This window comes from Campylobacter sp. IFREMER_LSEM_CL2127 (genome assembly GCF_025771745.1).
Classification (GTDB): domain Bacteria; phylum Campylobacterota; class Campylobacteria; order Campylobacterales; family Campylobacteraceae; genus Campylobacter_D.
Map to the genome: position 1 here is coordinate 229519 of NZ_JAKMQV010000002.1, position 57671 is coordinate 287189.

Here is a 57671-nt window from a genome sequence, read left to right on the forward strand (position 1 = left end):
GTTCGTCCAGGAACTAAAGCAGCTTATGAAACAATGTTAAAACATCTTTAATATATATTCAAAAGCCTTTAAGGCTTTTGAATTAAAAATCTAAGCGTTGGACCATCTTGATTTATTTCTAGAATTTCAAAACCACGATTTTTAGCATCCTGCGGTATGGAATTAATGCTTTGTGGACAATCACATAAAATTTCTAAGACTTCACCTGATTTTAGTTCTTTTAAGGCATCAATAGTAGCTATAGCAGGGTATGGACAAGCCTCACCTTCTAAATTTAAACTATAATGAATAATCATATTTTTCCTTTTTTATTTTGTTTGAAAAAGAATGATTTTTTAAACTTTAATATAAATAAAAATAAAATTGCAAATAAAATTAAATTGATTACTAAACCATTAAAATAACCAAATTCATTTAAAAGATGAATCTTTACTCCATCTGTTAAGAAATTTGGAAAATGATCGTAACTTAAAGCTAATATCATAGTGCCAATAATATTTGCAATACCTACTATAATAAAATGACTTTGTCCTTCACAAGCTCGATACATCCAGCCACACTCGCATCCTCCGGCAAAAACTATCCCAAAGCCAAATAAAAAAGCACCTAAAGCAATATTTGGTGATATTTCTATTATTTTGCTAGTGTGCCCTTGTAAGATAAATGCAAAAGCTATTAAACAAGCTATAATCATACCTATTAAAGCACCCTTTATGGCATTATCCCTACCAAATAAAAATAAATCTCTAAAGCAAGAAGTAAAGCAAATTTGAGCTCTAGATATGATAAAACCAAAAACAAAGCCAAATATTAACGCTAAAGGAAGAATACTTTCTTTGTTTTTAATATTTAAAGGTTGCTTTTGTAGTATAAATACAACATAAGTTATAAAAATTATAAATACGCCAAGTCCTATATAAAAATATATCTTTGTGGTTTTATTTTGTGTTTTTAACGGTTGATTTTCTTTACATACACATTGTAATTTAGCTTTTGGTTTAAAAGGTGTTAGATTGCAAACTTTAACAGCTAAATAAATCCCTAAAATCATAAATAAGGTAAAAACCCAAGTATGCAAAGAAAAATAAGGTAAACCTGTAAAAAAATTTGCCAAATTGCAACCAAAGGCAAGTCTTGCACCAAAACCGGATAAAATTCCACCTATAATAGCTTGAAAAATTCGAATTTTGCTAGCAGGTAAGCGCCATTTGAATTTATTTGCTAAAAATGCAGCACTTAAACACCCTATAAACATACCTATAAGCATAATACCATCAATTCTTGTTAAGGGACTGCCACTTAAATTTTGCTTTTGATAATAAGAATAAGAGCTTAAGTCTATGCCAAAAAATTCTAAAAACTCTCCGCCCCAGCGCGTCATTTCGCCAGTGACTGCCCAAACGCTACCAAAAATTCCAAAATAAATAGCACTTAAAATTCCAAGCATAATCATGCCTTTGGAATTATCCCAAAAATTTATAAAAAAAGATTGTTTGAAAGAATGCATTGTTGTATCCAAAAATTGTGATTGTCAAAACTTGACACTAATAAAGTTAGCATTATAGCTAATAAATTTATACAAAATAAAATATTATTAAAAATAGTTTCAATTTTACGTATTTGGTTTTTGTTTTAATTAAAAATATTAAGATATAATATCTTTTTGGAAGGTTAGCTTATCTGGTGATGGCCACTGACTTCAAATCAGATGAAAGGGTAGTTGACTACTTTTTGGGGAGTTCGATTCTCTCACCTTCTCGCCAAATTTAAGTCAAAATGGAGTTTTCATGAGTAAAGCAGATATTGTCGTTGGTATCCAATGGGGTGATGAGGGTAAAGGTAAGATAGTTGATAAACTATGTGAAAATTATGATTATGTTTGCAGGAGTGCAGGCGGACATAATGCAGGTCACACTATATGGGTTGATGGTATAAGATACGCTTTACATTTAATGCCATCAGGTGTTTTGAATAAGCAATGTATTAATGTTATAGGAAATGGAGTTGTAGTTAATCCTGATGTATTAATTAGCGAAATGGCTCAATTTGAAAATTTAGAAGGAAGATTATTTATAAGTGATAGAGCTCATTTAAATTTAAATCACCATGCTTTGATTGATCAAGCAAGAGAAAGACTTAAAGGCGATAAAGCTATAGGAACAACAGGCAAAGGCATAGGGCCAAGCTATGAAGATAAAATAAGTCGCAATGGACATAGAGTAGGGGAATTGCTAGAGCCTGAAAAACTTTGTGAAAATTTAATGAAAGATTTTGAACTTAAAAAAACTTATTTTGATGTTTTAGGTATTGCAATGCCTAGTTATGATGAAATTTTAAAAGATTTAAAACGCTTTAAAGAAGTGCTAGCGCCATATATTACAGATACCACAAGAATGCTTTGGAAAGCTTTGGATGAGGATAAAAAAGTATTATTAGAAGGTGCACAAGGGTCAATGCTTGATATTGATCATGGAACTTATCCTTATGTAACTAGTTCGACGACTATTTCGGCTGGAGCTTTAAGTGGTTTGGGATTAAATCCAAAAGAAATTGGAAAAGTTATAGGTATAGTAAAAGCTTATACAACAAGAGTGGGAAATGGAGCTTTTCCAAGTGAAGATTTAGGTGAAAATGGTGAAAAAATAGGACTTATTGGTAAAGAAATCGGTGTAAGTACAGGTAGAAAAAGAAGATGTGGTTGGTTTGATGCGGTTGCGGTAAGATATACTGCAAGATTAAATGGCTTAGATACTTTATCATTGATGAAACTTGATGTGTTAGATGGTTTTGAAAGTGTTAAAATTTGTAAAGCTTATGAGTATAAGGGGCAAGAAATAGACTATGTGCCTTGTGATTTAGAAAATGCTAAACCTATTTATGAAGTAATGGAAGGTTGGGATAAAGTTGCAGGGATTAGGGATTATGATTTGTTACCTGAAAATGCTAAAAAATATATTAAGCGTTTGGAAGAATTAAGTGGTGTTAAAGTAGGTTATATCTCTACAAGCCCTGAAAGAGAAGATACTATCATTTTATGAAAAGCAAATATTCTTCTGTGATTAAGCTTAGAAAACAACAGCTTGATAAAGCAGAAGCAAATTTAACCAAAACAAGACAAAAGCTTTTGCAGTGTGAAGAAGAGCTTAAAGAAGCCTCAAAAACTTGCGAAAGTTTAACTTTAGCCGATAAGGGCTCGATAGCTTTGTTAAGATCGTCTTTAAAATTGCAAGAAATTGCAAGAGAAGGCAAGCAAAGGGTTAAACAAAAATTGGATTTAACCAAAAAAGAATTAGCGCATCATCAGCATTTATATAAAAAAGCTCATTTGGAATTTGAAAAAATCAAAGTTTTAGAAAATGAAGAATTAAAAAAGATTCAAAAAGCCTTACAAAAAGAAGAAGAAAAATTTATAGACGAACTTGCTATAACAAGGCATTTTAATAAGGATAAATAATGAAAAAAATAATATTTTTATTAATTTTTTTAAATTTTGTAAATGCGCAACAAAATTGTGAGCAATATTTTGAAGCAAGAAAAGAGCAAATGCAAGAACAAATTAGAGAATATGATGAGGCAAGACAAAGTTTAGAAGCATATAGGGCATCTTTTGAAGCTTTACAAAAAGAAAAAATGCAAGCTTTGGTACAAAAAGAAGCTGATATTAATGCAAGTTTAGAGCAAATCAAAAGCTTAAAAGAACAAAATGAACGTATATTGAAAGCAACTAGAGAAAATCTCCAAGCGATTAATGATAAAACTATGGGGCGTATTACAGAAATCTATGCAAAAATGAAAGATGTGGCTGTTGCAGGTATATTAAGTGAAATGGAACCTGATGAAGCTTCAAAAATTCTACTTTCGCTTGATCCTAGAAAAATTTCATCCATTATGGCAAAAATGGAACCTAAGAAAGCTTCAGATTTAACATTACTTTTAAAAAATTTAGATCAAAATGCAAGTTCGCAGTAAGTTTTAAGCAGTTTTTACCTTTTTTTTAGTATTATTTCAATAAAAATAAAAAGGTGAATAAATGCGTATCAAACCAGCTCACATACCTTATATAGCAAATAAAATAATACTTGATTTAATGCATTCTTCTTTTGTTAAAATTAAAGATGATAGCCAAAAACTTTTAAAAATAGCAAAAGAGATTATAGAAATAGATGTTTTAAACGAGCGTAAGCTTGATGAAAAAGCAAAAGAGCTTTTAGAAAGCCAGGAAGATGAAATCGAGTTTATGCAAATAGATAGAAAAAGTATGTTTTGGATGATTAAGAAAAAATTAGCAAATGAGTTTAAATTTATGCTTGATAGTGAAGATAGATACAATAACCTTTCTCATAAAATTTTAGAAAATTTAGTAGAAGAGGATTTGATAAATTATAATGTATCAGAAAATCGTGTGAAAAATCTCATTTTCTCAAGTATTATGTCTTATTTAAAAGAGTATGAAAATTTAGAAGATTTGGTTTATGAAAAAATTTCAAATTATAAAAGAAAGCTTATCCCAGGTTCTGAAGAATATGAATTGGTGTTTGAAAAGCTTTACCAAGAAGAGCTTAGAAAAAAGGGACTTTTATGAAAGCATATATTTATATAGAAAATGATGTTTTTTTAAGTGCAAAGGCTTTTGGAGAAAGTGGAACTTTTTTTGGTGAGCTTGTTTTTAATACTTCTTTAACGGGCTATCAAGAGATTATTTCTGATCCTTCATATGCGGGTCAATTTGTGGTTTTTTCAATGCCAGAAATTGGTATAGTTGGCGTTAATGATGAAGATAATGAAAGTAAAGAAGTTTTTGCTAGTGGTATGATCATAAGAGAATTAAATGAAGATTATTCTAATTTTAGAGCCAATGATTCTTTAAGTGCTTATTTGAAAAACCATGGCAAAATAGGACTTTGCGAAATTGATACTAGATTTTTGGTTAAAATGATTAGAGATCAAGGAAATTTAAGAGCTGTAGTATCTACTGAAGTTAAAGACAAAGAAGAGCTTAAGAAAATGCTTCTTTCTAGTGCTAAAATCGATGAGGTAAATTATGTAGCACAAGTTAGCACTAAAAGCTCTTATAAGCATAATAAAGGTGCTTGGGATCATGGCAACAAAACTTATGAGAATGTAAAAGCAAATGGTAAAAAAGTAGCTGTGATTGATTATGGTGTAAAAGAAAATATTTTAAATGAACTTGTGAGTGTAGGACTTGAAGTAGAGGTTTTTCCTTATAATACCAAGGCAAAAGATTTGATTGATTTATACCAAAAAGGTGCAATTCATGGGGTATTTTTATCCAATGGACCAGGTGAGCCAAAAATTTTAAAAGATGAAATTGCAGAGATTAAAAAATTAGCAGAAGCAAAAATTCCTATGCTAGGTATTTGTTTAGGGCACCAGCTTTTAAGTAATGCATTTGGTTATGAAACTTATAAGATGAAATTTGGTCAACATGGAGCAAATCATCCAGTAATTAATCTTACAAATAATACAGTAGAAATTACAGCGCAAAATCACAACTATAATGTTCCTGAAGAAATAGCAGAGGTTGCAACAATTACTCATAGAAATTTATTTGGTGATAATGTAGAGGGTGTAAGATATAAAAATTATCCCATCATTTCAGTACAACACCATCCAGAAAGCTCCTCAGGGCCGCATGAGAGCAAATACATCTTTAAAGAATTTTTAGAGCTTTTGTGAATTTAGATTTTATTGCTTTAGCGAGTATAGCTTTTCTTTCTAGTTTTGGACATTGTTATGGAATGTGCGGAGGTTTTATTTTAGCTTATACTCAGCTTTCAAAGCAGATCAAACTCCCTTTTTCTCTTTTGATTTTCTCTTATCATTTATCTAGAATTTTTGCCTATGTTTGTTTGGGTGTATTTTTTGGATTTTTTGGAAATTTATTTTCTTTTAGCGAATTTGCAAAAGGTATAATGCTTTTTACTATCGGGATTTTTATGGTGGTTTTAGCTTTTGCTTTAATTTTTAAAGGAAAATTGTTAGCTTTTTTTGAAAGCTCTTTAATTTTTGACTGTGTCATTAAAAAAAACATTTCAAGATTAATTCAAAATAAGTCTTTAAAAAGTACTATTTTTTTAGGCTTTTTAAATGGTTTTGTACCTTGTGGCTTGGTGTATTTTTATATAGCTTTTGGAATGAGTGTACAAAATGTATACTTATCAGCGTTAATTATGCTTGTTTTTGGACTTTCAACACTGCCTGCTTTGGTATTTTTTGCTTATTTTTCTAAAACACTGAGTGAAAAATTCCAAAAAACAGCTAGTTTGATTTCTTATATTTTAATATTTTTTTATGGCTTGTATTTTTCTTATATAGGTTTTTCTTTAACTCGATAAAATTTATTATTTACTTGTAATTCTTAATAGATGATTAATCATTGTGATTTTAAGCTAAAAAAGATGATAATTATCATATAATATAGCGATTGCATATTGCAGAAAAAAACTTAAGGAGAGGAAATGCACCCAGGAAATGCATTAAACTATGACTATACGGTTGCTAAATATTTTATGTTTGCTACCTTATTGTTTGGTGTTATTGGTATGGCTATTGGAACGCTTATTGCCTTTCAAATGGCTTATCCGGATTTAAACTATTTAGCTGGTGAGTATGGCACTTTTTCAAGACTTAGACCATTGCACACTTCAGGTGTAATTTTTGGTTTTATGCTCTCAGGAATTTGGGCTACTTGGTATTATATTGGTCAGCGTGTACTAAAAGTTAGTATGGCAGAATCAAGCTTTTTAATGTTTGTTGGCAAACTACATTTTTGGCTTTATATGATCACTATGATTATAGCTGTTATTACCTTGTTTGCAGGTATTAGTACTTCAAAAGAATACGCAGAGCTTGAATGGCCACTTGATATATTGGTAGTTTTAGTTTGGGTTTTATGGGGTGTAAGTATTTTTGGACTTATTGGAATTCGTCGTGAAAAAACTTTATATGTTTCACTTTGGTATTATATAGCTACTTTCCTAGGTATAGCAATGCTTTATCTATTTAATAATATGGCTGTACCAACATACTTTGTAAGTGGAATGGGCGATTGGTGGCATAGTGTTTCTATGTATGCAGGAACTAATGATGCGTTAGTCCAATGGTGGTATGGACACAATGCTGTTGCATTTGTATTTACTGTTGGTATTATTGCTCAAATTTATTATTTCTTACCAAAAGAAAGTGGTCAGCCAATTTTCTCATATAAGTTATCTTTATTTGCGTTTTGGGGCTTAATGTTTGTTTATCTATGGGCAGGTGGACACCACTTGATTTATTCTACTGTGCCTGATTGGATGCAAACTATGGGTTCAGTTTTTTCAATTGTACTTATTTTACCTTCTTGGGGTTCAGCAATTAATATCTTACTTACTATGAAAGGTGAGTGGAGTCAATTAAGAGAAAGTCCGTTGATTAAATTTATGATTTTAGCTTCAACTTTCTATATGTTCTCAACTTTAGAAGGTCCTATTCTTTCTATTAAATCAGTTAATGCATTAGCACACTTTACAGATTGGATTCCAGGACATGTTCATGATGGTACTTTAGGTTGGGTTGGCTTTATGACTATGGCTGCACTTTATCACATGGTGCCTAGAATGTTTAAAAGAGAACTATATAGCAAATCATTAATGGAAGCTCAATTTTGGATTCAAACTACAGGTATAGTATTGTACTTTAGTTCTATGTGGATAGCAGGTATTACTCAAGGTATGATGTGGAGAGCTACTGATGAGTATGGTAACTTACTTTATACTTTCATTGATACTGTTGAAGCTATTGTTCCTTATTATTGGATTAGAGCTGTGGGTGGCTTGTTATACTTAGTAGGATTTTTCATGTTTGTTTATAATATTTATAAATCAATTTCAGTGGGTAGAGTGCTTGATAAAGAGCCAAAAAGTGCTTCACCTATGGCAGCATAAGGAGGAAAAATATGTTTAGTTGGTTAGAAAAAAATCCATTCTTTTTTGCTGTGGCAGTATTTATAGTGATTGCATATGCAGGTATTGTAGAAGTTTTACCTGATTTTGCTCAGAATGCAAGACCAATTGAAGGTAAAAAACCTTATACAGTTTTACAACTTGCAGGACGTCATGCTTATATTAAAGAAAGTTGTAATGCATGTCATTCACAACTTATTCGTCCTTTTAAATCAGAAACAGATCGTTATGGTATGTACTCAGTTAGTGGCGAATATGCTTATGATAGACCATTTTTATGGGGTTCAAAAAGAACAGGACCTGATTTATTGCGTATAGGTAATTTTAGAACAACAGATTGGCATGAAAATCACATGTGGGATCCAGTTTCAGTTGTCCCTGGTTCTATTATGCCAGCTTATAAACATATGTTTAGCAATAATGCAAATATAGAAACAGCTTATGCAGAAGCACTAACTGTAAAAAAAGTTTTCAATGTGCCTTATGATACTGAAAATGGTACAAAACTAGGTACTTGGGAAGAAGCTCAAGCAGAAGTTAAAGCAGAAGCTCAAGCTATAGTAGATCAAATGAAAAACCAAGATGTTAAAGATGCGTTTGCTAGAGGTGAAATTAGAGAGATTGTAGCTTTGATTGCGTATCTTAACAGCTTAAAATAGGAAAAACTATGGATTTAGAACTAATAAGAGAGCTACAAGCTTATGGTTTTTTTGCTCTTGTAGTATTTTTAGTGGTAGTTTTGTATTCTTATTGGTTTCATTTGTATAGATCTGAAAAAACAGGTAGAAGAAACTATGAAAAATACGCTGATTTGGCATTGCATGATGAAATCAGCGATCGTGTTTTAGAGCAAAATAAAAGGAGTGCTTAATGCAATGGTTGAATTTACAAGATAATGTTAATTTATTATCTTTTATTGGAGCAATTCTTATCATACTAATTACGCTTGTTGTGGTAGGAAAATTGTTTAAAAGTATGAAAGAAGAAAAGAGCCAAGGTGAACTAAGCGAGCATAGTTGGGATGGTATAGGTGAGTTTAAAAATCCTATACCACTTGGTTGGGCTGTAGTGTTTTTCTTAGCTATAGTATGGTGTATATGGTATTTTCTTTGGGGATATCCTTTAAATAGTTATTCTCAAATTGGTGAGTATAATAAAGAAGTACAAGCACATAATGAAAAATTTGCACAAAAATTTGCAAATTTAAGTGCACAAGATAAACAAGAAATGGGTAAGAATATTTTCTTGGTTCAATGTTCTTCTTGTCATGGTATTACAGGTGATGGTATTAATGGAAAAGCACAAAATCTTAACATTTGGGGTTCAGAAGAAGGGCTTATAGAGGTAATTACTAAAGGTTCTAAGGGTATGAATTATCCTATGGGTGAAATGTTAAGTGCAGCTGATAATGGCATAGATGAGGCTGATATCCCTGCAATTGCTGCCTATGTTGCTTCTGAAATTTCAGCAATTAAAAAAACTGAAAATCCTCAACTTGTAGCAAAAGGAAAAGAACTTTTTGCAACTTGTACGGTGTGTCATGGTGAAGATGGAAAAGGAACTATTGATGGGCAATTGGTTGCTCCGGATTTGACAAAATATGGCAGTGCTGAGTTTGTAGTAGATGTTTTAAATCGTGGTAAAGCAGGTAGTATAGGTGTAATGCCTCATTTTAATAATGGTTTATTAAATGAGCTTCAAAAAGAAGCAGTTAGCGAATATGCAATTTCTCTTTCAAGGGGTGAATAATGGAAAATTCAAATAGATGTGTATTTTCACTTTCGGGTGTTAGTGGAATGTTAATAGCAACTGTTTTATTGCTATCGATTCTAGCTGGACTTACTGTTTGGGGTCTTAAAACACAGCAAGATGTTATGCAAAAACCTTATAAAATAGAAAATGCAGAGCAAATTAAAATGTTTGACTCTAAAAGAGAAGAACATATCATCATAAAGGAATGATTATGGCAAAAGTTCTTGAATACTTAATCATAGCTGGCTTAGTTGTAGCAGCAGGAGTTACTGCTTGGTCAGTTTTAACTGTAAATCACCTTTTTATAGGATGAAAAATATATTTAAAGGCGGTTTTTTAACCGCCGTTTTTATTTGCTTTGCTAATTTCTTACATGCTGAAATACTATTAAATGACAATATCTTAAATACTGCAATAGAACAAAATATTACTTCAAGCTCTAAGCAAATTCATGAGTTAACCGGAGTAAATATCGCTTTGGCATTAAGTGATAAAAAAGATTTTGAAAGTTTAAAGAGCTATGAAGCTAATTTGAGCAAGCCGTATATTTTACTTGTATTTTCTAAAGCTTCACATAAGGTGGATATACTTGCAAGTGATGATGCTTTAGCTTTTTTTGATAAAGAAGGTGTTTTGAGTCCTTACCCTGAAAAAGGAACGATTTTGCCTATACTTGCAAATCCTAAACAAAAAGACATTTATAATGCTGCTATTTTAAATGGTTATGCAGATATTGCTGATCAAGTGGCAAATCATTTTAATATAAAACCTTTTTATGGAAATTCAAATCGTGATACTTTAAATATCATGAGAATTTTAATTTATGGCTTTTTATGTGTTGCGATTTTGATGTTAGTGCAAAGAAAAATTAAAAGGGGAAGATAAATGCAAAATCAGAAAACATTTTGGCCTTATGGCATTTTGATTTCTTTAGGGCTTATTGTTATAGCTTGTATTGTAACGATTTTTATCGCAAGTAAAGCACCTGTATATGAAGATAATTTTTATTTTGATTCTTATCAAAATGTAGAATTAAATTATAATGAAATTCAAAACAGACAAAAGACTTTTGATGAAAATTTTAAATTAAGCATTAAAGATAAAGAAAGCTTTATGCATAAGAAAAATCAAGTTTATTATATTAATGAAGGGCAAAATGAACTTAGAATTGCGATTGAAAATTTAAAAGATTATGATTTAAGTAAACTTCAAATTCAAACTTTACTTTCACGCCCACATACAAATGTAAATGATGAAAATTTACAAGCAAGGTTAGAAGGAGGTGATTTGGTGTTTTATTTTAATATCAAAGAAAAAGGTGTTTGGCAAATACTTTTAAAAATCACTCAAGATGAAAATAGCGTAGGATTTTTTAAATTCTTTTTACAGACTAAATAATGAAGCTTTTTGTTTTTAGCTCACTAAGAGCTTTAAGAAAATATTATGAGAAAAAACTACAAATAGACACTTTAGTAGATCCGGCTATGAGTATAGCTGAATTTATGCAAAAATTAGTTTTTTCTCCACATTTTCAAGCAACTCATTATGAGTGTTTGCTTTTGATGAAAAAGGCTTGTGAACAAACTAAAAATTTAGAACAAAGTTTGAAAATACCGAGTAATTTTTTTGCATTTTTAAAAAACAATGCTTATTTATTTAGTTTTTTTAAAGAACTTAGCTTGGAGAAAAAGGATATTAGTGCTTTAAAAAATTATGACGCTTATGCTCAGTATGATGAACATTTACAAATTTTAGAAGAGCTTTTTAAAAATTATCTTACTCTATTACATGAACAAAATTTATATGATGATATTTCTTTAGTATTAGATTATGAAATTAATAATGATTTTTTAAAAAATTATGATGAGATTATTTTTGATTTTCAAGGTTTTTTGAATGCTTTTGAAGTAGAGCTTTTGTTAAAAGTTAAGGAAATACTTCCTCTTAAAGTGCAATTTAATTGTACTAAATTTAATAAAGATTTTTTAAGTTCTCTTAGCTTTTTACAAGGGCTTTCTCTTAAGGAAAATCATGTGTATTTATATGATGTAAACCAAGCACAAATATTACAAGAGTGTCCTTTTGTGCAAGAAAATAAAATCACTTATAAAAGTTTTAATTTACGGTCTTTGCAAGCTGCTTTTGTTTTTGAAAAAATTAACAGCTTTTTAAAAGCTGGTATTAGCGCAAAAGATATTGTAGTGATTACTCCTGATGAGAACTTTGTAGATATTTTAAGACTTTATGATAAAAACAATGTATTAAACTATGCCAATGGGGAAAGTATCAAACATACGCTTTTTTATCATAGATTAAAGACTTTATATGAAAGTGCTAAAGATGATGAGTTTGAGTATGAGCTTAGTGAAGATTTTTTTGATAGGCAAAAGTTAAACAAGCACCTATGTAATTTGCATTTTTATCCTTCTGGTATTGATTTTATAGAGTTTAGAAAGCTTTTTGATGAAAATATCTCTTTTGATTTTTTTGAAAACTTCATCCATAATTTGCTAGAAGATATTAACAATCAAGAATTGCAAGATTATATCTATCAAGAGCTTGCATTCATTAAAGAACTTATAAAAACACATACTTTAAGTTTTAAGCAAATTTTAGAGTTATTTTTCATGCAAATTGACAATAAAAAACTAAGCAGTGTTGGCGGTGGTGAAGTTACTGTAATGGGGCTTTTAGAAAGTAGGGGGCTCAGCTTTGGTGGGGTGATTATAGTTGATTTTAATGATGAGTTTATCCCTAAAAGAGTTTCAAGTGAGTTATTTTTAAATAATGAAATTCGAAAAAAAGCAGGACTTATTACTCATGCTCAAAGAGAAAATTTACAAAGACATTATTATTATACCCTAATAGCCAAGGCAAAATTAGTAGGAATTTCTTATGTAGAGAATGAAGAAAAAATCAAGTCAAGATTTTTAAGTGAGCTTGATTTTTCACTCATAGAGGATAAAACATACAGTGACAATGCCTATATCAAATACTTTCAAACACACAAGTGTGATTTTAACCTTGAGCCAATTACACATATAATGGCTAAGCATGATTATTTTAGTAAAGAGCTTACTTTTACGAGATTCCACCTTTTGATAAATTATGGCTTAGATTATTATTATAAATATGTCTTAGGATTAAAAGAACCAAAAGAATTAGAAGATACTCTTAGGGCGAATGAGCTAGGAAGTTTTATTCATAAAGCTTTAGAAAAATACTATAAACAAAACAAAAAATCAAAATATTTTGACTATGAAAAATTTATGGATATTGTAAAAAATTTGAAAGATTACAAAATCGATGCTTTAAATTTAGCTTTAATACAAGCAATGTTTAAAGAATTTCAAGTGCTTGAAAATGAGCATTTTAAACAAGGTTTTATGGTAAGAGATTGTGAATTTTCACAAAAGAAAGATTTTATCGCTGAAAATGGAGTTAAAATTACTATTTTTGGACGTTTAGATAGATTAGATGAAAATGAAAATGAAAAATTAGTCATAGATTATAAAACTGGGAAAATAGATGAAAAAACTTACCAGCTTGCTTTTTATAAGTTTTTATTAGAGGGTGTATACCCTTTAGAAAATATAAATGCTTGTTTTTATGATTTAAAAAATATGAAAATCGTTTATGAAAATACTGAAAGTGAAAAAGTACAAGAGCTTAAAGACATGCTTAATGAGCTTGCAAAAGAGCCTTTAGAAAAAGAATTTACTAATCAAAGAAATGATAATACCTATAGTCCTTATACCATGCTTTATAAAAAGGAGTTTAAGCTTTGAGTTGTAATTTTGAGCCTTTTTTAGCTTTAGAAGCTAGTGCAGGAAGTGGAAAAACCTTTGCATTAAGCGTGCGTTTTGTAGCCTTGGTGTTAATGGGAGCTAAGATTAATGAAATTTTAGCTCTTACTTTTACCAATAAAACCACAAGCGAGATGAAAGAAAGGATTTTTAAAACCTTTTTAGAATTTGATGTGCTTGAAAATGGAGAAAATAAAGCAGAATGCAATGAGCTTATGAGAATGCTAGGCAAAAGCAAAGAAGAGCTTGTAGATTTAAGACAAAAGCGTAAAAACGAATTTTTAAGATCTAAACTCAATATCTATACCTTTGATAGTTTTTTTTCGCAAATTATTCGTTCTTTTGCTTTAAATTTAGGTTTTATGAGTGATTTTGAGATCATAGAAAGTCAAGATAGTTATAAAAATTTCATTGCTAAATTAAACGAAGAAGAGCTAAAAAGTCTAGCGTATTACATTATCCAAACAAAAAGCAAAAGTGATTTTTTAAAAAACCTTGAAAATTTATATATAAAGCATTGTGATGTTAAGCCAAATCCAAAAGCTTACCTTCCAAGTAAGGCTGCTTTAGAAAAAAATATTGATGAGTTTATAGCTTATGCAAAAAATTTAAGCACAAATAAAAATTATCTTTCAAATTTTAATTTTGAAAGAATGGAAGATTTTTTCGCTAAGCCTATTATTAGTAATTTAGATAAAAATTATTTTACTAAAGTCATTGATAATGAATTTTCACAAAAAAGAGCAGAGCTTATACAAAATGCAAAAGAATATTTTAATCAAATGGAAAATTACCGCATAAGTATGCTTGCAAAGCTTTTGGCGCATTTTAAAGAAGCAAGAAATGAAAACAATACCAAGCAAAATACATTAACTTTTTCAGATATAGCCTTAAAAACTTATGAATTAATTAGTGATGAGGCTAATAAAGATTTGATTTATTTTAGACTTGATGGTTATATTTCTCATTTATTAATCGATGAATTTCAAGATACTAATGTCTTGCAGTATCAAATTTTAAAGCCTATTATCGCTGAGCTTGTTTCAGGTGAGGGTGTGAAAAAAAACAGAAGTTTTTTTTATGTAGGCGATAAAAAGCAGAGTATATATGGTTTTAGAGGGGGTAAAAAAGAACTTTTTGATAAGCTTTTAAAAGACTTTCCACAAATTAAGCTAGAGCATTTGGATACTAATTATCGTAGTAAAAAGATCATTGTTGATTATGTCAATGACACCTTTAAAGATAAATTTTTTGATAGCTTTTTAAATCCTAGCTTTACTTTGCAAAAAAGCGTTAAAGAAGGCGGGTATGTAGAAATTTTGCAAAATCACATCCCTAGTAAAAATGGTTCTGTTTATGAAGCAAGTGCTAAAGAAGCTTTAAAAATTATCCATAGACTTTTAGAAAAAGGCATTAAGCTTGATGATATTTGCATTTTAGTATGGGTCAATAAAGACGCCACTTTGATTCAAGAATTTCTTGAAGAAAATGGCGTTAAAGCTTATACGCAAAGCAATGTTCCTTTGTTAGATTGTATTAGCGTAAGAGTGCTTTTTGAGTATGCAAAGGCTTGTGTGCTTAAAGATGAGTTTAGTTTGTATTTTGTAAATGATATTTTAAAAAAAGAACTTAGCTATCTTGAGCTTGATCTAAACCGCAGTGTAGGTGAAATTTTAAAATACTTGATTGATTATTTAAAGCTTGATCTAAGTGATGTTAATCTCATCGCCTATTTAGAGCATGCAAGTACTTTTGATAATTTTTTTGATTTTTTATTTAGTCCTTGTAAATTAAGTTCTTTACAAGCGCAAAATGATGGAGTTAGCATTATGACCGTGCATAAGTCTAAGGGGCTTGAATTTGAAAATTTAATCGTGCTTGATAGACTTAGCAAAAAAGCTCCAGATACTGATACTTTAATGTTTGAGTATGATTTAGAGCAAGGCTGGGAAATAAAATACAGACATAGTGCTAGAGAATACCTTGAAGATGATAGCTATAATGCCTTTTTAGACAAAAGAAAAAAACTCCAAACAGAAGATGAGATAAATTGTTTATATGTAGCACTTACTAGAGCTAAAAATTCTCTTTTTGTTATAAAAAATGATGAAAATTATAAGGGTTTTAAAGGATATTTTAAAGATTATGAAGAAAAGCAAATAGGCATTTTAGAAGAACAACTTTCAAAAACAAATGAGCCTTTGGAAAAATTAGAGCAAATAGAAAGCTTTGAAGAATTTCAAAAGGTAAATTTACAAGAAGTTAAAGTTAAAAACTATTTTACAAGCGAGCAAATACATTTTGGATTGGCTTTGCATGAATTTTTACAATATTTTGATTTTAACACTAAAAATAATTTTGAATTTTGTAAGCAAATGGTGTATAAAAAATATCGTTTTTACTTAGATGATGAAGCTTTTGATGAGCTTTTTAAAAGACTTACTATGCTTTTAAAAGATGAGAAATTTAACGCACTTTTAGTGGGTAAAAAGTTACTTAAAGAGCAAATCATCACTTATAAAGGCGAGCAAAAACAGCTTGATATGCTTGCATTTGATGATAATGAAGCTATCATTATAGACTATAAAACAGGTTTAAATTTAAACGAGCATAAAAAGCAAGTTTTACTTTACAAAGAAGCCATAGAAAAAATCTTAACTAAGACTTCCACTAAGGTTTTTTTGGTGTATGTTTTAAAAGATAAAGTGGATGTAATAGAGGTTTAACATTATATAAGATATCTATATCGTTTTATTTTTTAAGTTGTGTATTTTTTCATACTCAATATTTTTCATATAGTGGTAAGAATATTTAAGCTTTAAGTATTCTTAAATTAAGTATTAATTAAGTTAAAATAATTATAATCTCATTTTAAAAAAATTTTTGGCAAAGGTAAGATGATGACAAAGATAACAAAGCCAAACGAAGTAAAACGTGAATGGATCGTTTTAGACGCTGAAGGAAAGCGTTTTGGTCGTCTTTTAACAGAAGTAGCGACTATTTTAAGAGGTAAAAATAAACCTTGCTATACTCCAAATGTTGATTGTGGAGATTATGTAATCATTATCAATGCTTCTAAAGCAGTTTTCACAGGTGCAAATAAAGCAGAAGATAAATTATACCACAGACATTCAGGGTATTTTGGAAGTGTAAAAAGTGAAAAATTTGGTGATTTATTAGAAAAAAATCCAGTTAAATTATATAAATTAGCAGTTCGTGGTATGCTACCTAAAACAAACCTAGGTAGAGCTATGCTAAAAAAATTAAAAATTTATGCAGGTAGCGAACATCCTCATACTGCTCAAATTGCTAATAAAGGAAAATAATCATGGCAACAACATACGCAACAGGTAAAAGAAAAACCGCTGTAGCTAAAGTTTGGGTAAAAGCTGGTAGTGGTAAAATCATCGTTAATGGTATGGATTTAAACACTTGGCTTGGCGGACATGAAGCTATAAAATTAAAAGTAGTTCAGCCTTTATTAGTAACTAAGCAAGAAACTTCTATGGATATTAAAGCAACAACTTTAGGCGGTGGATACAGCGCTCAAGCTGAAGCTTTAAGACATGGTATTTCAAGAGCTTTAGCTGCTATGGATGCAGATTTTAGAGCATTATTAAAACCAAAAGGACTTCTTACTAGAGATAGTAGAACTGTTGAGCGTAAAAAATACGGTCGCAGAAAAGCAAGAAGAAGCCCACAATTCTCTAAACGTTAATCTTTTTTGGATCCATTTTTGGATCCATTTTTTCTTTCATTTTTTAAAAAAATCATATTTTTTCATATATTTTAGTTTTGTTTAAAATTATAGGATTTTTTATTTATAATAAACTTTTATAATTTCAAAGTCCGATCAGGGAAACCTCCTTTTTGTAGTAAATTTAAGCCCCTTACCCAAAAGGGGCTTATTTTATTTTAATCTTCATTTTATATAATACCCCATTTATTTTCATTTTTAAGGATAGACGATGAAAAAAATCATAGGATTGGTTAGTTTAGTTAGTGCTTTGTTTGCTTTTGATACTAGCAAAATAGAAATCACTCCAACCTTTAACTACACAACTCCAGAAGGAAATTTAGATCTTAAAAATTATGGTGGAGTGGGATTGAGATTTGGTTATCATTATGATGATTTATGGCTAGATCAGGCTGAACTTGGCTTAGAGTATTATGACAATGCAAAATATAATAATCCAAACGATAATACACATACAGATGCTAGTGTTTCAAGATTTTATGTAAATGCTATTAAAGGAATTGATCTGGCTAATCATGTATATTTATATGGTTTGTTGGGAACAGGTTATGAGTATTTGAGTCATGGAGCTTATGAAAATAAAAGTGGTATGTTTGCTCAATATGGTGCAGGTTTTAAATTTGCACTTGGAGAAGATTTGGCTTTAAGACTTGAAGCAAGAGATCAAATTAAATTCAATAATGGTGAACATAATTTGATTTCTAGTGTTGGCTTGAGTTTTTATTTTGGTAATAAAGCTCCAAAAACTCCTCAAACTGCAACTAAACAAATCGAAGAAAAACCGCAATCAAAACAAATCGATAAATCATGTCCAGAACCAAGAAAAGGTGCTTTACTTGATCATATAGGTTGTGAAAAGACAATAGCGCTTGAAGGACATTTTGGTTTTGATCAAATCACTATAAACCCTGAATTTGCACAAAAAATCCAAGAAGTAGGTAAGGTTTTAGAAGAAAACCCACAATATTATACTATTTTAGAGGGTCACACAGATAGTACAGGAACTAAAGCTTATAATCAAAAATTATCATTAGAGCGTGCAAAGGCAGTTGCGAAAGAACTTGAAAAATCAGGCGTAGCTAAAGAAAAAATTGCAACTAAAGGCTATGGTTTTGATAAGCCAAAAGTAAGCAATGACACTAAAGAAGGCCGTGCGCAAAATAGACGCGTGGAAGCAAAATTTTTCATTAAAGAATAAACTTTGTTAAAAAAGACAATTTTGTTTGACTTAGATGGCACTTTGATAGACTCTACAAGTGCCATTTTAGATGGTTTTGATGCTGCTTTTAAAGCTTTTGGCGAGCCTTTAAGAGATCATGGAGCCATTAAAGCTTTAATAGGTTTTCCTTTAGATGTAGCTTTTGAAAAACTTGGAGTGCCAAAAGAAAAAACAAGTGAGTATATTAATGCTTATAGAAGCGTATATCAAAAAATCTATATAGAGCAAACTTCTTTGCTTTCTTTGGCAAAAGAAAGTGTATATGAGGCTAGTTTGTTTGCTGATTTAGCTGTTGTAACGACTAAAAGTTCTAAATTTTCCAAACCTTTGCTAGATCATTTAGGGATAGGAAAATACTTTAAAGTCATTATAGGTAGAGATGATGTAACTCACCCAAAACCAAATGCTGAACCTATTTTATTAGCTTTAGAAAAATTATCTAAAGGTAAAGAAGATGCATTTATGATTGGAGATACTCATTTAGATATCCAAGCAGCTTGTAATGCGGGTATTAAACCCATAGCAGTAAGTAGTGGTTATGAAAGCAAAGAAAGTTTAGCTAAATTTAAAATTCCACTTTTTAAAAATACTTATGAGGCAATAGAGCACATAAAAAATATCCGATAATTTCACACTCAAACCCCATACTCATAAATAATAAAAATTTTTTATCATTGTTTAAGACAATTCAAGATAAAGTAGCTATTGATTTTAAGTAATTATTTTAATTATAAGGATAATTAGATGAGTAAAATAATGAAAACAATGGATGGTAATGAAGCAGCAGCTTATGCAGCTTATGCATTTACAGAAGTTGCTGGAATTTATCCTATTACCCCAAGTTCACCAATGGCAGATTATACTGATATATGGGCTTCTCAAGGTAAAAAAAACCTTTTTGGAGTACCGGTTAAAGTTGTAGAGATGCAAAGTGAAGCAGGAGCGGCAGGGACGGTTCATGGTTCTTTGCAAGCTGGCGCTTTAACTACTACTTATACTGCCTCTCAAGGACTTTTACTAAAAATACCAAATATGTATAAAATCGCAGGTCAGCTTTTACCTGGGGTTATCCATGTGGCAGCTAGGGCTTTAGCTTCTCAAGCATTATCTATTTTTGGAGATCATCAAGATGTTTATGCAGCAAGACAAACAGGCTTTGCTATGCTTTGCTCACATTCTGTGCAAGAAAGTATGGATTTAGCAGGTGTTGCACACTTAGCAGCTATTAAAGGTAGAGTACCTTTTATGCATTTTTTTGATGGTTTTAGAACAAGCCATGAAATCCAAAAAATTGAAGTAATGGATTATGCGCATTTTGATCGTTTGCTTGACCGTGAAGCTTTGATGGAGTTTAGAAATTCCTGTCTAAATCCAGAAAATCCAAAAACAAGAGGTACGGCTCAAAATGATGATATTTATTTTCAAACAAGAGAGTTGGCAAATAAATATTATGAAGCTATTCCTGACATTGTTAATGAATATATGCAAGAAATTTCAAAAATTACAGGAAGAGAATACAAACCTTTTGTGTATTATGGGGATAAAAATGCAACGCGCATTGTAGTAGCAATGGGTTCAGTGACTGAAGCTTTAAAAGAGGTTGTAGATCATCTAAACAACAAAGGCGAAAAAGTAGGGGTTTTAAAAGTTCATTTATATAGACCATTTAGTTTAAAATATTTATTTGATGTAATGCCTCAAAGTGTTGAAAAAATAGCTGTTTTAGATAGAACTAAAGAGCCAGGAAGTTTAGGCGAGCCACTTTATTTGGATTTAAAAAGCGCATATTATGGAAAAGAAAAAGCACCTTTAATCGTTGGTGGTAGATATGGACTTTCTTCAAAAGATGTTGATCCTGCTCAACTTCTAGCGGTTTTTGAAAACCTAAATCAAGCAAATCCAAAAGATGGTTTTACCATAGGAATTAATGATGATGTGACCTTTACTTCATTGCCTGTGGGAGAAAAAATTTCTTTGGGTGATGAGAGTACTATAGAGTGCCTATTCTATGGACTTGGTGCTGATGGTACTGTAGGGGCGAATAAAAACTCTATTAAAATTATAGGGGATAAAACAGACTTTTATGCACAAGCTTATTTTGCTTATGATTCTAAAAAATCAGGTGGTTATACAAGAAGCCATTTAAGATTTTCTAAAAAACCTATCACTTCAACTTATCTAGTTTCTACACCGCATTTTGTAGCGTGTTCAGTGGCTGCTTATTTAGAAATTTATGATGTTTTAGCAGGCATTAGAAAAGGTGGAACTTTCCTTTTAAATAGTATTTGGAGTGCGCAAGAGACTATTAAGAAGATTCCAAATGCAGTAAAAAGGGTTTTAGCGCAAAAAGAAATTAATTTTTATATTATTAATGCTACAAAACTTGCTAGAGAAATAGGACTAGGTAGTAGAACAAATACAATTATGCAATCAGCGTTTTTCAAGCTTGCTAATATCATTCCTTTTGAAGATGCGCAAAAATATATGAAAGAATTGGCTTATAAATCATATAGTAAAAAAGGTGATGCTATAGTTGAGATGAATTACAAAGCTATTGATGTGGGTGCAGATGGACTTGTAAAAGTTGATATTGATCCTTCTTGGGCAAATTTAGCTGATGAAGTTAAAGAAGAAACTATAGCCTATAAAGGCACTGAGTTTGTTGAAAAAATCGCAAAACCTATGAATGCAGCTAAGGGAGATGATTTACCAGTTTCAGCATTTTTGGGTTATGAAGATGGTAGTTTTGAGCATGGTACTACTGAGTATGAAAAAAGAGGCGTTGGTGTTATGGTGCCAAGATGGATAGAAACTAATTGTATTCAGTGTAATCAATGTGCTTCAGTGTGTCCGCATGCGGTTATTAGACCTTTCTTGATTGATGAAGAAGAATTAAACAATGCTCCAGCAGGTGTAAAAGAACATAGTTTAAATGCAAAAGGCGTAAAAGAGCAAAAATTAAATTTCAAAATTCAAGTTTCGCCACTTGATTGTACAGGTTGTGAGCTTTGTGTGCATGAGTGTCCAACTAAAGAAAAATCTTTAGTAATGGTTCCACTGGGTGAAGAGCTTGATCACGGTGAGCAAGAAAATGCAGATTATTTATTCAAAAAAGTAAGCTATAAAGATAATATCTTAAATAGAGAAAATGCAAAAGGTATTCAATTTGCTCAACCTTTATTTGAATTCCATGGAGCATGTCCAGGATGTGGAGAAACTCCTTATATCACTTTAATCACTAGATTGTTTGGTGAAAGAATGATTATTGCTAATGCGACAGGTTGTAGTTCTATTTATGGTGGTTCAGCTCCTTCAACTCCATATAGAAAAAGTAATAAAAATGGTCATGGACCAGCTTGGGGTAATTCTTTATTTGAAGATAATGCTGAATTTGGTCTTGGTATGAAAATAGCAACTGAAACAACAAGACATAAAATTGAGCAAATCATGAATGAAAGTATGCAAGAAGTTCCTAATGCGCTTTCTGCATTATATAAAGAATGGATTGCAAATAAAGAAGATTCTAAAGCTTCTTTAGAGCTAAGAGATAAGTTAGTGCCATTGCTAGAAGAAAATAAACAGATTAAAACTGTAAATGATATTTTAGAACTGAAAAGCTATTTAAGTAAAAAATCACATTGGATTTTTGGTGGTGATGGTTGGGCTTATGATATAGGTTATGGCGGGCTTGATCATGTTTTAGCAAGTGGTGAAAATGTAAATATTTTAGTGCTTGATACTGAAGTGTATTCTAATACTGGAGGCCAAAGCTCAAAATCTTCAAGAACAGGTTCAGTAGCTCAATTTGCTGCAGCAGGTAAGCCAGTGCAGAAAAAAGATCTGGGTCAAATTGCTATGACTTATGGTTATATTTTTGTAGCTCAAGTAAATTCTAATGCAAATTATGCGCAATTGTTAAAAGCAATAATAGCAGCAGAAGCTTATGATGGACCTTCTTTGATTATTGCTTATTCTCCTTGTATAGCTCATGGTATTAAAGGTGGGCTTGGAAATTCAGGAAATCAAGCAGAACTTGCCACAAAATGTGGATATTGGCCAACTTATATTTACGATCCACGTTTAGAAGCAGAAGGTAAAAATCCTTTAACAATTTCTTCTAAAGAGCCTGATTGGGATTTGTATGAAAGCTTTTTAATGAATGAAGTGCGTTATAATTCTTTGAAAAAATCAAATCCTGAGCAAGCAAAAGAATTATTTGAAAAAAACAAAGCAGAAGCACAACGCCGTTATAGACAACTTAAACGTCTAGCAAGTGCTGATTTTAGTAATGAAAATTAAAATTTGCTTCGATTTTTACTTGTGAGTTTATGGGTGCTTAGTGCTTTTGGTGCTAAGTACCCATTTTTGAATCAAGATTGCAGTAATATTGATTTTTCTTTGATTCAAGATCCTTTTTTTCAAAAGACTACAAATATAAAATCTGATTTTTCTTTGCAAGCTATCATTTCTAATAAAGTTAAGATTAATGATAAATGGTATGCTTTAAATGATGATATTGAAGGTTTTAAGATTGTTGAGATTAAAAATTCTCAAGTTGTATTGATAAAGGAAGAAAAAATCATGGTTTTAAAATTGTATGAAAAAAATAATATTTTTATTTATTAGTATCTTAACTTTTACAAATGTTTTTGCTTCACAGTGTCATCAACGCTTTTTTGATATAAGTGTAGAAAATAAAACTTCTTTGATTGAAATTTTAAATGAACTTGGTAGAGAATGTGGTTTTAGTATTATAATAAAAGATTCATTAGCCAGAGAAAAGTTAAATCATACTCAAAATTATTTACACATAAGAAAAATGTCTTTAAGAGAAATTTTTAAACTTTTATTGATGGAAAATAATCTTGCTTATGAATATGAAAAAAATATTTTAAAAATTTATGGAAGACAAGTTAAAACTTTTAAAGTGCATTATATAAGCTCTATTAGAGAAGGGCAAAGCATTACTAAAGCTTCAGTGGATTCAAGACCTAAACAGGGCGATTATGATAGTACTAAAGAAGCGGATAATTTGGTCATTAGCACGGATAAATTTGATTTTTGGGAAAAAATTTCAGAAGAAATACAAGCTTTATTAGATGAAAATACAACTAAACCTATTATTAATACTAATGCAGGGATTATCACTTTAAATGCTACTTTGTATGAGCTTACAAGGGTTGAAAAATATTTAAAAGATTTAAATAAAAGACTTAAAAAACAAGTTTTAATTGATGTAAGTATAGTTGCAGTACATTTAAATAAAAGTCATTCAAGCGGGATTAATTGGCAAGAGCTTGCTTTTAAACTTAATGGAGATGATAATGATTTTATAATCAATAAAGGCGGTGTTAAAAATATTAATCTTAAAGCTAATGTTGAAACTAAGGCTATTTTAAATTTATTACAAGAAAATGGCAAAACTACTGTACTTTCTAACCCAAAACTTATGGCACTTAATAATCAGCAAGCTATTATTTCCATAGGTGATACGATTAATTATCAAGTAAAAGAAAGCTCTAAGGGTACTGAAAATGGTACAACTATTAGTGAAACTTATAATAATTATTCTATTTTTGTAGGAATTTTACTAAATATTTTGCCAGAAATTTCAGATGATCATAAAATTATGCTTAGGATTAATCCTAGTTTGAGTGATTTTAAATATAGTGTTGATAATCATAGACAAAATAAACCAAGAAATATAGCACCAGATACTATACAAAAAAAGCTTTCTACTGTAGTTGAAGTTGATGATGGACAAACTTTAATTTTGGGTGGATTGATTAGTAAAAATACGATTAGTAACCATAATGAAGTAAGTGCTTTATCTAAAATACCACTTTTTGGTGCTTTATTTCAAGGAAAGCAAAATTTAGAAGATATTAGTGAAATAGTTTTTATCATCAAGCCAAGTTTAATAAGAGCTGATAAAAAAGTATTAAGTTTGAAAGAATTAGGTTTTGAACATGAAGATGATATGTTTTAATTTTTTAATTTGTTTGTCTTTTTTGAATGCAATGAATATTCAAAATGAAAGTTTTGAGCAAAATACATTCTATGAAAAATTTATTAATAACCCAAGTTATGAAAATGCTTTAAATTTGGCTAAATATTTTTATCAAATAAAAGATTATCAAAAGGCCGTTTTTTGGGCTATTGAGGCAAATGAATTTGAGTTGTTGGAAAAAGAAGCATGGTTAGTTTTTATCAATGCTAAATTAAAACTTGGAAAGTATGAAGATGCTTTAAGAGCTAAAGAAGAGTATGAAAAACTTTTAGGAAATTATTTTGAATGATGCAAAAACAATAAAAGCTTTAAATGAACTTTCTTTGCAAGAATTGGCTTTAGAGTATAAATTGGAAATTTTAGACTTAAATCAAACTCTTAAAATAGAAAAATATCTCCATGTTCTGCCTTTTTCTTTAATAGAACAATATAATATTTTTTGTTTTTATGAAGATGATGAAAATATTCATATAGCTTCTTTAAAACCTTTAGATGAGAGTATTTTAGAAAAAATACAAAATTTATACCGCTTAAAGGTTATTAAAATTTTTCTTTGTGATTTTACACAATTTAAATTCTTACTAGAAAGGATTAAATTTTTAATTTGCTTTCAAAACTATCTTGATAAATTAGAGCTTAATTTAAAAAGTGATGAAAATAAAGATGAGTTTTTATTAGAGCAGTTTTTGAATTTAATTTTAACTTATGCTTGTTTTTTAAGAGCAAGTGATATTCACTTGGAGCCTTTGGAAAATGAAGTTTTGATAAGATTTAGAATAGATGGAGAATTAAAATATATCCATAGTCTTGATGTGGATTCTTATCAGGCTTTATTAATGCATATAAAAATCATTGCCTTGCTTAATGTAGCCGAACAAAGACAAGCTCAAGATGGGAGTTTTTCTAAGATAATCTTAGAGCAAAAGTATGACTTTAGAATTTCAATTATGCCTTTGTTATTTGGACAAAGTATAGTGTTTAGAATTTTAAAACAAGATGAGCATGTTTTAAAACTCGATAGACTTTTTATTAAAGAAGAAAATTTAACCTCGTTAAAAAAATGTATGAATGCTCCCTATGGTTTGATTTTATTTTGTGGGCCAACAGGGAGCGGTAAAAGCACTTTTATGCATGCTATTTTAAACGAGCTTGATCAAAATAAAAAAATCATTACTCTAGAAGATCCTATAGAATATAAACTTAAACATGCTCAGCAAATTTTGTTAAATTCTAAAACTGGTTTTGATTTTCACAAGGCTTTAAGAGCGGTTTTAAGGCAAGATCCTGATGTGATTATGGTGGGTGAAATTAGAGATGAGGAGAGTTTGGATATAGTTTTAAAAGCTTCTTTAAGTGGACATTTAGTTTTAAGCACCTTGCATACTAATGGTGCTATAGAAGCTATTTTTAGAATGAAACATATGGGTGCAAAAGAATATTTAATAGCCTATGCGCTTAATTTGATCATAGCCCAACGTTTGGTAAGAAAATTATGTGAATGTAAAGTAGCTAACGATGAAAAATTTCATTTTCAAAATCAAGTTTTTGAAGGAAAATTTTATAAAGCAAAGGGTTGTGCTAAGTGTATGTATAGTGGATATAAAGGGCGTTTAATGGTGGCTGAGTTTTTATTTTTAGACCATAATTTAAAAAGTATGATAGAAAATAATGCAAATTATGAAAATATTTTAACATATGCTTTAAAAAAAGGCTTTTTAACTTTAGGTATGGATGTTTTGGAAAAAGTTAAGCTTGGTTTAACAAGTGTAGATGAGCTAAGAAAGATTGGTTTTTGAAAAAATTTATTATTTTTTATGCTTTAAACAAAGAGCAAAAGCAAAGTATAATTAAAGCCAAAAATCTATATGAAGCCAGAAATCTTGCACAAAAATCATTTGAAAATATAATTAGTGTTGAAGAATACTTTGGGACAACAAAACATAAAATTAAAGAAGAAGAGCTTATTTTTATCCTTAAAGATTTAAGTATGATTTTAAAAGCAGGATTAAGCTTACAAGAAGCTATTTTAGAATTTGCAAGATCAAATCATGATGTGCATATAGCTAAAATATTTAGTGTGATTTATAATAAACTCAAAAATGGAAGCTCTTATAATGAAGCTTTTAGAGGTGTTTTAAATTCTAGAGAATGTGCTGTCTTAAAAATTTGTGATGGTAAGGAGGATTTATATAAGGCTTTTGAGATTATCATTAATCTAAAAGAGAAAAACCTTCATAGTTTTAAGCAGTTTAAAAAGTCTATAACTTATCCACTTTTTGTTTTTACATGTATTATTTTAGCTTTTTTTGTACTGATGATTTTGGTTTTGCCTGAATTTAAAACTTTATTTTTGCAACTTGAATTAGATTTGCCAAAAATCACTCAAATTCTTTTTGTTTTAGGAGATTTTTTTAAACATTTTTATGTATTTATTTTATTAGGTATGGGATTTTTTATAATGCTTGCTTACTCTTTTAGAAAGTCTTTGTTTTTTCATAAAATTCTTTTTTATTCTCCCATTTTTGGAAAGATAATATTTTATCAAGATAAATTTTGTTTTTTCTTGATTTTTTCTTATTTATTGAAAGCAGGGGTGGATATAAAAAGAGCTTTTGAGCTTGCTTGTGAAGGTATAGAAAATCAATTTTTTAAAAACAAAATGTTTATTATAAAGACTTCATTTGAATCAGGACTTGATTTAGATCAAGCTTTTTTCAAAATAAAGCTTTTTGAATTTTTTGCGATAAGAATGTTAAATTTAGCTTTAAAAAGTTCTAAACTAGATGAGAGTACTTATGAGCTTGCTTTATTTTATGAACATAAAAAAGAAAATTACACTCAAAGACTTTTAAGTGTTTTAGAGCCTTTGATGACAATTTTTATGGCGAGTTTGATTTTAGTTTTAGCCTTGGGTGTATTTTTACCTATGTGGCAAATTAGTCAAGGAATTTAAACAAGATAATCATAAGCAACCTTAGCTATAGTTAAAGCAACCATAGTTAAAAAGAGTTTTTTGATAAAAGTTCCTTGTGTTTTTAAGACTAGTTTTGAGCCTACAAAGGCACCTAAGACTTGGCCTATACCCATTAAAATACCAACTTTCCAAAGTACTTCATAAGAGTATAAAAACACCCCTAAAGCCACTACATTGCTAGTGAAATTTAAGATTTTAGTATTAATGCTTGCATTTTTCATACTAAAACCAAGAAATATTACACAAGCAAAAATCCAAAAAGACCCAGTTCCAGGCCCTAAAAAGCCATCATAAAAGCCAAGCAATAAACCAAAAGTGACTTGAAAGCTTGTGGCGCTCATTTTTGCTTCATTATGAACATTTCCTAAATTAGGCTTAAAAATAGTATAAAGAAAAACTAAAGCTAGGCATATTAGCACAATGATTTTAACAGCGTTTTGATCTATTAGTAAAACTGCATAAGTACCAATAACAGCTCCAATTGCGGTAAATAAAATACCTAAGGCAATTTTTTCTATATTCATATGTTTTCTATAAGATAAAACCGCAGTAAGTGAGCCAAAAGTGCTTTGAAGTTTATTGGTAGCTAGGGCTAAATGAGGAGGGATCCCGCAAGCAAATAAAGCAGGTATAGTAATAAGTCCACCACCACCTACAATCGCATCAACACAGCCTGCAAAAGCAGCAACAAAAAATAAAATCACATAATAAGTTAATTCAAGCTCCATAAGCTTTCCTTGTTTTGTCCGATTCTATATAGAGCAAAATCATATTTTATAGGATCTTGTGGATCAAATTTTTTAAGACTTTGAGTAAGCTCTAAAACACTTTTAAAATCATAAATCTTACGCTTTAAAAGCTTAAGTTTTAATGAAACTTTATGAGTATGGGTGTCTAAGGGTATAAGTAAATCTTTTTTATCGATATTTTTAAACAAACCCAAATCAAGCTCATCTTTTCTTACCATCCACCTAAGATACATATTGTATCTTTTTAAAGGACCTTTTGGAGTTTTAAATTCTTTTGAAAAGAAAAACTCATAACCATAGCTTTTATAAGGATTAAGTTTATAAATTGTTTCTATAAAAGCTTTTATTGCATGTGTGATGTTTTGCTCTTTTTGATAAGTTTTAGTGAAAATATTTTCTATACTATCTTCATTTTTTAAGCGTTTAAGTGTGATAAAAATTTGAGCTATATCTTGAGAGTTTTGAAAGCGGTATTTTAGATCTTTGCATTCTTTTTTAATAATCTCATCATTTCTTTCAAACAAGGAAAAATCAAGTTTTTTTAAAAAATTTACAATATTTTTAGCATTTCCATAAGCAAATAAAGCGCAAAGCAAAGCTATAGTTTCATCTTTATAAACACTTGCAATTTGCAAAGGATCAGGATGAGAGAAAAGCTCTTTTTGAGTATTTTTACTTAAAATAGCCTCATCTAAAAGAGCTTTAATTTGCATTAAGATTTTAAACCAAGTAAGGTTTCAAGCATTTGATCAACAGTAGTTACGATTTTAGCTGCAGCGCCATAACTTGCTTGATATTGTATAAGCGCTGCTAATTCTTCATTAGTATTTACACCACTTTTTGATTGATATTCTGCATAGGCTGTATTAAATACTGTCATATTAGTTGCATGCGCAAAACCATTGCTTTCAGCATCTGAAGCAATTTGACCTGTAAATTTTCTATAATATCCATCTAAAGACATAGTATCAACTGTACCATCTTTATTATAAAAATTTACTTTTTGATTTTGAAGTTGCAACATAGCATTAGCTACATCATTGTTTCCATCAACTCCATTTGAGCTTGCTTTTAAGCTATTTGGATCATTTCTAATGCTTGAATTTACATTGATATTGCTTGCATCTTGACCATTAAAAAATGAAGATACATTTAAAGCCCCTGGGAAATTTGTACCATTGTCTTTAAAAGCTATTTTATAACCTTCTTTTAAGCCATTGATTTGGAAATTTCCACTATCACTTTTTCCATCATAATGATAAAAGGCTTGAAAATAATCATTTAAATCATTACCAGGTTTTGCATCATGGTTGTCATCTATATCTGCATTGATTTGTTTAATAACATCTTCTATAGTGGTATTAACATCTATTTTTATAGTTCTTTTAGCTGCTTCTTTACCTTCGTTGTCATATATGATGATATCAAAACTACCCGCTTGAATATTTTTATCATAACTCATTAAAGAAGTATCAGGTTTTAAACCTTTTAAATCATCCGAATTTACTTTATCAGTTGCTGCTTGAGCATAGACATTATTAGTTTGAGTTATAAGTGTTTTTGTAAAGGTATTGAGCATATCTTTATACTCTTGTAATTTTCCATCGCTGTAAGTATCGTGATTGCCATCATAGTTTCTACCTCTAAGGTCAAGCTGAGCTCCAAGTTGTCCACCTGAAATTTTACTAGTTAAATCATAGCGGTTTTCATCATTTACTTCATAATAAATTTGATAAAATCCATTAGGATTATTATCATCTAATTTTAAAGGATGAAAGCTAGAGCCATTGACTATGCTAAAACCTTGAATACTTAAATCATAATATCTTCCAGAATCAGTCATAGTAGATTCTAGGGTGCTATCTTGAGAGCTTTTCCCTTTCCAGGCTACTGCATCAACTAATTTTGAAAGTCTAAGTTCAAGTTCATCTCTTCTATCTCTTAATTGATTAGCATTATCAGTTGGTAAAACTTCTTCGTTTTCAAGTTGTTTGTTGATATTTGCAATTTCTTGACCAATATTATTGATCTCATCTACAGTTTGTCTGATTTGCTCGTTGACAGTTTGTTGCATTTTGCTAAGATCTTGTAGGGTTTTTTGTATGTTTTGAGTTAATGTATTTGCACTATTAACAAGATCTATTTTACTTGCTCCATCACTTGGATTAGAAGCAAAATTATTCCATGCATCATAATAATTTTTATAATCTTGTAAAATACCAGTTCCTTGCATATCAGGAAATCTTTGGCTTGCTTCTTGTAAAATTTGTCCTAAATAATTTGTATAATTTTGTTGAGTAGTGGCATTTTTTAACTCATAATAAGAGTGCTCATCGTGCAATCGTTTTATGGTATCAATTTGTGTACCTGTTCCTAAGTGTAAACCACCTCTATCAAGAGACATACCTGAGCTTTGCACAGCTCTTTGTCTTGTGTAAAACACTGCGTCTGCATTGGCAATATTATTACCTGTTGTGTTAATTTGAAGCTCAGCAGCTCTTATGCCACTAACTCCGGTATATAAGCTATCAAAAATTCCCATGACTTAGCCTTTAAACATTAATCTTAAATAATGAATCTGGAATTGTTTTATTGTCTCCATAAGCATTATTTGTTCCATTTTGTTCAAACATTGCATTTAAAAGATTGTCGTAAAAATTTTTAATAATAAGAGCTAGTTTGGCATATTCTTTATTTTTTTGGTGTAAGGTATTTAAATTTTGCTTTAAAAGAGCAAGTTTTTCTTTATCTTCATCATCTAAAAGCTCATCTAAGCCTTTGTTGTTTCCTTGGTTACTAAGTTCTACCAAAGCCTTGTCAAGATTTTTTTTAGCAATTTGGAAGTCATTTACAAGTTTAGTTTTATCTTCAACACTTTTACTTACATGTTTATGATTAGCAGCTTGAATTTGTGCTATATCTTCTAAAGTAAGATTGATGAGTTTTTCTAAAATAGAATTTGTTTCATCTAAATATTGTTTAACCATTTTTTATCCTTTCTTAGGCAGCAACCCAAAAAAGGATAAAAATTATAATAAAGAATCTGCTATTGCTTTAGAAGTGGCTTGTAGATTGATTTTATACTCGCCATTTTTAATTTGAGAAGCAATTAAAGATGCTTTACTTTCTTCTGCCTTTTGAGTTTCTTTTGCCTTGTTGTTTTCTTTGTTTTCTGTTTTATTTATATCATTAGTAGCAACCTGAGCTACATAACTTTGATGTATAGGGTTTATCATTTTAAGCCTCCAGTTCTATTGAAAAACTCTAAGAACTATATCGACACTTAAAAAAATAACTTAACCCCTTTCTTTTAAATAATCAAATAATAATTTTGAAAAACCTAACCCCCCGCTTAATGCTTTACTCATAGTATCATTGTACATAGATGAATAAATTTCATCACTTGCATCTTTTCCAAATAAAGAATTTTCTTGTTTTAAAGAAATATCCAAAACACTTTTGATTAAAAAAGCTTCAAAAGCATCAGTTTGTTCTTTTAAAGCTTTATCTTCATCATTTAATGCTTGTATATGAGTTAAATCATTTTTAAAAGCACTATCTGCATAGTTTTTAGCAGCCTTGTAGCTATTGTTGTGTTTAGTAATACTTTCATAAAGTTCGCTACTATAGTTTTTGCTCGCTAAATAATTATCAACTCTCATCATATCACCTCTAATTCAGCACTAATTGCACCAGCTCTTTTTAAATTTTGCATAATAGCTATGATATCATTTGGCGCTGCTCCAAGTTTATTTAGCATTCTAGCTATGTTTGCTACTGTTGTTTTATTGTTTGTGATTTTTAAAGTATTAGATACTGGATCTAAAATACCACCATCTTTCATATCGATTTCATTTTGTCCTAAAGCTACGGTATTGTTTGGATCGATTTTTATAGTGATATCTTTATGGGTAATTAATATAGGCTCAACTTCTATATTTACTCCCGCTACTATAGTTCCTGTTCTTTCATCGATGATCACTTTACTTTCTGGAGTGTAAGCTATATCTTGTTCTAATACTCTTGCCATAAATTCAACATGAGAAAATTCTTCAGGTTTTGTTAATTTTATAGTTCTAGAATCTAAAGCTTTTGCTATGTCTGTATCAAAAATAGTATTTAAAACTCTTTCTATATTGTTAGCCGTTTTAAAATCTGCTTCTTTTAAACTTAAAATCAAATCTTCACTTTGGCTAAAGTTTTGTGGAATTTCTCTTTCTACGACTGCACCATTAATAACATTTGCTGAGGTTGAGTGTGTTCCTGCTGCACCTGGTCTTGGGCTAAGTCCACCTATAGCTAAAGAGCCTTGAGCTACTGCATAAATTTCTCCATCAACCCCTTTTAGAGCTGTCATAAGCAAGGTTCCACCTTGTAAAGATTTAGCATCACCTAAAGAAGCCACACTTACATCAAGCTTATCCCCACTTCTTGCAAAAGCAGGAAGTTTTGCTGTAACCATTACTGCTGCTGTATTTTTTGATTTTATATCACCTGGGCTAACTTTTACATTCATACCCTGAAGCATATTTGAAATAGATTGTAGAGTAAATTCGCTACTTGTACCATCTCCACTTCCATTTAAACCAACAACCAAACCATATCCTATAAGTTGGTTATCTCTAACACCTACTACATTGGTAAGTTCTTTAATGGTAGCTGCAAAAACGCTTAGACTTAGCACTAAGCTCAAAAATAATATTCTCATCGATTCTTCCTTTAATCTATGCTATTTTCATAAATTAAAGCAAAAAAGGTTCCAAATTTATATAAAGGAGTAAAAACTTAGAGTGGTTGAACCGAATTTTTTTTCTTTTGTTTTTTCGTAATTTTGTATTTTAGTTGGAGTTTTAAAAGTGCTGTGATGTTCTATGATGATGATTTTAACATTTGAATTTTTTATATTTTCTATCAACTTTAAAGTTTTTTCGTAAATATCAAAAAAACCTTCTCTAATATCAAAGGGTGGATCAAGATATAAAATAATATCTTCTTTGGAATTTTGAATAATTTGAGGGGTTTTTTTAAAAGTATCATCATTAAAGCAAATGGTATTTTGATCAATATTGGAAGCATTTTTTAAAGCGATTTCATAAGCTTTTTTATCTTTTTCTATAGCATAACTTTTTAAGCAGCCATTACTTCTTGCCTCTAATGCCATTAGAGCACTTCCTCCAAAGGCTTCTATGAAAACCTTATCTTGTAAAGAAAAACGTAAAACATTAAAAACGCAAGATTTTACTATGCTTTTGGTGCTTCTTGTGGTGTCTAGACTAGGAAGTAAAATTTTTTTACCTTTATAGATTCCACTTTCTATGGTGGTGTAAATTTTTTGAGTTTGTTTTTTTGAGTTTGTTTTTTTATCTTCTTTGTAATTTTTTAAAAAATCTTTTACGCTTTGATATTCTTGTATTTTATGCATTATTATTTTCTTCTTTGATAAGATTTTTTAACTCTGTTTTGTAAAGATCAAATATTGCATCGATTTTTTCATGACTTTCTTGACGTAATTGCTCTAAAATGGCTTCACATTTTTGATTCATAAGTTTTTTTTCACGCATGGCTATTTTATAAGCAATACTTTGCAAACTTGCATTGAAATCATTTAAAGCATTAAGTAATTCCTCTATATTAAAAGGATGAGATAAAAAATTTGATTTTTTATTGATGATAAATTGTGGTTTTTGCGTGTTAACTTTTTCATCGCAGACTAAAAAATCACAATCTTTTTTTAAAACTAAAAAATCCCTCAAAGCGATTTCTAAAGTTTTTTCTAAAATTAAATCCTTACATTCAAGAGCGATTTTCATTGATTAAACTCACTTTTAATTTGTGTTTTTTTAAAGTGTATGGTACTATACCTAGAGCTAAATTTGCAAGCTCTGCAAAAGTTAAAATATAAAAATCTTCAAAATTTCTATTTGAAATAGCTTGTAATTCTTTATAACATTTATCAAACATATAAAAAGAATAAAAATCCTCAACTACTAAAAAATCACAACCATTATCATAAGCATCTAATACAACAGAAGCTGCACATTTGTATGCTAATTGGGTGTTTAAATTTAAAAAACTATAGCCACAACTTTTGTATTTTCTTTCAAAATCTATTACATTTGCTTTAAGCGCTTTGGCAAGCTCTAAAGAGCAGCTTGCGTCTGAAAATCCTTGATATACACCTATATTAAATTGTTCAAAAAAATGCTTAATGTGTTCTTGTTTAAGATGATCTAAAAAAATCTTTGGAGTATATTGGATTTTTTCAATTTTACTCATAATTTCATAAGAGCTACATTCGCAAGCTAAAATATTATCCTCATCCATCATTCTAGAATATTCATCTAAGATATCTTTTGGATCATAATCAATAATAAAATAATTTTTACCCAAAGGCTTTTCGCATAATGTGCTTTGAACTCCAACTTTATCTAAAGCATCTTTGATAATATCAAAATAACAAAATAAATCATTATTGCTATTGGTGTAGATTTTATACATTACTCATTCCTTAAAAAATACTTCTTGCAAGGCCTGATTTTACAAGCATAACTTTTAATTCTTTAATATAAGATTCATAATCAAGCTCATTTGAAGAAATAAAATTTTTAAATTTTGTGTGATAATAAATTCCTTTTTCTTCATCTGCGACTAATTTTAAAAATTGAGGTGCTTTTTCTGGGTATTTAAGTAGCATTTTATAAGCAAATACAAAAAAGCTATCGCCAAGATATTCAGGTAAAAATTCCCTAACTTCACTTGTATAATATAAAAAATCATATTGTTTATAAAGTTCTATATCGTGTATATCAATAAGTCCTTTAAAAAGTTCGAGCTTTTCTAAAAAATCACTTTTATCCATGATTAAATCTTTGGTTGCTCTTTTGGTATCAAGTGGTTCTATGGTGAGTTCTTTGCCAAATCTTTCTATGATATTATTCAAATCTCTTCTTTGTCTGATTGTAACTTGATTGACTTTAATACAACTTTCTGGATTTTCTTCAAAATCAAAATATATGTCATCTTTTTTAATTTGACTTAAAACATCATAAACACTTTTAAAATTTTTACTATCATAAACATAAGGTTTATAATAAGCTAAATAATCACTATCTTTATCAAAACGAAAAATTCTTAAAGTTATTTGCATATTTTATCCTTGGTATTATTTTTCATTATATACATTTTAAACTTATAAAAATTTGATTATTATATAAAATTAAAAGCTTTTTGTATAAAATATTCACATGGATAAAGAAAAATTTATTATCAACGCCTTTGCTAATTCTATCAATGGAGATGATGGGGCAATAATCGATGGATATTGTTATTCTAAAGATTTATTTTGTGAAGACGTGCATTTTAAGCGCTCTTGGATGAGTTTAGAACAAATTGGAGCAAAGGCTATGCTTGTTAATATTTCTGATGCAATTGCTATGAATGCTACACCAAAATACGCTCTTTTAGGACTTTCTTTGCCAAAATGTTTAGATATGAAACAAGTTAAAGCCTTGCAAAAAGGCTTGCTAGATAGTGCAAAAGAATTTGGAGTACAAATTATAGGCGGAGATACCATAGCGGATAATAAAATCAATATTAGTATAACTATTATTTCTAAGGTAAATAAAAGAGCTATTTTTAGAAAAGGTTTGAAAAAAGGAGATTTACTTGCTTTTAGTGGGAAATTAGGTGAGAGTTTAAAAGGTTTAAATATATTATTTCGCGGTGGAAAATTGCATTCTAAACATCGTTTTATAAAACCTAGTTTGAGACAAAATTTTTTTTATGATATAGCAAAAAAAGTTAGAGTGAGTATGGATATTTCAGATGGTTTGAATAAAGACTTATCAAGAATATTGCTTCAAAATCAACTTAATGCAAAATTTTTTAAAAAATTAGATAAATTTAGCTTAAATAGTGCAGAAGAATATGAAATTTTATTTGCTTTTGATAAAAAACATAAAGCATTTATACAAAATATGGCAAAAAAGCATAGAATTAAACTAAATATTTTTGCAAAAACAACAACAGGAAGGTATAAATTTTATGGAAGAGAACATCATTTTTAAGCCCTTATATACTTTAAAACACAGCCCGATAAATGTGTATTTTTCAAAAAATAGTAATGATTTTGTAGTAAGAGAAAAGCCTTTGTATGAATTTAGTGGTAAAGGTGAACATTTAATTTTACATATACAAAAAAAAGATCTAAGCACTAGCGAGGCTTTGAGAATTTTAAGTGAGCAAAGCGGTGTTAAAATGAGAGATTTTGGTTATAGTGGTTTAAAAGATAAACAAGGCTTAACTTTTCAATATATTTCTATGCCTAAAAAATTTGAAGAGAGTCTAAAAAATTTTAAACATGATAAGATGAAAATTTTAGAAAGTTTTTATCATGATAATAAACTTAGAATAGGGCATTTAAAAGGAAATTCATTTTTTATAAGATTAAAAAAAGTTTCAAAAGTAGATGCTTTAAAAATAGAACAAGCTTTTAAAAATATCCAAAAACAAGGCTTTGCTAATTATTTTGGATATCAGCGTTTTGGCAAATTTCAAGATAATTTTTCACAAGGACTAGAAATTTTAAAAGGCAAAAAAATAAAAAATAAAAAAATGCAAGAATTTTTAATTTCTGCCTTTCAAAGCGAGCTTTTTAATAGATATTTGAGCAAAAGGGTGGAATTGTCACATTTTATTAATGACTTTAGTGAAAAAGAAATAAAACAAATATATGATTTAGATAAAGATGGAATTAAAAGTTTAAAAAATCAAAAGCAGTTTTTTAAACTTTTAAAGGGCGAAGTTTTAGGACATTATCCTTTTGGTAAATGTTTTATATGTGAAGATTTATCAAGTGAAGTAGAAAGATTCAATCAAAAAGATATTAGCGCGATGGGTCTTTTAATAGGCTCTAAAGCTTATGAAACAAACGAAGGTTTAGCTAAAAAATTAGAAGATGAGATTTTTTCTTTTGCATATGAGTTTAAAAATAAAATGCAAGGTTCAAGGCGCTTTATGTGGTCTTATTTGCAAGATTGCAAAAGTTATTATGATGAAGAAAAAGCTCATTTTACTTTGGAGTTTTTCTTGCAAAAAGGCTCGTATGCCACAGTGATTTTAGAAGAAATTTTACACACAGATATCTTTGAACAAACTCATAATATATAATTTAAAAAATTGATATTGAGTATCAGAAAAAATTTATCTTTTATAAATTATAATAACAATTATCATTTTTATAAAAAGGAAAACTCAATGTCAGTTTTGGTTATCGGAGCGGATGAAATAACCCCAATAAAAGCAGTTTTGACAAACCTAGGTGCAAAAAGCATAGAGCATTGGGATGCTAGAAATGAAAATAGGGTAAATAGAAAACCCATTCCACAAAATACTGAATGTATAGTTATGCTTACTAGTTTTTTAAACCATAATACTATGAAAAAAATCAAAACAGAAGCAAAAAAACGTAATATACCTTTAGTTTGTGCTAAACGCAGTGTAAGTTGCGTGTATTGTGAATATTGTAAGGTTTTTGGACTTGATCAAACCTATGAGTGCGCAAAGAAGGCTTAGTGTATGTTTGGATTTAATGAAAAAGAGGATTTTATACCTAAAATATTTAGAGATTTGGAACAAAAAAGTATTAATCATATTTTTTTAAATTTATATAATTCTTTAGTTGAAGATGATCTAAAAATACCTTATATCTATGCAAAAAAAGCTGACTGTTTAAGAAATATTTTTGAGTTAAAAATTCAAAATATGAGCACAGAAAGGACTTTGAGATTTAGCAAAATAAAACAATTTTGTCCATATTCTCATAAAATCATCAAAGCTTATAAAGAAGGAAATTTAAATCAAATACAACTTGAAGCAAAGATGCCAAAATATACTTTAGCTAAATTAATACAAAATGTGTTCTTATCGCCTAGTTTTACTTTGCCTTTACAAGTTGCTTTTGAGGCTTTTGTATATGATAAAATTTGCAAAAGCAATACCAAATCCAAAGTAAAGATTTATAAAAATATCATTATCATTAATGAAAAAATGGCAGTCATGCCTTTATTTTGTAAAGATAGTGATAAAGATATAGAGCTTGCTTTGCAATTTATAAAAGAAAATTCTTTTGAAAGATTTTATATTGTGTATCCAAGAAATAAAAATTTCACTCAACATGAAGAAATAAGACATTTTTTATGCGAAAATAATAAAACTTTGCTAAAATTAGTTCCCTATACTATTAATAATCAAATTTTAAGGAGATGTTAAATGTCAATAGCAGTAATTTATGGTAGTTCAATGGGTAATACCGAAGGTGCGGCAAACATGATCGCTCAAAAATTAGGAATTTCAGATGTATTAAATATCGCAGATATTGATGCAGAGAAAATTAATTCTTATGATAAATTAATTTGCGGAACTTCTACTTGGGGAAGTGGTGATTTTCAAGATGATTGGGATGGTTTTGATTTTTCAGCTTTAAATCTTAGCGGTAAAACTGTTGCGGTTTTTGGTATGGGAGATAGTGAAAGCTATTCGGACACATATTGCAGCGCTATGGGAAAACTTGCTCAAGCTTTAAAAGCAGCAGGTGCAAATTTGGTAGGTGCTGTTTCTACAGGTGGTTATACTTTTGAATCAAGTGAAGCCGTAGAAGGTGATAAGTTTGTAGGACTAGCATTAGATAATGATAATCATGAGGATTTAACAGAAAGTAGAATTGATGCTTGGTTAGAGCAAATTAAACCTTCTTTTTCTTAAAAATTAGATGCCTTTTAGGCATCTTTATGTTTAAAATTTTCTTTTTTTAGTTTCACTTAGCATATCTTGTGCTAAAGAATCTACTTCATTTGCAATAGTATTAGTCTGCATAGCTGTTTGAGAGTTTTGTTGTGTGAGTTTTTCTATAGTAGCTACTGATTCATTGATTTGACTAATATCATCTGCTTCTTCTTTTATGGCTTCACCCATATCATTTATTGACTGGGCTAAGATATTAGTATTAGCTTCAATCTCACCTAAAGACTTTTGAGTTCTTTCTGCTAGATTTCTAACTTCATCAGCAACAACAGCAAAGCCACGTCCATGTTCACCGGCACGTGCTGCTTCAATAGCTGCATTTAATGCAAGTAGGTTAATTTGATCTGCAATATCTGAAATTACTGTAGTTACATTTTTGATATCATTGCTTTGTTTTACTACATCTTGTGTTTTAATGGAAATTTCACTCATAGCTGAGTTCATTTGCTCTAAAGCTCTTGCGCTTTCTTGCAGTGATGAGGTTTGATGTGTAGCATCATTTGTAAGTTCTTGCATGCTTTGTTTGAGTGCTTCGGCCTTTTGGTTGAGTAATTCTCCTTGGTGAAGTGATTGTGTAAGCATGTTTTTTATTTCATCTCCAAGAGAATTTATAGCCTTTTCAATATCGCCTTTTGGTGCATTAATAGTTGCTGTGAAATCTAAGCGTTTGTAGCTATCAAATACAGCTAAAATTTCGTTTAAATTACTGCCAATTTTTCTTTGTAAAGTTGTAAGCATACTATTTAACACTTTCATTAATTCTTGAATTTGAGGGTTGTTAGCATGAGAGCTAATATGTAAATCAAGCTCACCTATTTCTATTTTTTTAGCAATATTGACAGATTCTTCAATGGCTTTTGCATCTTTGTTTAGAGCTTCTTTAATGATCTCAATGTTTTCATTAATTTCTTCTGCCATTTTTCCAAATTCATCTTGAGTTTTAAGCTTAATAGGATGAGAGTGAGAATCTTTGTGATTTAAATAATTAAAGAAATTATGTAATCCTGATGAAATGATTGCAATTGGTTTAAGATTGTAAGAAATAATCATTCTAATAAAAATCAAAGTGAAAAAAATAGCAATCAAGGAAATAATAATTTGTTCCATTAGTGTTTGTTTAGCTGCATCATTGTAAAAATCATAATCAGCTATAGAACAGATAACATATTTTGGATTAATTCCACCATTACAAATTAAAGCTCTAGTTTCATTTTCTTTTGTTTGAATTTTAAAAATATCTTTTGAAAGACTTCGATTTGTACCTTCTGGTGTTTTAAGATAATATGCAACAATATCTTTACTTGTATTGGTTGAGGTTAAAATTTTAGAAGGATCAGTGTGAAAAAGATAGGTTCCATCATGAGCTAAAACAGCAGCATGCGAATAAGGTGTTTTACCTATAGCTAAAACTTCTTCTGAGAATTTTTTTAAATCATAATCAGCCGCAACTACACCTATAACTTCACCATTTTCTATAATAGGATTGGCATAAGAAATAGTAGGTTTTTTCATGCTAGAAGATATGTATGGTTCTGTGACAATTAACTCTTTTTTTTCTTTGGCTTCTTTATACCATCCTCTAGTTCTAGGATCATATCCACTTTCTGGAGTTTGGTTGTTACCATTTGATCTAAACATAGAGCCATCTTCAAATCCTACATAAGTTAAGTCAAAACCTAAAGAATCTCCTATGGATTTTAACAAGCTAGTGTATTGTTTTGAATTTATATTATGTTTATTTTCTTTGATATATTTTGTTAAAGAATTAATTATATTACGTCTATCACTTGCATATAAATCAAATCTTTTGCTTACATCAAAAGCAACTTTTTGTTGAAATTGAACTAACAAAGTATGGCTATTAGATTTTGATTTAATATAATTAAAAACACCTAAAACACATAATAAAACTATAACAAAAATACAAACCAAAAAGGCAATTTTGTTGGAAAAATTACCTAGTAAATATTTTTTGGTAGATGAGAACATTTTTTTCTCCTTGAAAAGTTAAAAATTTAAAGTTTTACTACTATGGTAAATTATATGATTTTATTAAAAAAATATTTAAAAATTTATAAATAATATTAGGTTTTATTAAAAATACAATATATTTTAAAAGTATTTTAAAGAGAAAATTCTAATTTTTTGGAAAGTAAAATTTTATTATCAGTGTATTTTGCCCATTGTATATTTAAAGCGAAAATACAAGCTTGTGCAAGTTTTGCAAAGGGAAATTTTTTATAGTATATTCTTTCTTGCTCTTTGGTGGCTTTTTGAAAAAGAGCTTTGATTTGCACTCCTTTAATAAGATTAATAATATCTGTATCTAGCGCTATATTAACTGCTACTTTAGGGGATTTATAGGCAAGTTGAATATGTTTAGTATGTTCTTCGCTAGCAAAAATTAAAGCTAAATTTTTATCATCAAAAGCATAATAACAGCTTGCGCAATATACTCCACCATCCTCATCAAGCATACTTAAATTTAAAAGTTTTTGTGAATGGATAAATTTTTTAATTCTTTCATCCATTGTTATTGGCTTTAAGTTTTAAAATTTTTTGATAACTTAAGTGGGTTAAGAAGATTATATAAAATACTTGTAAAAATAAACCAAGTAAAGGTATGCTTGATAAAGCAAAAAAGACTAAGGTGATAATTTTAAAATATAATGGTGATGAATTTTTATAAAAATCATCAAAATTGTTTTTATCTAAGACATTGCTTAATACATCTAGTAATAAAAGTTTGTGAAATAAATAATAAAATACTCCATAATAAATCACAATGCTAACAAAAGGTATAATTAACAAGAAAGTAGCTACTACAAATAATACGCATGAGATGAGTAAAAATTTGAATGTTTTAAGTAAAATTTCTAAAGAATTTACTTCTTTTTGCATAGAATAGTTGTAGTATTTTTGGTTGATTTTTTTGACTATATAAGGAGTTAAAAAGGAAATTATAAACATAGTAAAAAATACAGAGGCAAATACTACTATAAAAAATCCTCCTATAGCACTTAAAAATGCAAGTGAAAATTGCACTATAGAAAAACTAAAAAACCAAGCCATAAAAGAGCCACTGACTACATCTTCAATATAAGAAAAAAATACATCATAACTATAATACACTAGCAGGGCAAAAATAACTAGGCTGATTAAAAAAGGCAAAGTTGAGAATTTTAAAAAAGGCTTGCTAAGAAAATCTTGCAAGCTTAGGTATAGTATATTCATTTAATTTGCTTATAAGCATCTTGAAGTTTTTGATAGATTTCTTTATAATCTAGTGTTTCTTTTAAAATTTGATTTAAAACTTCGTTATCTTCTGTGCCATTCCAAGTTTTTTTATAAGTGCCTTCTTTGTAGCCGTTTTCTTGTCTAAATTGATTTAATATATTTTTTCCAATATAGGTTTTATAAAGCTCAAAGAAATTTAAACCACATTTTCTAGCTAAAACAAAATATGCACTCAAAAGTTCACCTAAATCATAATCAAAACCACTGCATTTGTGGATAATAAGCTCAATATCATTTAAAATTCCATAGATATCTGCTTCATTGGGATTAGAAGTTTCTTTGCAAAAGTCATCAAAAAAAGTTACAGAAGAAACTTCCTCTGCTATGAAATTTTTATCATCTATTTGTTTTTCTTTGTATTCTTCTAAAATCAAACTTAAAATAAAATGCCATATATCCACTATTTCAATGCGCACATTGTCCCAGTTTGCAGGAGTGTGTATGCTTTTCCAATGTTTCCAAGCAAAAGAATCAATAAGCTCAGCACACTCCATATAAATACATCTTCTAAAACTAATCAATTTACCTTCTTTCGTATAGCCATTTTCCCATCCTATACCATTGGTATCATCATTTAGTTTTTGCTGGAGTTCTAGCATGCTTTTTAAAATATCTTTTACTTCCATGTTATTTCCTTTTTTAAGCATAAAATCCAAATTCTTTATCGTCTTCTTCTTTTTGTTCTTTTTGTTTGTTGTATTGTTCCCAAATTTCTTCTAGTAATTTAGTGCTATCTTGGAAAATTTGCTTTTTAATATCTTCAAGATCAGTTTTATTCATTTCTTTGTTTAAACTCTTATCCATGGTATTAAATAACTCATGTAAAGTAGCCTTTTTATGTTCTTCATTTTTTGGTTCAGGTAAGGCATCGCCAATTTTCATTGCAGTAGTGATAAGCTCTTTTGGCTTTAAGGTTCCAACTCTTGAGTTTTTCATAAATTCATCAATTTGAGGTTGTACTTTGGCTACTGCTTCTTTTATTTCTTCAATTTCTTCTTGTGAAAGTTTAGTTCCACTATATGAAAATGAAAAACCAAATTGATTTCTTAAACTCAAAGATGCTGAATTTTCATCTTTATCTAATTTTGCTTCTTTTTTATCATACATAGAAAAAGAAAGATGATTGCCATTTTTTGTTTTAATATCCATAGAAAAATTTTGAGAATTGTAGCTAGAAATTTGCATAGCTTTTCCTTTCAAGTAAAGATAAGGTTATATCGTCAAAATAACCAAATCTTGAATAAATTTGCAAAGTTTTCGCACTTTGCAAATTTCAAATATTTAGGGAGATAAATATTTTAGCATTAAGTCTTTAAATGCTCGTTAAATCCCAAAATAATTTTAATAATTTTTCGTTTTTTGCACATATTAAAATTTGCTCTTTGCTATGTGTCTTTTTGCATGCTTTTAGAGCTTGTTTTAAATGTTCTTTTAAAGAAAAAATCAATCCAAAAGCAATACCTTCTTTATCTAAGCCGCCTAGAATATAAATTAAAGGCATGCGCATTGATTTAGAAACATCAAGTTTTGCTTGTTCATTAATTGTGATTTTAAAATCAAATTTGCTAGGATGTTTAAACTTATAAGCTAAAGCAAGATCTAAAAACTCATCTAAATGGTTTAATTTTTTTCCACTAATAAATGGATATATAAAATAAAATAAGTCTAAGATATTATTACTAATTTTGCTTTCATCATCGTAATTTTCTTGTATAAAATCATAATATGTTTTAAATTGCTCTTGGTAATTTTGCACTAAAGTCATAGCCATTTTGGTTTTTGCAAAATTATTTAAGAAAACTTTAGGATTAGCTTCAAAACTAAAATCTAAAAAATTAATCTTTGTATCATTTTGATAAAAAATCCCACTAGTATCACTTTCTAAATCTAGTAAAATATTATTTGAATTAAGCTCATTGATAGAACTATTATGGACTATTTTATCATCTAATATAATAGAAAAATCATTATAAGCAAATTCATTACTCATAGGTTTTTCATAAAAACCAAAATCATCCCAAAAATTTTCTTCACTACAAGCAATGCATCCATGTCCTGCAGCTACCGGCCAAGAGGTTTTGGAGTTAAATTTAACCTTAGGACAATTATTATAAGCATAAGGTCCTTTGCAACCTACTTTAAAAAGACAATAACCTTGTTTTATATTTTCATCATCAAAACTTTGAGCAAAATTTCCTGCTTCAAATTTAGCTTTTCTTTCGCATAAATCATGTAAGCATTTACCATAAAAGGCTAAAGGTCTATTTTGCTCATCTAAGGCCATATCTTGCTCAAATAATATGTAAAAACAAAGTGCTGCGATGATATTTACATCACTTGGGGGACAACCTGGTATATTGATTACTTTTTCTTCTAAGACTTTAGAAATTCCTATGCTTTTGGTAGGATTTGGATGTGCAGCTTGAATTCCTCCATAGCTTGAGCAAGTTCCCATAGCAAAGATTGTTTTAGCATTTTTAGCACATTTTTGTAAAATTTCATATCCATTTTCACCATGTGCTCCTATGGTTAGATAAAAAGGATCTATAGCACAAACTCCACCTTCAACAGCTAAAAGAAAATCTTTTTTTTCTAAAACTTCCTCTAAATGTGATTCTGCTTGATGTCCGCTAGCACTCATAAAGGTTTCATGATACTCCAAGGAAATAAAATCAAAAATTAAATCCAAAAAATCAGGCAATGAAGTTCTAAGTAAGCTCTCGCTACACCCTGTGCATTCACTTAAATGAAGCCATATGAGACTAGGTGGGGTGTGAAGTTGAAAATATCTATGAGCCAAAGGGCTAAATTCATTTGGTAAACCTAAAATTTTAATGATAGAATTTACAGCCTCTAATGAGATATTTTTTTCTTCTTTGCGAGAGTTTTCTAATAGAGTGATTTTATGCTCTAATATGCTTTTTAATTCTTCATTGCCCAAAGACATTTTTAACCTTTAGTTATTTGTATCATATTTAAAAAATCATTTGCATTTAATGCAGCTGAACCTATCAATACTCCATCGCAATTTTTTAAAGCACAAATTTCTTTAATATTGCTTTGATTAACACTTCCACCATATAAAAGCTTAGCATTAGTAAATTCTCTTAAGAAATTAAGTATAGTGTTGATATCATCAAGATTAGCACTAACTCCTGTACCTATAGAATAAATAGGTTCATAAGCTATGATAAGTTTTTTATAAGATAGATCAATATTTTCAATTTGTTTTTTTAAAAAATCCAAGCTTTTGTTAGCTTTTTTAGTTTCTAAGCTTTCGCCTATGCAATAAATGATATTAAAATCAAGATTTTTTGCAAAGTCAAATTTAGCCTTTAAAAAGCTTTCATCTTCCTTTAAAGCTCTTCTTTCAGAATGGCCTATTAAAACGCTTTTGATATTAAATTCTTCTAAGTGAATTTTACCTATTTCCCCAGTATATGCTCCATTTTCGCAAGGGTAGAAATTTTGCGCGCCTTGTTGAAATGAAAAATTGTCTTTTAAGAAAGCTATGCTAGGAGGGAAGATGAAAATTTCATCTTCTTTGTTTAAGTTTTGGTTTAATTTTTGAGCGTAAAGTTCAAAGCTTGATCTTGTATGATTACACTTTAAATTTGCTGCAAAAATCATTCATTATCCTTTATGGTTAAAGGTTTTACACCAGGAAGCTCTTTTCCTTCTATAAGCTCTAATGATGCTCCACCGCCGGTTGAAATGAAAGTCATCTCATCAGCATCACCTGCTCTTGCTACAACATCAGCAGTATCACCACCACCTATTACAGTTGTTGCATGAGATTCGCTAATATAATGGCTCATTTTAATACTGCCTTTTGAGAATTTATCGATTTCAAAAACCCCCATAGGTCCATTCCACCATATAGTTTGAGCATCAGAAAGTGCTTCTTTAAACAACCTTACACTAGCAGGACCTATATCAAGCCCCATCCAACCCGCAGGAATTTCTTGCACAGGAGTGTATTTCATTACTGCTTCTTGAGAGCAAGTTTGTGCTGCTGTAACATCCACAGGAAGATAAATTTTCACCCCTAGATTTTTACCTTTGAGCAAGATTTTATTCGCTTCTTCAATTAAATCTTCTTCTAAGAGAGAATTTCCTATATCATAACCTTGAGCTTTTAAGAAAGTAAAGGCCATACCACCACCTATGATGAGCTTATCTACTTTTGGAAGTAAGTTAGTCAAAGCTTGCAATTTCCCACTTACTTTAGAACCACCTACTACTGCCACAAAAGGTCGTGCAGGGTGTTTGATGAGATTGCTTGCAAATTCGATTTCTTTTTGGAGTAAAAATCCTGCACCCTTATTTGCATTATCAAAGTATTTTGTAATAGCTTCAACGCTAGCATGAGCTCTATGGCAAACCCCAAAAGCATCATTAATATAAACATCAGCCATAGAAGCAAGTTCTTTAGCTAAGTTTTCATCATTCTTGGTTTCACCCTTTTCAAAGCGTAAATTTTCTAAAAGCAAAATTTCACTTGATTTTAATTCGCTAGCTTTTTTCTTTGCATCTTCACCTATAACATCTTTAGCCATGATGACTTCTTTAGCCATTAAACGCGCAAGTCTTTTTGCAACTGGCTCTAAAGAGTATTTTGAAGCTATTTCTTTTGGACGCCCTAAATGTGAAGCTAAAATAACTGCACAGCCATTGTCTAAACAATATCTTATAGTAGGGATAGCCGAGCGAATACGACGATCATCAGTGATATTTAAAAACTCATCTTGAGGAACATTAAAATCACATCTAATAAATACTTTTTTCTTTGCAAGATCAATATCTTTAATCGATAAAATACTACTCATCTTAAGCCTTTGCTACAAATACTGCCATATCTACTAAACGAGAAGAATATCCCCATTCATTATCATACCAAGCAACCACTTTAACAAAATCATCACAAATAACTTGAGTTAAATCACTTGCTACAATCGCACCATAAGAGCAAGTTATAAAATCACTTGAAACTCTTTCTTCATCATCAACCAATAATATACCTTTTAAATTGCTAGCAGCTGCTTTTCTAAAGGCTTCATTGATTTCTTCTTTACTTACTTTTTTCTTTAAAGTTGCAGTTAAATCCACAGTTGATACATCAGCTACAGGTACACGCATACTTTGACCGTGTAATTTTCCATCAAGCTCAGGCATAACAAGCTTCATAGCTTTTGCTGCACCAGTTGATGTAGGAATGATATTTTGCGCAGCAGCACGTGATCTTCTTTTATCTCTTGCTTTTGCATCAATAATGCTTTGTCCGTTTGTGTAGGCATGTATAGTAGTCATTAAACCTTTTTCTATGCCAAAATTATCTTGCAAAACTCTACAAATTGGTCCTAGGCAGTTAGTGGTGCAACTTGCATTTGAGATGATGTTTTCGCCTTTATATTCGTGAGCATTTACTCCTAAAACATAAGTTGGAGTTTTATCTTTTGCAGGTGCACTCATGATAACTTTTTGCACCCCATGATCTAAAAATCCTTGACATTTTTCCATAGTTAAGTGTGCACCAGTACACTCTAAAACAATTTGTGCACCATATTTTGCAAAGTCTAAATCCGCTACATTTCTGCTTTTTAAAACTTTTATTTTTTTATTATCAATTATTAAATCATCACCATCATTTTCAACACTACCATCGTATACCCCATGAACGGTGTCATATTTAAAAAGATATTTAGTAAGTTCTATATCAGTAGTATCATTAATCGCTACAAGTTCGATACCATCGCGCTTCATAATAATTCTTGCAACACATCTTCCAATGCGTCCAAAACCATTTATTGCAACTTTTACAGCCATTTTCATTTCCTTTTTATGATTAAGTAGGTAAAATTCTACTAAAAAAAGGTTAAATTTTAATGAAAATCGCACTTTTTGGTGGCAGTTTTGATCCACCCCATTTAGGGCATAATGCTATAGTCTTTAATGCACTAGCAAATTTAGAGCTTGATAAACTCATTATTATGCCAACTTTTATTAGCCCCTTTAAGCAAGAATTTACCGCAAATGAGCAAAGACGCTTAAAATGGTGTGAAATGATTTGGGGAGGTTTGGAAAAAGTTGAAATTTGTGATTTTGAAATAAAAAAACAAAGACCCGTACCTAGTATAGAAAGTGTTGATTTTTTGCATAAGCAATATGAAATTTCTAAATTTTATCTTATTTTGGGAGCCGATCATTTACAAAGTCTTGAAAAATGGCATGAATTTGAAAGATTGCAAAATTTGGTAGAATTTGTTGTAGCTAAAAGAGATGGTATTTTTATACCAAAACATTTTAAAACTTTAGATACTAAAGTAAATATCTCTTCTTCTTTTATAAGAGAAACCTTGCAAACATCGCAAGTTTGTGAGCAAATCAAAGAAGAAGTTAAGCTTTATTATTCTAAATTTAAAAATATTTAACAAAAGGAAAATAATGCAAGAAAGAATTAATAATATAGTACAGATTTTAGATGATAAAAAAGCAGATTTAATAGAAACTTTTGATATGCAAGATAAAGATTATTTTGTTAAATTTGTAGTGATTGCTACTACTATGGGGGAAAGACATGCGCTTTCTTTGATTGATGATTTAAAAACCAATCTTAAAAGTAAGGGTGAAGAGTTTTTAAATATAGAAAGTAGTGAAGAATGGACTGTACTTGATTTAGGTGATATTTTAATTCATTTAATGAGTGAAACTTATAGAGCAAAATATAATATAGAAGAATTTTTAAAAAATCTAAATAAAGAAAATCAAAACTAGGATTAATATTTGGATAATCTAATCACTGAATTATCAGATTTAGCTAAAGAATATTTTGAAAATTCAGAATTTGAAAAATGCGATGAGGTTTTAAGTGAACTTATAGCTTTTTGCAAAGGCGAGGTTACGCTTGCTCAAGATGGTAAAATGATTTTTATAGATGATGAGGACAAACATCGTTTGCTTTTAGAAGCTTACCATAATAGAGCGCTTTGTAGATTTAATTGTTTGAAATTTCAAGAAGCACTTAAAGATGCAACCATAGCTGTAGAATTTGATCCTAGTAATGTATTTTTATTTAATCTTTTGGGTCTATGTAATTTTAAATTAGATTTATTACAAGAAGCACTTTTGGCTTTTAATAAAACTATAGCACTGGATAATGCATATTATTTAGCATATTTTAATAGGGCTAGAGTTTATATACTTTTAGATGAGCACACAAAAGCTTTAAAAGATTTGCAAACTTGTATTGATTTGGCTCCAGAATATTATATGGCTTATTATACTAGAGCCATTACTTTGCTTAGTGTTGATCCAAAACAAGCTTTGATTGATTTTAAAAAGTCTCAAGATTTAGGATTTGAATCCTCGCAGATTTTTTATTATCAAGGTGTAGCTTGTGAGAATTTGGAAGATTATCAAAAAGCTATAGAATTTTTTACTAAGACGATTGAGCAAGATGAGAGTTTTGCTGATGCGTATTATAAAAGGGCTAATAATAAACGCAAGGTTGATGATTTAGAAGGAGCTTTGCAAGATTGTTTAAAATCTATTGAATTAGACAATGAAAACGCAATGGCATATTTGATTTTGGGACATATTTATAAAGATCTAGAAAAGATAGAATTATCAATAGATGCTTTTAAAAAATCAATTGAATTAGATGAAAATTTACAATATCCATGTTTTGCATTAGCTAGAGTTTTGTATGATCTAAAAGATTATGAACAAGCTTTGAAATATTATGATAAAACAATTGAGCTTTATGAAGAATACGCTCAAGCATATATTAATAGAGGCAATACTAAAATTAACCTAAAAATGATTGAAGAGGCTATAGAAGATTTTGATTTAGCAGCTAAATATTATCAAGAAAGAGCAAGAAAGCATGATTTTACTCCATCAGAATTGGCAGAACTTGAACACGCAGTTCCTTATGGTTTTTATCATTTGGGTAATAGTTTATATGAAATAGACAAATATGATGAAGCTTTGATAAGTTATGAAAAAGCTTTGAAATATCAAAAAGAATATCCTGATGTGTTTTTTAATAGGGCTTATTTAAAATCTGATCTTGAAAAATACGAGGAAGCTTTAGAAGATAGCGAATTAGCTGTTAAATACTATAAAAAGCAAAATAATACTCAAGATTATGTTAATTCTCTTTCTCAAAGAGCTTGGATCAAAAGCAAGCTTGAAAGATTTCAAGAAGCTATGGATGAATACAATGAGCTTATAAAAACATATAAAGATTATATTGATTTAAAAGATGTATTACTTGAAAGAGCATATTGTGCAAAAGAACTTGAATCTTATGAAGAATTAATAGCTTATTGTAATGCAGCGTATAAGGTGGATAAAAATAATTTTAAACTTTATTTTTGGCGAGGAATTGCTAAATATAATTTAAGCTTAGAAGAAGAAGCTATAGAAGATTTAAATAAGGCTTTAAAAATTGATAAAAACCATAATGGAGCAAAGTATTATAAGGGGCTTTGTTATGAAGATCTTTATATGTTTGATGAAGCGATAAAATGCTACGATAGTGTGATTTTAAGTAATGAAGAAGATGATGAATCATATTTTCATAGAGCAAAATGTAAAAGAAATCTTGAAAAATATAATGAAGCTTTAAAAGATATCAATGAATGCTTAAAAATAATTGATGATATTGGGGAGTATTGGATAGAAAAAGCACAAATTTTAAGCTTTTTAGGAAAATATGATGAAAGCTTCAAAGCAGCAAAAAAAGCAAGTGAGCTTGAACCAAAATCATATGAGTGTTATCATTTTATGGGTGCAGTTAAAGTGTATTCGCAAGATTTTAAAGAAGCTATAAAATATCTTAATATGGCTTTAAATTTAGATGAAAGTCAAAATTGGACACATTATTATAAGGCAGAGTGTTTAAGAAATTTAGGTGATTTTCACGATGCATTGCAATGTTATGAAGATTGCTTAAAGATAACAAAAGAAAATACTGATGCTTTGGTGGGAAAAATTCAGTGTTTAGAAGAGCTAAAAGAATACGAGCAAGCTTTAGAGTGTACTAAAGAATTATTAAAGCTTGATGAAGAAAATGAATTTGCATTAAAAAATCAAAATATTTTAATGCAAAAATTAAAACAGCAAAATAAAAAATGGTGGCAAATTTGGAATTAAGCTTTGTGTGATTTATTATTTGTGCAGATTTGAAAATTTGCATAAATAAAGTCTATTTGGTGTTTTTAATGAAAATATGAGTTTTGAAAAAAGTTATTTGACCTTTTATATTAATGTCAAATTCCAAAGGGATAAAAATCAAAGACGAGTTATTGCTAAGTTTGTAGCTTAATTGTGAATTTTTCTGATAATTTTTTAAGATTTTGTCAAAATTTTCAAGCTTTAAAAGTTCTTTTTCCTGAAGTAAAAAATATAAGGTATTATTATCAATCTTCATAAAATATTTAAAGTCGCTTGAATTAGCAACAAAATCAAATAATACTTCATCGTAATTTTCTTTTAATTTGGAGTATTTTGGATGAAATTTTTTGGACATATTGTGAAATTCTATCTTTTGTGGTTTTAAATGAGTTAAATTATAAGTTTTTAAAAAATCATCAAAACTATAATTGTTATTATAATTTTTATTAAGATTATGCAAGGTGTTTTTGATACTTTTAATTTGATTATAATATTGCCTGCTTTGAATATAATCAAGATTTAAAGAATGTATAGAGATTTCTAATTTTTGCAATTGATATTTTTGTGAAGAAAAACTTATGTAATTTGCAAAAAATCCTAAAAATAGCGCCATAAGTGCAAGTAGATAAAAAGAAAATTTTAATGCTATTTTTTGTTTAAACACGCTTAGATAATTTGCAATCAAAAGCCATAAATTTAAAGCTAATACTGCTAAGCGTTCTGGTGTAAAGCCATATTGTGCAATTCTAATTATAATAGCATAAAATACGAAAATATTTAGTGATAGTACCACAATAAAAAAGGCATAAAGTAATGATTTTTTGATTTTATAAAAAGATAAATTTATCCAAAGATTAATTAATAAAAAACTACCAAACCAAAGACATAAATGAACTATACTAAGATTTTCTAAAAGATTAAATAATGCTCCTAAACCATAGGTAAAAAGCATGATTATATATAAAGCACTAAAAATATTTAGTATAAATATAAAAATTTTATGAAAATTGTATGAAGTAAAATTGCCAAGTAAAAATAAAGAAAAAATTCCAGCACTACAAAGCCATAATGATAAAACACAAGAATCTAACATGCTTGAAGAAATATCAAATAAAAAATCAAATGAACCATAAAATATAGCCAAAAATATACCAAAAATGAACCAAAAGCTTATACTAAAAGAAATGGCAGCTAAAAAATGATGAAAATAATTAAAATCATATAATTTTCTTGCACATACTAAAGCTATAAGAGCTGTTGTTAAGGAAATATACAAAGAATTATTAGTAAAAAATATTAAATAATTTTCTATACCATCTTTAAAAATAAAATTTAAAAATATATAAAAAATTAGCCCAAAAAATCCAACCCATAAATTTTTCAAACTTTTATAATTTTGTATTAAATTGCTTTTTGATTCAGTGAATGTTTCACAAAAAATTATAAATAGGGTTAAAAGTAAAAAAATACTAGTTTGGTATGAATCATTAAAAAATGCTACAAAAAACCAAAAACATAAATAAAAAATAACTCCAAGTGGATGATTCAATAAAGCTATATAGCTAGAATTAATAAATTTTTTAAACATGAATATTTTTTATTTTGTTAAGTAAAATTGATATAAATCCTTCAAAGTCAGGTAAATTTAAATCCTTAATTTCTCTTTGCTGTTTTCCCCACATGCATTCAGGAAAAAACCCATCTTCTTTAAAACGTGCCATAACATGAAAATGCACTCTTGGTACATAGTTTGCAAAGGAAGCTATGTTGATTTTTTCTGGGTTATAGTACTCTCTAAGGCTTAATTCACAAGCTAAAACATATTGAAAAAGCATATTTTGCAAAAAGGCTGGACAATCACTTAATTCTCTGTAATTTTCTTTAGTAAAAATTTTCACCCAAGGAATTTGAGAATTTTCTTTTTCTATAAATAAATAATCATTTTCATAAATCATACTAACCTTTAAGAAAAGACTAGGATTATTCCTAGTCTTTTGATTATTTTTTTGGTCCTATCATTTTTGTAGGATCTACAAATTTAGCAAAGTCTTCTTCACTTACCAAGCCAAGCTCCATAGCACTTTCTTTTAAAGAAATGCCTTTTTTATGGGCATTTTTTGCTACTTTAGCTGCATTTTCATAACCAATGTGTGGATTTAATGCAGTTACTAGCATTAAAGAATTATGTAAATTATGATCTATTTTTTCTTTATTTGGCTCTATGCCAACAGCACAGTGGATATTAAATGAATGCATAGCATCAGCTAATAAATCAAGGCTTTGCAAGAAATTATAAATAATCACAGGCTTAAAAACATTAAGCTCGAAATTTCCTTGGCTTGCTGCAAAACCAATAGCTGCATCATTTCCCATAACTTGCACTGCAACCATAGTTAAAGCTTCACATTGAGTAGGATTAACCTTACCTGGCATGATGGAACTTCCTGGTTCATTCTCAGGTATGTTTAACTCTCCAAGACCACATCTAGGGCCACTTGCTAGCCATCTAATATCATTTGCTATTTTCATTAAATTTGCAGCTAAGCCTTTCATAGCTCCATGGGTAAAATTAATAGCATCATGGCTTGTTAGTGCATGGAATTTATTTGGACTTGAAACAAATTTAGTGCCTAAAAGCTTGCTTAATTCCTCGCTTACTTTTTCACTAAGTTCTGGATGTGCATTTAATCCTGTGCCAACAGCTGTCCCACCTATTGCAAGCTCTCTTAATGTAGGCAAAGAAGCGATGATTTGCTCTTTTGAGTGAAGTAACATAGAAAGGTATCCACTAAATTCTTGAGCTAGGGTAAGTGGTGTAGCATCTTGAAGGTGAGTTCTTCCTATTTTAATAATCCCTTCAAATTCTTTTACTTTCTTTTCAAAAGTCGCAATAAGCTCATCTAAAGCAGGGATAAGTTTTTTTTCTACTTGTTCTACTGAAACTATGCTCATAGCAGTTGGAAAGGTATCGTTTGAGCTTTGGCTCATATTTACATGATCATTTGGATGAACAAGTTTTTCTTTTCTAAAATCACCACCCATAATTTCAGTAGCACGATTTGCTATAACTTCGTTCATATTCATATTACTTTGAGTGCCTGAACCTGTTTGCCATATTGCTAGTGGGAAATTATCGTCAAATTTTCCTGCTACAATTTCATCGCAAGCTTGCACAATAGCATTTTTTTTAGCATCATCTAATTTGCCAAGTTTGTTATTTACTAAAGCCAAAGATTTTTTAAGATTTGCAAAAGCATAAATTAAAACTTTTGGCATTTTTTCACAACCAATTTTAAAATTTTCAAAACTTCTTTCAGTTTGTGCACCCCAATATTTATCATTAGGAACTTTAATCTCTCCCATAGTATCGTGTTCGATTCTATATTCCATGGCTTTTCCTTGTAATAAAATAAGATATGATATTTAAACCAAATAAACCCTAAAGTTTGCTTATAATTTAAGAAGTATTTATAAAATTTTTTAAAAAAGTGTAGTTTTTTCAAAACTACACAAAATATTTATTCTACGGTAACACTTTTTGCTAAATTTCTTGGCATATCTACATCATTACCAAGTCTTATAGAAACTTCTAAGGCAAGAAGCTGTAAGATCACCATCATTTCAAAAAATTCACACATATAGTGTTCTTGTTTTGAAGTTCTTATAAAATCATCGCTTAAATCAAAATCAAGTGGAGAAATAGCAAGTAGGGTAGAATCCCTTGCAGCTAATTCTTCTACATTTGATTTGGTTTTTTCATAAAGGCAATTTTGCGGCATTAGTGCAACGGTAAAAAGCTCGCTATCTGCTAGAGCAATAGGCCCATGTTTCATTTCACCTGCTGGATATCCTTCAGCATGCAAGTATGAAATTTCTTTTAATTTTAAAGCCCCTTCTAATGCTAGTGGATAAAATACATCTCTTCCTATAAAGAAGAAGCCATGGCCATGTAGGTATCTTTTTGAAATTCTATGCACTTTTTCATGCAAGTTTTGTTCAACTTTAACTATACTTGGCAAGCTTCTTAGGGCTTTGATTTCTTTACTCATATCTAAATTTGCTTTTTGTGCAAGATAGATTGCAAGCATCCATAAAGTTGCTACTTGAGTGGCAAAAGCTTTAGTTGAAGCCACACCTTTTTCAATGCCCGCTCTAGTAAGTAATGATATATCAGCCAAACGCACGATATTTGAATTATCCACATTGCATATTGCTAAAGTTTTAACTCCTTGTGCTTTTGCTATTTTTAAAGCTTCAAGTGTATCAGCCGTTTCACCGCTTTGAGAGATTACTATAAAAAGAGTATTTTTGCCTATAATGGCTTCTCTGTATCTAAATTCACTTGCTACTTCAACTTTAGTTTTAATCTTTGCAAGTCTTTCAAGCAAATAAGCCCCGCTTAATGCTGCATGATAGCTTGTGCCACAAGCACAAAGTGTTATTTCATCTATGTTTTGCAAAAGAGTTTCATCTATATCTTCAAAAACAATCTGCTCACCTTGTAAGCGTCCCATTAAAACTTCGCCTAAAACTCTACTTTGCTCATAAATTTCTTTTTCCATAAAAAATCTATAACCATCTTTTTGAGCATAACTTTTATCTTGACTTAAAGCTACAAAAGCAGGTTGTATGCAAGCTTGATCATGGCAAATTTTGCATTCGTTTAAATTCACATATCCATAATCCCCATCTTCAAGATAAGCTACTTTATCCACTAAAGAAACTAAAGGCGCATCACTTGATGCAAAATAATATTCATTTTCATCGCCATTTTTTCCGATGATGAGTGGCACAGCATTTTTAGCAAAATAAATTGTATTAGGATCTTTTTTACTCACAAGTAAGATTGCAAAAGCACCTTTTAGTTCAGCTATAGTTTTTTTAAAAGCTTCAAATGGTTCTAAATTACTTGCATAGTATTCAAATAAATGTACAATAACTTCAGTGTCAGTTTGACTTAGAAAATTAATACCTTCTTGTGTGAGTTTTGTTTTTAATTCTTGGTAATTTTCTATGATTCCATTATGTATTACGCAAGAGTATTGTCCTAAATGTGGATGAGCATTTATTTCAGTTGGTTTTCCATGGGTTGCCCAACGCGTATGGCCTATAGCAAGTCCAAAGCCATCACTATTAAAATTAGCAGTTTTATTAGCTAAATTTTCTAATTTTCCAACCGCTTTAAAAAAGTCTAACTCTCCATCTTTCATTACTGCTATGCCAGCGCTATCATAACCTCTATACTCAAGCTCTTTTAAGCCTTCTAATATGATTTTTTTCTTTTCTTTGGTCCCTATATATCCTACTATTCCACACATCTTTTACTCGCTTATTAGTGATTTAAGAATTTGATCTTTATGATCTTGCAAGCTTTCATTTTTATGCAAAATCAAAACATTTCGCGTTCTTTCTTTTATGGTTTGAATTTTTGCTGCACTTAAGATAATATCATATCTTGCAAGTACATCCATCACATAAGCCATTAAACCTTTTTGATCTTTTGTGTTTAAGGTTATTTTGGCATAGCTTTTGGAGTAATTCATATCTAATTTTAATTCATCTTTTTTAATGTTTGGTTTTTTTGCCTTTTTTTGTACTTTTAAATGCAATTTAGAATTAAGTAAATTTTCTAAACTTTGTTTTTGAGTATCACTTACTATATCTGAATATTCAAATTTCAAATAAACTTTTTCATCAAATAATTCAAAGAAACTCATAAAGACTAAATTTAAAGAACTTAAAGTGTTGAGTATATTTTCAAGATTATTTTTTCTATTCATTATAAGCTCTAGGGTAAAATTATCTTGATTATCAAGCCAAAAAGTAAAATTTTCTTTTTGTGTAATTTGCGTTATTTTAATGATTTTTTCAAAACTATTTTTTATAAAAAATAAATTGGATTTAATATGAGTAATATTATTTTGAGTTTGTTCATCAAGATCTAAAAAAGCCTTACTTCTTTTTAGGGTTTGTTCTTTTTTTACTCTTCTTTGGCTCTCATCAATTAAATTCTCATCCTCAAAGCCTTCTAATGCATTTTGAAATAATCTTTCTAAACTTTTATAATAAAAATGATTTTCTATACCCAAAGCCTTAGCATTGCAAAAAGATAAAAGATGTAAGGTTTTTAAGGTATTTATATCATTTAATTTGGAAATAAAAT

62 protein-coding genes, 1 tRNA gene and 1 pseudogene (2 of these 64 only partly in view) are annotated in these 57671 nt (G+C 29.4%); 36 read left to right on the plus strand and 28 right to left on the minus strand.

Features of this window, described 5'->3' with window-relative positions:
* A protein-coding gene (gene putP, locus L8V77_RS02830) for a sodium/proline symporter PutP (protein WP_263678549.1) crosses the window boundary here: on the plus strand, nucleotides 1-51 show its end. Its footprint begins 1431 nt before the window's first position; the window shows 51 of its 1482 coding nt (coding positions 1432-1482); the start codon falls outside the window, past its left edge; it ends in the stop codon at nucleotides 49-51.
* Nucleotides 52-68: 17 nt separating this feature from the next.
* Here the strand turns inward: putP and yedF are convergent, their stop codons facing one another.
* Together yedF and yedE are read right to left on the minus strand one after the other, a co-directional pair.
* Nucleotides 69-296, minus strand: coding sequence for a sulfurtransferase-like selenium metabolism protein YedF (yedF, locus tag L8V77_RS02835; protein ID WP_012661107.1), 228 nt, complete (start codon nucleotides 294-296; stop codon nucleotides 69-71).
* Complete coding sequence (gene yedE / locus L8V77_RS02840; RefSeq protein ID WP_263706612.1) at nucleotides 293-1507, minus strand: selenium metabolism membrane protein YedE/FdhT; 1215 nt, start codon at nucleotides 1505-1507, stop codon at nucleotides 293-295. Before yedE ends, yedF begins: the two co-directional genes overlap by 4 nt.
* 158 nt (nucleotides 1508-1665) lie before the next feature.
* Here yedE and L8V77_RS02845 point away from each other — a divergent pair.
* From L8V77_RS02845 to L8V77_RS02975, 27 genes are all read left to right on the plus strand, one after another.
* Nucleotides 1666-1763: transfer RNA gene (locus L8V77_RS02845), tRNA-Sec, on the plus strand.
* Nucleotides 1764-1787: 24 nt separating this feature from the next.
* A complete protein-coding gene (locus L8V77_RS02850) occupies nucleotides 1788-3038 on the plus strand; it encodes an adenylosuccinate synthase (protein ID WP_263682728.1) in 1251 nt (416 codons plus the stop codon).
* Nucleotides 3035-3454, plus strand: coding sequence for a flagellar FliJ family protein (locus tag L8V77_RS02855; RefSeq protein WP_263678553.1), 420 nt, complete (start codon nucleotides 3035-3037; stop codon nucleotides 3452-3454). The genes L8V77_RS02850 and L8V77_RS02855 overlap by 4 nt, the downstream gene beginning before the upstream one ends.
* On the plus strand, nucleotides 3454-3969 hold the full coding sequence (locus L8V77_RS02860) for a MotE family protein (RefSeq protein WP_412174992.1): 516 nt from the start codon (nucleotides 3454-3456) through the stop codon (nucleotides 3967-3969). Before L8V77_RS02855 ends, L8V77_RS02860 begins: the two co-directional genes overlap by 1 nt.
* Before the next feature lie 61 nt (nucleotides 3970-4030).
* On the plus strand, nucleotides 4031-4582 hold the full coding sequence (locus L8V77_RS02865; protein ID WP_039617626.1) for a DUF507 family protein: 552 nt from the start codon (nucleotides 4031-4033) through the stop codon (nucleotides 4580-4582).
* On the plus strand, nucleotides 4579-5697 hold the full coding sequence (carA, locus tag L8V77_RS02870) for a glutamine-hydrolyzing carbamoyl-phosphate synthase small subunit (protein ID WP_263706614.1): 1119 nt from the start codon (nucleotides 4579-4581) through the stop codon (nucleotides 5695-5697). Before L8V77_RS02865 ends, carA begins: the two co-directional genes overlap by 4 nt.
* Nucleotides 5694-6356, plus strand: coding sequence for a sulfite exporter TauE/SafE family protein (locus tag L8V77_RS02875; protein WP_263663809.1), 663 nt, complete (start codon nucleotides 5694-5696; stop codon nucleotides 6354-6356). The genes carA and L8V77_RS02875 overlap by 4 nt, the downstream gene beginning before the upstream one ends.
* 123 nt (nucleotides 6357-6479) lie before the next feature.
* Nucleotides 6480-7946, plus strand: a complete 1467-nt coding sequence (gene ccoN, locus L8V77_RS02880; protein ID WP_263663810.1) for a cytochrome-c oxidase, cbb3-type subunit I — start codon at nucleotides 6480-6482, stop codon at nucleotides 7944-7946.
* Between the two features lie 11 nt (nucleotides 7947-7957).
* Nucleotides 7958-8623 (plus strand): cytochrome-c oxidase, cbb3-type subunit II, encoded by a 666-nt coding sequence (ccoO, locus tag L8V77_RS02885; protein WP_149062087.1) that lies wholly within the window; start codon nucleotides 7958-7960, stop codon nucleotides 8621-8623.
* 8 nt (nucleotides 8624-8631) lie between these two features.
* A complete protein-coding gene (locus L8V77_RS02890) occupies nucleotides 8632-8835 on the plus strand; it encodes a cytochrome c oxidase, cbb3-type, CcoQ subunit (RefSeq protein WP_039617636.1) in 204 nt (67 codons plus the stop codon).
* Complete coding sequence (gene ccoP, locus L8V77_RS02895; protein WP_220516176.1) at nucleotides 8835-9713, plus strand: cytochrome-c oxidase, cbb3-type subunit III; 879 nt, start codon at nucleotides 8835-8837, stop codon at nucleotides 9711-9713. The genes L8V77_RS02890 and ccoP overlap by 1 nt, the downstream gene beginning before the upstream one ends.
* Entirely contained in the window at nucleotides 9713-9925 is a 213-nt protein-coding gene (locus tag L8V77_RS02900) for a DUF4006 family protein (protein WP_039617641.1), read from the plus strand. The genes ccoP and L8V77_RS02900 overlap by 1 nt, the downstream gene beginning before the upstream one ends.
* A gap of 2 nt (nucleotides 9926-9927) precedes the next feature.
* Nucleotides 9928-10029 carry a hypothetical protein gene (locus tag L8V77_RS02905; protein WP_149062088.1) on the plus strand — a complete coding sequence of 34 codons (102 nt, stop codon included), beginning with the start codon at nucleotides 9928-9930 and terminating at the stop codon, nucleotides 10027-10029.
* The gene (locus L8V77_RS02910) at nucleotides 10026-10601 is read left to right on the plus strand and encodes a hypothetical protein (protein WP_263706616.1); all 576 of its coding nucleotides are present in this window, start codon (nucleotides 10026-10028) and stop codon (nucleotides 10599-10601) included. The genes L8V77_RS02905 and L8V77_RS02910 overlap by 4 nt, the downstream gene beginning before the upstream one ends.
* Nucleotides 10602-11114 carry a FixH family protein gene (locus L8V77_RS02915; protein ID WP_263706617.1) on the plus strand — a complete coding sequence of 171 codons (513 nt, stop codon included), beginning with the start codon at nucleotides 10602-10604 and terminating at the stop codon, nucleotides 11112-11114. It abuts the gene before it with no gap.
* On the plus strand, nucleotides 11114-13504 hold the full coding sequence (locus L8V77_RS02920) for a PD-(D/E)XK nuclease family protein (protein WP_263706618.1): 2391 nt from the start codon (nucleotides 11114-11116) through the stop codon (nucleotides 13502-13504). Before L8V77_RS02915 ends, L8V77_RS02920 begins: the two co-directional genes overlap by 1 nt.
* Nucleotides 13501-16248 carry a RecB-like helicase gene (locus L8V77_RS02925; RefSeq protein ID WP_263706619.1) on the plus strand — a complete coding sequence of 916 codons (2748 nt, stop codon included), beginning with the start codon at nucleotides 13501-13503 and terminating at the stop codon, nucleotides 16246-16248. The genes L8V77_RS02920 and L8V77_RS02925 overlap by 4 nt, the downstream gene beginning before the upstream one ends.
* A gap of 174 nt (nucleotides 16249-16422) precedes the next feature.
* Entirely contained in the window at nucleotides 16423-16848 is a 426-nt protein-coding gene (rplM, locus tag L8V77_RS02930) for a 50S ribosomal protein L13 (RefSeq protein WP_039617653.1), read from the plus strand.
* A gap of 2 nt (nucleotides 16849-16850) precedes the next feature.
* Nucleotides 16851-17240 (plus strand): 30S ribosomal protein S9, encoded by a 390-nt coding sequence (gene rpsI / locus L8V77_RS02935; protein ID WP_039617655.1) that lies wholly within the window; start codon nucleotides 16851-16853, stop codon nucleotides 17238-17240.
* 250 nt (nucleotides 17241-17490) lie between these two features.
* On the plus strand, nucleotides 17491-18477 hold the full coding sequence (locus L8V77_RS02940; protein ID WP_263706621.1) for an OmpA family protein: 987 nt from the start codon (nucleotides 17491-17493) through the stop codon (nucleotides 18475-18477).
* A 3-nt stretch (nucleotides 18478-18480) separates the two neighbouring features.
* Nucleotides 18481-19125 (plus strand): HAD family hydrolase, encoded by a 645-nt coding sequence (locus L8V77_RS02945; RefSeq protein ID WP_263706622.1) that lies wholly within the window; start codon nucleotides 18481-18483, stop codon nucleotides 19123-19125.
* 117 nt (nucleotides 19126-19242) lie between these two features.
* Nucleotides 19243-22797, plus strand: a complete 3555-nt coding sequence (gene nifJ, locus L8V77_RS02950; RefSeq protein ID WP_263706623.1) for a pyruvate:ferredoxin (flavodoxin) oxidoreductase — start codon at nucleotides 19243-19245, stop codon at nucleotides 22795-22797.
* A 3-nt stretch (nucleotides 22798-22800) separates the two neighbouring features.
* Nucleotides 22801-23124 carry a hypothetical protein gene (locus L8V77_RS02955; protein ID WP_263678564.1) on the plus strand — a complete coding sequence of 108 codons (324 nt, stop codon included), beginning with the start codon at nucleotides 22801-22803 and terminating at the stop codon, nucleotides 23122-23124.
* Nucleotides 23096-24487: a pilus (MSHA type) biogenesis protein MshL gene (gene mshL, locus L8V77_RS02960; protein WP_263706625.1), complete on the plus strand. Its 1392-nt coding sequence runs from the start codon at nucleotides 23096-23098 to the stop codon at nucleotides 24485-24487. The genes L8V77_RS02955 and mshL overlap by 29 nt, the downstream gene beginning before the upstream one ends.
* Nucleotides 24468-24797: a hypothetical protein gene (locus L8V77_RS02965; protein WP_263706626.1), complete on the plus strand. Its 330-nt coding sequence runs from the start codon at nucleotides 24468-24470 to the stop codon at nucleotides 24795-24797. Before mshL ends, L8V77_RS02965 begins: the two co-directional genes overlap by 20 nt.
* A complete protein-coding gene (locus tag L8V77_RS02970) occupies nucleotides 24790-26304 on the plus strand; it encodes a GspE/PulE family protein (RefSeq protein WP_263706627.1) in 1515 nt (504 codons plus the stop codon). Before L8V77_RS02965 ends, L8V77_RS02970 begins: the two co-directional genes overlap by 8 nt.
* Nucleotides 26301-27461, plus strand: coding sequence for a type II secretion system F family protein (locus L8V77_RS02975; RefSeq protein ID WP_263706628.1), 1161 nt, complete (start codon nucleotides 26301-26303; stop codon nucleotides 27459-27461). Before L8V77_RS02970 ends, L8V77_RS02975 begins: the two co-directional genes overlap by 4 nt.
* Here the strand turns inward: L8V77_RS02975 and L8V77_RS02980 are convergent.
* The 11 genes from L8V77_RS02980 to L8V77_RS03030 are packed head-to-tail and all read right to left on the minus strand — an operon-like array spanning nucleotide 27458 to nucleotide 35378.
* Nucleotides 27458-28210 carry a TSUP family transporter gene (locus L8V77_RS02980; protein WP_263702484.1) on the minus strand — a complete coding sequence of 251 codons (753 nt, stop codon included), beginning with the start codon at nucleotides 28208-28210 and terminating at the stop codon, nucleotides 27458-27460. The genes L8V77_RS02975 and L8V77_RS02980 overlap by 4 nt on opposite strands.
* Nucleotides 28195-28944, minus strand: coding sequence for a TIGR02757 family protein (locus L8V77_RS02985; RefSeq protein ID WP_263706629.1), 750 nt, complete (start codon nucleotides 28942-28944; stop codon nucleotides 28195-28197). The genes L8V77_RS02980 and L8V77_RS02985 overlap by 16 nt, the downstream gene beginning before the upstream one ends.
* Nucleotides 28944-30773, minus strand: coding sequence for a flagellar hook-associated protein FlgK (gene flgK / locus L8V77_RS02990; RefSeq protein WP_263706630.1), 1830 nt, complete (start codon nucleotides 30771-30773; stop codon nucleotides 28944-28946). The genes L8V77_RS02985 and flgK overlap by 1 nt, the downstream gene beginning before the upstream one ends.
* Before the next feature lie 10 nt (nucleotides 30774-30783).
* Nucleotides 30784-31218, minus strand: coding sequence for a flagellar protein FlgN (locus L8V77_RS02995; protein WP_263663826.1), 435 nt, complete (start codon nucleotides 31216-31218; stop codon nucleotides 30784-30786).
* 42 nt (nucleotides 31219-31260) lie between these two features.
* Entirely contained in the window at nucleotides 31261-31467 is a 207-nt protein-coding gene (locus tag L8V77_RS03000) for a hypothetical protein (protein WP_012661139.1), read from the minus strand.
* Between the two features lie 60 nt (nucleotides 31468-31527).
* Nucleotides 31528-31893 carry a rod-binding protein gene (locus tag L8V77_RS03005; protein WP_039617679.1) on the minus strand — a complete coding sequence of 122 codons (366 nt, stop codon included), beginning with the start codon at nucleotides 31891-31893 and terminating at the stop codon, nucleotides 31528-31530.
* Nucleotides 31893-32939, minus strand: a complete 1047-nt coding sequence (locus tag L8V77_RS03010) for a flagellar basal body P-ring protein FlgI (RefSeq protein WP_039617681.1) — start codon at nucleotides 32937-32939, stop codon at nucleotides 31893-31895. Before L8V77_RS03010 ends, L8V77_RS03005 begins: the two co-directional genes overlap by 1 nt.
* 57 nt (nucleotides 32940-32996) lie before the next feature.
* The gene (locus L8V77_RS03015) at nucleotides 32997-33653 is read right to left on the minus strand and encodes an RsmD family RNA methyltransferase (protein ID WP_263706631.1); all 657 of its coding nucleotides are present in this window, start codon (nucleotides 33651-33653) and stop codon (nucleotides 32997-32999) included.
* Nucleotides 33646-34041: a hypothetical protein gene (locus L8V77_RS03020; protein ID WP_263663828.1), complete on the minus strand. Its 396-nt coding sequence runs from the start codon at nucleotides 34039-34041 to the stop codon at nucleotides 33646-33648. Before L8V77_RS03020 ends, L8V77_RS03015 begins: the two co-directional genes overlap by 8 nt.
* Nucleotides 34025-34729 (minus strand): hypothetical protein, encoded by a 705-nt coding sequence (locus tag L8V77_RS03025; protein ID WP_263706632.1) that lies wholly within the window; start codon nucleotides 34727-34729, stop codon nucleotides 34025-34027. The genes L8V77_RS03020 and L8V77_RS03025 overlap by 17 nt, the downstream gene beginning before the upstream one ends.
* A gap of 10 nt (nucleotides 34730-34739) precedes the next feature.
* On the minus strand, nucleotides 34740-35378 hold the full coding sequence (locus L8V77_RS03030; RefSeq protein ID WP_257396275.1) for a DUF5644 domain-containing protein: 639 nt from the start codon (nucleotides 35376-35378) through the stop codon (nucleotides 34740-34742).
* Nucleotides 35379-35475: 97 nt separating this feature from the next.
* Between L8V77_RS03030 and L8V77_RS03035 the strand changes: the two genes are divergently transcribed.
* The 5 genes from L8V77_RS03035 (at nucleotide 35476) to fldA (ending at nucleotide 38992) form a co-directional block, all read left to right on the plus strand.
* The gene (locus tag L8V77_RS03035; RefSeq protein ID WP_263706633.1) at nucleotides 35476-36297 is read left to right on the plus strand and encodes a thiamine-phosphate kinase; all 822 of its coding nucleotides are present in this window, start codon (nucleotides 35476-35478) and stop codon (nucleotides 36295-36297) included.
* A complete protein-coding gene (gene truD / locus L8V77_RS03040) occupies nucleotides 36266-37399 on the plus strand; it encodes a tRNA pseudouridine(13) synthase TruD (protein WP_263706659.1) in 1134 nt (377 codons plus the stop codon). Before L8V77_RS03035 ends, truD begins: the two co-directional genes overlap by 32 nt.
* An 87-nt stretch (nucleotides 37400-37486) precedes the next feature.
* Nucleotides 37487-37804, plus strand: a complete 318-nt coding sequence (locus L8V77_RS03045) for a DUF2325 domain-containing protein (RefSeq protein ID WP_012661148.1) — start codon at nucleotides 37487-37489, stop codon at nucleotides 37802-37804.
* A 3-nt stretch (nucleotides 37805-37807) separates the two neighbouring features.
* On the plus strand, nucleotides 37808-38500 hold the full coding sequence (locus L8V77_RS03050) for a hypothetical protein (RefSeq protein ID WP_263702475.1): 693 nt from the start codon (nucleotides 37808-37810) through the stop codon (nucleotides 38498-38500).
* Complete coding sequence (fldA, locus tag L8V77_RS03055; RefSeq protein ID WP_240388293.1) at nucleotides 38501-38992, plus strand: flavodoxin FldA; 492 nt, start codon at nucleotides 38501-38503, stop codon at nucleotides 38990-38992.
* Between the two features lie 30 nt (nucleotides 38993-39022).
* Here the strand turns inward: fldA and L8V77_RS07680 are convergent, their stop codons facing one another.
* From L8V77_RS07680 to gap, 10 genes and pseudogenes are all read right to left on the minus strand, one after another.
* Complete coding sequence (locus tag L8V77_RS07680; RefSeq protein ID WP_412175131.1) at nucleotides 39023-40138, minus strand: methyl-accepting chemotaxis protein; 1116 nt, start codon at nucleotides 40136-40138, stop codon at nucleotides 39023-39025.
* Nucleotides 40139-40369: 231 nt separating this feature from the next.
* Nucleotides 40370-41020, minus strand: a pseudogene (locus L8V77_RS07685) (cache domain-containing protein); the annotation flags it as partial.
* A gap of 134 nt (nucleotides 41021-41154) precedes the next feature.
* Nucleotides 41155-41562 (minus strand): pyridoxamine 5'-phosphate oxidase family protein, encoded by a 408-nt coding sequence (locus L8V77_RS03065; protein WP_263663833.1) that lies wholly within the window; start codon nucleotides 41560-41562, stop codon nucleotides 41155-41157.
* Entirely contained in the window at nucleotides 41555-42265 is a 711-nt protein-coding gene (locus tag L8V77_RS03070) for an EI24 domain-containing protein (protein WP_263663834.1), read from the minus strand. Before L8V77_RS03070 ends, L8V77_RS03065 begins: the two co-directional genes overlap by 8 nt.
* Entirely contained in the window at nucleotides 42262-42954 is a 693-nt protein-coding gene (locus tag L8V77_RS03075) for a dUTP diphosphatase (protein ID WP_240390174.1), read from the minus strand. Before L8V77_RS03075 ends, L8V77_RS03070 begins: the two co-directional genes overlap by 4 nt.
* 13 nt (nucleotides 42955-42967) lie before the next feature.
* Complete coding sequence (locus tag L8V77_RS03080; RefSeq protein ID WP_263706635.1) at nucleotides 42968-43513, minus strand: ATP-binding protein; 546 nt, start codon at nucleotides 43511-43513, stop codon at nucleotides 42968-42970.
* 127 nt (nucleotides 43514-43640) lie between these two features.
* Complete coding sequence (locus tag L8V77_RS03085; protein ID WP_263706636.1) at nucleotides 43641-45275, minus strand: hydrogenase small subunit; 1635 nt, start codon at nucleotides 45273-45275, stop codon at nucleotides 43641-43643.
* A gap of 2 nt (nucleotides 45276-45277) precedes the next feature.
* A complete protein-coding gene (locus tag L8V77_RS03090) occupies nucleotides 45278-45958 on the minus strand; it encodes a triose-phosphate isomerase (RefSeq protein ID WP_263706637.1) in 681 nt (226 codons plus the stop codon).
* Nucleotides 45955-47157 (minus strand): phosphoglycerate kinase, encoded by a 1203-nt coding sequence (locus L8V77_RS03095; protein ID WP_263674809.1) that lies wholly within the window; start codon nucleotides 47155-47157, stop codon nucleotides 45955-45957. The genes L8V77_RS03090 and L8V77_RS03095 overlap by 4 nt, the downstream gene beginning before the upstream one ends.
* A gap of 1 nt (nucleotide 47158) precedes the next feature.
* Nucleotides 47159-48154: a type I glyceraldehyde-3-phosphate dehydrogenase gene (gene gap / locus L8V77_RS03100; RefSeq protein ID WP_263706638.1), complete on the minus strand. Its 996-nt coding sequence runs from the start codon at nucleotides 48152-48154 to the stop codon at nucleotides 47159-47161.
* 59 nt (nucleotides 48155-48213) lie between these two features.
* Here gap and nadD point away from each other — a divergent pair, with 59 nt between their 5' ends.
* From nadD to L8V77_RS03115, 3 genes are read left to right on the plus strand one after another with little or no spacing between them, the layout of a single operon-like run.
* A complete protein-coding gene (gene nadD, locus L8V77_RS03105; RefSeq protein WP_263678587.1) occupies nucleotides 48214-48759 on the plus strand; it encodes a nicotinate (nicotinamide) nucleotide adenylyltransferase in 546 nt (181 codons plus the stop codon).
* Nucleotides 48760-48772: 13 nt separating this feature from the next.
* Nucleotides 48773-49102 (plus strand): ribosome silencing factor, encoded by a 330-nt coding sequence (gene rsfS, locus L8V77_RS03110; protein ID WP_263706639.1) that lies wholly within the window; start codon nucleotides 48773-48775, stop codon nucleotides 49100-49102.
* A 9-nt stretch (nucleotides 49103-49111) separates the two neighbouring features.
* The gene (locus L8V77_RS03115) at nucleotides 49112-51487 is read left to right on the plus strand and encodes a tetratricopeptide repeat protein (RefSeq protein WP_263706642.1); all 2376 of its coding nucleotides are present in this window, start codon (nucleotides 49112-49114) and stop codon (nucleotides 51485-51487) included.
* A gap of 52 nt (nucleotides 51488-51539) precedes the next feature.
* On the opposite strand, the gene L8V77_RS03120 is transcribed toward L8V77_RS03115, so the two are convergent.
* The 5 genes from L8V77_RS03120 to L8V77_RS03140 all read right to left on the minus strand — a co-directional run.
* A complete protein-coding gene (locus L8V77_RS03120; protein WP_263706646.1) occupies nucleotides 51540-52892 on the minus strand; it encodes a hypothetical protein in 1353 nt (450 codons plus the stop codon).
* 196 nt (nucleotides 52893-53088) lie between these two features.
* Nucleotides 53089-53463 (minus strand): HIT family protein, encoded by a 375-nt coding sequence (locus L8V77_RS03125; protein ID WP_263674815.1) that lies wholly within the window; start codon nucleotides 53461-53463, stop codon nucleotides 53089-53091.
* Nucleotides 53464-53506: 43 nt separating this feature from the next.
* Entirely contained in the window at nucleotides 53507-54898 is a 1392-nt protein-coding gene (gene fumC / locus L8V77_RS03130) for a class II fumarate hydratase (protein ID WP_263663843.1), read from the minus strand.
* Between the two features lie 128 nt (nucleotides 54899-55026).
* Nucleotides 55027-56826: a glutamine--fructose-6-phosphate transaminase (isomerizing) gene (glmS, locus tag L8V77_RS03135; RefSeq protein ID WP_263706647.1), complete on the minus strand. Its 1800-nt coding sequence runs from the start codon at nucleotides 56824-56826 to the stop codon at nucleotides 55027-55029.
* Between the two features lie 3 nt (nucleotides 56827-56829).
* Nucleotides 56830-57671, minus strand: the final stretch of a protein-coding gene (locus L8V77_RS03140; RefSeq protein ID WP_263706660.1) for a nucleotidyltransferase. 1513 nt of this gene lie beyond the right edge of the window; only the last 842 of its 2355 coding nucleotides appear in the window; the start codon falls outside the window, past its right edge; it ends in the stop codon at nucleotides 56830-56832.

What these genes read in the sequence shown, in the direction of transcription:
- yedF (WP_012661107.1), bottom strand. Translation starts at nt 296, where the DNA reads ATGATTATTCATTATAGTTTAAATTTAGAAGGTGAGGCTTGTCCATAC.
- yedE (WP_263706612.1), bottom strand. Translation starts at nt 1,507, where the DNA reads ATGCATTCTTTCAAACAATCTTTTTTTATAAATTTTTGGGATAATTCC.
- L8V77_RS02850 (WP_263682728.1), top strand. Translation starts at nt 1,788, where the DNA reads ATGAGTAAAGCAGATATTGTCGTTGGTATCCAATGGGGTGATGAGGGT.
- L8V77_RS02855 (WP_263678553.1), top strand. Translation starts at nt 3,035, where the DNA reads ATGAAAAGCAAATATTCTTCTGTGATTAAGCTTAGAAAACAACAGCTT.
- L8V77_RS02860 (WP_412174992.1), top strand. Translation starts at nt 3,454, where the DNA reads ATGAAAAAAATAATATTTTTATTAATTTTTTTAAATTTTGTAAATGCG.
- L8V77_RS02865 (WP_039617626.1), top strand. Translation starts at nt 4,031, where the DNA reads ATGCGTATCAAACCAGCTCACATACCTTATATAGCAAATAAAATAATA.
- carA (WP_263706614.1), top strand. Translation starts at nt 4,579, where the DNA reads ATGAAAGCATATATTTATATAGAAAATGATGTTTTTTTAAGTGCAAAG.
- ccoN (WP_263663810.1), top strand. Translation starts at nt 6,480, where the DNA reads ATGCACCCAGGAAATGCATTAAACTATGACTATACGGTTGCTAAATAT.
- ccoO (WP_149062087.1), top strand. Translation starts at nt 7,958, where the DNA reads ATGTTTAGTTGGTTAGAAAAAAATCCATTCTTTTTTGCTGTGGCAGTA.
- L8V77_RS02890 (WP_039617636.1), top strand. Translation starts at nt 8,632, where the DNA reads ATGGATTTAGAACTAATAAGAGAGCTACAAGCTTATGGTTTTTTTGCT.
- ccoP (WP_220516176.1), top strand. Translation starts at nt 8,835, where the DNA reads ATGCAATGGTTGAATTTACAAGATAATGTTAATTTATTATCTTTTATT.
- L8V77_RS02900 (WP_039617641.1), top strand. Translation starts at nt 9,713, where the DNA reads ATGGAAAATTCAAATAGATGTGTATTTTCACTTTCGGGTGTTAGTGGA.
- L8V77_RS02905 (WP_149062088.1), top strand. Translation starts at nt 9,928, where the DNA reads ATGGCAAAAGTTCTTGAATACTTAATCATAGCTGGCTTAGTTGTAGCA.
- L8V77_RS02910 (WP_263706616.1), top strand. Translation starts at nt 10,026, where the DNA reads ATGAAAAATATATTTAAAGGCGGTTTTTTAACCGCCGTTTTTATTTGC.
- L8V77_RS02915 (WP_263706617.1), top strand. Translation starts at nt 10,602, where the DNA reads ATGCAAAATCAGAAAACATTTTGGCCTTATGGCATTTTGATTTCTTTA.
- L8V77_RS02920 (WP_263706618.1), top strand. Translation starts at nt 11,114, where the DNA reads ATGAAGCTTTTTGTTTTTAGCTCACTAAGAGCTTTAAGAAAATATTAT.
- rplM (WP_039617653.1), top strand. Translation starts at nt 16,423, where the DNA reads ATGACAAAGATAACAAAGCCAAACGAAGTAAAACGTGAATGGATCGTT.
- rpsI (WP_039617655.1), top strand. Translation starts at nt 16,851, where the DNA reads ATGGCAACAACATACGCAACAGGTAAAAGAAAAACCGCTGTAGCTAAA.
- L8V77_RS02940 (WP_263706621.1), top strand. Translation starts at nt 17,491, where the DNA reads ATGAAAAAAATCATAGGATTGGTTAGTTTAGTTAGTGCTTTGTTTGCT.
- nifJ (WP_263706623.1), top strand. Translation starts at nt 19,243, where the DNA reads ATGAGTAAAATAATGAAAACAATGGATGGTAATGAAGCAGCAGCTTAT.
- mshL (WP_263706625.1), top strand. Translation starts at nt 23,096, where the DNA reads ATGAAAAAAATAATATTTTTATTTATTAGTATCTTAACTTTTACAAAT.
- L8V77_RS02965 (WP_263706626.1), top strand. Translation starts at nt 24,468, where the DNA reads ATGAAGATGATATGTTTTAATTTTTTAATTTGTTTGTCTTTTTTGAAT.
- L8V77_RS02980 (WP_263702484.1), bottom strand. Translation starts at nt 28,210, where the DNA reads ATGGAGCTTGAATTAACTTATTATGTGATTTTATTTTTTGTTGCTGCT.
- L8V77_RS02985 (WP_263706629.1), bottom strand. Translation starts at nt 28,944, where the DNA reads ATGCAAATTAAAGCTCTTTTAGATGAGGCTATTTTAAGTAAAAATACT.
- flgK (WP_263706630.1), bottom strand. Translation starts at nt 30,773, where the DNA reads ATGGGAATTTTTGATAGCTTATATACCGGAGTTAGTGGCATAAGAGCT.
- L8V77_RS02995 (WP_263663826.1), bottom strand. Translation starts at nt 31,218, where the DNA reads ATGGTTAAACAATATTTAGATGAAACAAATTCTATTTTAGAAAAACTC.
- L8V77_RS03000 (WP_012661139.1), bottom strand. Translation starts at nt 31,467, where the DNA reads ATGATAAACCCTATACATCAAAGTTATGTAGCTCAGGTTGCTACTAAT.
- L8V77_RS03005 (WP_039617679.1), bottom strand. Translation starts at nt 31,893, where the DNA reads ATGAGAGTTGATAATTATTTAGCGAGCAAAAACTATAGTAGCGAACTT.
- L8V77_RS03010 (WP_039617681.1), bottom strand. Translation starts at nt 32,939, where the DNA reads ATGAGAATATTATTTTTGAGCTTAGTGCTAAGTCTAAGCGTTTTTGCA.
- L8V77_RS03015 (WP_263706631.1), bottom strand. Translation starts at nt 33,653, where the DNA reads ATGCATAAAATACAAGAATATCAAAGCGTAAAAGATTTTTTAAAAAAT.
- L8V77_RS03020 (WP_263663828.1), bottom strand. Translation starts at nt 34,041, where the DNA reads ATGAAAATCGCTCTTGAATGTAAGGATTTAATTTTAGAAAAAACTTTA.
- L8V77_RS03025 (WP_263706632.1), bottom strand. Translation starts at nt 34,729, where the DNA reads ATGTATAAAATCTACACCAATAGCAATAATGATTTATTTTGTTATTTT.
- L8V77_RS03030 (WP_257396275.1), bottom strand. Translation starts at nt 35,378, where the DNA reads ATGCAAATAACTTTAAGAATTTTTCGTTTTGATAAAGATAGTGATTAT.
- L8V77_RS03035 (WP_263706633.1), top strand. Translation starts at nt 35,476, where the DNA reads ATGGATAAAGAAAAATTTATTATCAACGCCTTTGCTAATTCTATCAAT.
- L8V77_RS03045 (WP_012661148.1), top strand. Translation starts at nt 37,487, where the DNA reads ATGTCAGTTTTGGTTATCGGAGCGGATGAAATAACCCCAATAAAAGCA.
- L8V77_RS03050 (WP_263702475.1), top strand. Translation starts at nt 37,808, where the DNA reads ATGTTTGGATTTAATGAAAAAGAGGATTTTATACCTAAAATATTTAGA.
- fldA (WP_240388293.1), top strand. Translation starts at nt 38,501, where the DNA reads ATGTCAATAGCAGTAATTTATGGTAGTTCAATGGGTAATACCGAAGGT.
- L8V77_RS07680 (WP_412175131.1), bottom strand. Translation starts at nt 40,138, where the DNA reads ATGGAACAAATTATTATTTCCTTGATTGCTATTTTTTTCACTTTGATT.
- L8V77_RS03065 (WP_263663833.1), bottom strand. Translation starts at nt 41,562, where the DNA reads ATGGATGAAAGAATTAAAAAATTTATCCATTCACAAAAACTTTTAAAT.
- L8V77_RS03070 (WP_263663834.1), bottom strand. Translation starts at nt 42,265, where the DNA reads ATGAATATACTATACCTAAGCTTGCAAGATTTTCTTAGCAAGCCTTTT.
- L8V77_RS03075 (WP_240390174.1), bottom strand. Translation starts at nt 42,954, where the DNA reads ATGGAAGTAAAAGATATTTTAAAAAGCATGCTAGAACTCCAGCAAAAA.
- L8V77_RS03080 (WP_263706635.1), bottom strand. Translation starts at nt 43,513, where the DNA reads ATGCAAATTTCTAGCTACAATTCTCAAAATTTTTCTATGGATATTAAA.
- L8V77_RS03085 (WP_263706636.1), bottom strand. Translation starts at nt 45,275, where the DNA reads ATGTCTTTGGGCAATGAAGAATTAAAAAGCATATTAGAGCATAAAATC.
- L8V77_RS03090 (WP_263706637.1), bottom strand. Translation starts at nt 45,958, where the DNA reads ATGATTTTTGCAGCAAATTTAAAGTGTAATCATACAAGATCAAGCTTT.
- L8V77_RS03095 (WP_263674809.1), bottom strand. Translation starts at nt 47,157, where the DNA reads ATGAGTAGTATTTTATCGATTAAAGATATTGATCTTGCAAAGAAAAAA.
- gap (WP_263706638.1), bottom strand. Translation starts at nt 48,154, where the DNA reads ATGGCTGTAAAAGTTGCAATAAATGGTTTTGGACGCATTGGAAGATGT.
- nadD (WP_263678587.1), top strand. Translation starts at nt 48,214, where the DNA reads ATGAAAATCGCACTTTTTGGTGGCAGTTTTGATCCACCCCATTTAGGG.
- rsfS (WP_263706639.1), top strand. Translation starts at nt 48,773, where the DNA reads ATGCAAGAAAGAATTAATAATATAGTACAGATTTTAGATGATAAAAAA.
- L8V77_RS03125 (WP_263674815.1), bottom strand. Translation starts at nt 53,463, where the DNA reads ATGATTTATGAAAATGATTATTTATTTATAGAAAAAGAAAATTCTCAA.
- fumC (WP_263663843.1), bottom strand. Translation starts at nt 54,898, where the DNA reads ATGGAATATAGAATCGAACACGATACTATGGGAGAGATTAAAGTTCCT.
- glmS (WP_263706647.1), bottom strand. Translation starts at nt 56,826, where the DNA reads ATGTGTGGAATAGTAGGATATATAGGGACCAAAGAAAAGAAAAAAATC.